The sequence below is a fragment of the Pedobacter sp. Bi126 genome (genome assembly GCF_918698245.1).
In the GTDB taxonomy this organism is placed as follows: domain Bacteria; phylum Bacteroidota; class Bacteroidia; order Sphingobacteriales; family Sphingobacteriaceae; genus Pedobacter.
Genome location: NZ_CAKKMS010000003.1, coordinates 692,059 through 749,729, shown reverse-complemented (window position 1 = coordinate 749,729; position 57,671 = coordinate 692,059). Strand labels below are relative to the sequence as shown.

52 protein-coding genes and 1 riboswitch (2 of these 53 only partly in view) are annotated in these 57,671 nt (G+C 37.9%); of the genes, 28 read left to right on the top strand and 24 right to left on the bottom strand.

What is annotated here, in order from left to right; genetic code table 11:
- A protein-coding gene (locus tag LQ201_RS13355) for a 30S ribosomal protein S16 (protein ID WP_029274896.1) crosses the window boundary here: on the bottom strand, positions 1 to 368 show its 5' portion. The gene continues 205 nt to the left of window position 1, outside the view; only the first 368 of its 573 coding nucleotides appear in the window; it begins with the start codon at positions 366 to 368; its stop codon lies beyond the left edge, outside the window.
- Positions 369 to 512: 144 nt separating this feature from the next.
- Here LQ201_RS13355 and LQ201_RS13350 point away from each other — a divergent pair, with 144 nt between their 5' ends.
- Entirely contained in the window at positions 513 to 1,034 is a 522-nt protein-coding gene (locus LQ201_RS13350) for a 5'(3')-deoxyribonucleotidase (RefSeq protein ID WP_230143029.1), read from the top strand.
- A gap of 168 nt (positions 1,035 to 1,202) precedes the next feature.
- Here LQ201_RS13350 and LQ201_RS13345 read toward each other — a convergent pair whose 3' ends face one another.
- Positions 1,203 to 4,292: a VIT domain-containing protein gene (locus LQ201_RS13345; protein ID WP_230143028.1), complete on the bottom strand. Its 3,090-nt coding sequence runs from the start codon at positions 4,290 to 4,292 to the stop codon at positions 1,203 to 1,205.
- Between the two features lie 175 nt (positions 4,293 to 4,467).
- Between LQ201_RS13345 and LQ201_RS13340 the strand changes: the two genes are divergently transcribed.
- Entirely contained in the window at positions 4,468 to 4,791 is a 324-nt protein-coding gene (locus LQ201_RS13340; RefSeq protein WP_230143027.1) for a heavy metal-binding domain-containing protein, read from the top strand.
- Positions 4,792 to 4,876: 85 nt separating this feature from the next.
- On the opposite strand, the gene pfkA is transcribed toward LQ201_RS13340, so the two are convergent.
- From pfkA to LQ201_RS13320, 4 genes are all read right to left on the bottom strand, one after another.
- Entirely contained in the window at positions 4,877 to 5,860 is a 984-nt protein-coding gene (gene pfkA / locus LQ201_RS13335) for a 6-phosphofructokinase (protein WP_116250375.1), read from the bottom strand.
- Positions 5,853 to 7,547 (bottom strand): protein-disulfide reductase DsbD, encoded by a 1,695-nt coding sequence (locus LQ201_RS13330; RefSeq protein ID WP_230143025.1) that lies wholly within the window; start codon positions 7,545 to 7,547, stop codon positions 5,853 to 5,855. Before LQ201_RS13330 ends, pfkA begins: the two co-directional genes overlap by 8 nt.
- A 150-nt stretch (positions 7,548 to 7,697) precedes the next feature.
- Positions 7,698 to 8,147, bottom strand: a complete 450-nt coding sequence (locus LQ201_RS13325; protein ID WP_230143023.1) for a protein-disulfide reductase DsbD domain-containing protein — start codon at positions 8,145 to 8,147, stop codon at positions 7,698 to 7,700.
- A gap of 7 nt (positions 8,148 to 8,154) precedes the next feature.
- The gene (locus LQ201_RS13320; protein ID WP_230143021.1) at positions 8,155 to 8,931 is read right to left on the bottom strand and encodes a biotin--[acetyl-CoA-carboxylase] ligase; all 777 of its coding nucleotides are present in this window, start codon (positions 8,929 to 8,931) and stop codon (positions 8,155 to 8,157) included.
- Positions 8,932 to 8,975: 44 nt separating this feature from the next.
- On the opposite strand from LQ201_RS13320, the gene rsfS reads away from it, so the two are divergent.
- From rsfS to LQ201_RS13305, 3 genes are all read left to right on the top strand, one after another.
- The gene (gene rsfS, locus LQ201_RS13315) at positions 8,976 to 9,350 is read left to right on the top strand and encodes a ribosome silencing factor (protein WP_057930976.1); all 375 of its coding nucleotides are present in this window, start codon (positions 8,976 to 8,978) and stop codon (positions 9,348 to 9,350) included.
- Positions 9,351 to 9,377: 27 nt separating this feature from the next.
- Complete coding sequence (ftsH, locus tag LQ201_RS13310; RefSeq protein WP_230143019.1) at positions 9,378 to 11,399, top strand: ATP-dependent zinc metalloprotease FtsH; 2,022 nt, start codon at positions 9,378 to 9,380, stop codon at positions 11,397 to 11,399.
- 64 nt (positions 11,400 to 11,463) lie between these two features.
- Positions 11,464 to 12,108 carry an LUD domain-containing protein gene (locus LQ201_RS13305; protein ID WP_029274908.1) on the top strand — a complete coding sequence of 215 codons (645 nt, stop codon included), beginning with the start codon at positions 11,464 to 11,466 and terminating at the stop codon, positions 12,106 to 12,108.
- 127 nt (positions 12,109 to 12,235) lie between these two features.
- Here the strand turns inward: LQ201_RS13305 and LQ201_RS13300 are convergent, their stop codons facing one another.
- Positions 12,236 to 13,228, bottom strand: coding sequence for a hypothetical protein (locus tag LQ201_RS13300; protein WP_230143017.1), 993 nt, complete (start codon positions 13,226 to 13,228; stop codon positions 12,236 to 12,238).
- Positions 13,229 to 13,495: 267 nt separating this feature from the next.
- On the opposite strand from LQ201_RS13300, the gene LQ201_RS13295 reads away from it, so the two are divergent.
- Positions 13,496 to 14,572, top strand: a complete 1,077-nt coding sequence (locus LQ201_RS13295) for a 3-oxoacyl-ACP synthase III family protein (protein WP_230143016.1) — start codon at positions 13,496 to 13,498, stop codon at positions 14,570 to 14,572.
- On the opposite strand, the gene LQ201_RS13290 is transcribed toward LQ201_RS13295, so the two are convergent.
- The 4 genes from LQ201_RS13290 to LQ201_RS13275 form a co-directional block, all read right to left on the bottom strand.
- Positions 14,569 to 16,056, bottom strand: a complete 1,488-nt coding sequence (locus tag LQ201_RS13290; protein ID WP_230143014.1) for a tetratricopeptide repeat protein — start codon at positions 16,054 to 16,056, stop codon at positions 14,569 to 14,571. The genes LQ201_RS13295 and LQ201_RS13290 overlap by 4 nt on opposite strands.
- 173 nt (positions 16,057 to 16,229) lie before the next feature.
- Positions 16,230 to 16,973 (bottom strand): zinc ribbon domain-containing protein, encoded by a 744-nt coding sequence (locus tag LQ201_RS13285; RefSeq protein ID WP_230143012.1) that lies wholly within the window; start codon positions 16,971 to 16,973, stop codon positions 16,230 to 16,232.
- A gap of 165 nt (positions 16,974 to 17,138) precedes the next feature.
- Positions 17,139 to 17,495, bottom strand: coding sequence for a hypothetical protein (locus LQ201_RS13280; RefSeq protein WP_230143011.1), 357 nt, complete (start codon positions 17,493 to 17,495; stop codon positions 17,139 to 17,141).
- Between the two features lie 49 nt (positions 17,496 to 17,544).
- On the bottom strand, positions 17,545 to 18,108 hold the full coding sequence (locus tag LQ201_RS13275) for a hypothetical protein (RefSeq protein ID WP_230143009.1): 564 nt from the start codon (positions 18,106 to 18,108) through the stop codon (positions 17,545 to 17,547).
- 634 nt (positions 18,109 to 18,742) lie between these two features.
- Between LQ201_RS13275 and LQ201_RS13270 the strand changes: the two genes are divergently transcribed.
- The 13 genes from LQ201_RS13270 to LQ201_RS13210 all read left to right on the top strand — a co-directional run bounded on the left by LQ201_RS13270 (position 18,743) and on the right by LQ201_RS13210 (position 31,497).
- Positions 18,743 to 20,548, top strand: a complete 1,806-nt coding sequence (locus tag LQ201_RS13270; protein ID WP_230143007.1) for a hypothetical protein — start codon at positions 18,743 to 18,745, stop codon at positions 20,546 to 20,548.
- Positions 20,549 to 21,113: 565 nt separating this feature from the next.
- Positions 21,114 to 21,629: a hypothetical protein gene (locus LQ201_RS13265; protein ID WP_230143005.1), complete on the top strand. Its 516-nt coding sequence runs from the start codon at positions 21,114 to 21,116 to the stop codon at positions 21,627 to 21,629.
- A 504-nt stretch (positions 21,630 to 22,133) separates the two neighbouring features.
- Complete coding sequence (locus tag LQ201_RS13260) at positions 22,134 to 22,715, top strand: hypothetical protein (RefSeq protein WP_230143004.1); 582 nt, start codon at positions 22,134 to 22,136, stop codon at positions 22,713 to 22,715.
- An 18-nt stretch (positions 22,716 to 22,733) separates the two neighbouring features.
- Positions 22,734 to 23,318 (top strand): hypothetical protein, encoded by a 585-nt coding sequence (locus tag LQ201_RS13255; protein ID WP_230143003.1) that lies wholly within the window; start codon positions 22,734 to 22,736, stop codon positions 23,316 to 23,318.
- A 216-nt stretch (positions 23,319 to 23,534) separates the two neighbouring features.
- Entirely contained in the window at positions 23,535 to 24,635 is a 1,101-nt protein-coding gene (locus LQ201_RS13250) for an IS110 family transposase (protein ID WP_230143002.1), read from the top strand.
- Between the two features lie 549 nt (positions 24,636 to 25,184).
- The gene (locus LQ201_RS13245) at positions 25,185 to 26,204 is read left to right on the top strand and encodes a helix-turn-helix domain-containing protein (RefSeq protein WP_230143001.1); all 1,020 of its coding nucleotides are present in this window, start codon (positions 25,185 to 25,187) and stop codon (positions 26,202 to 26,204) included.
- A gap of 263 nt (positions 26,205 to 26,467) precedes the next feature.
- The gene (locus LQ201_RS13240; RefSeq protein WP_230143000.1) at positions 26,468 to 27,121 is read left to right on the top strand and encodes a hypothetical protein; all 654 of its coding nucleotides are present in this window, start codon (positions 26,468 to 26,470) and stop codon (positions 27,119 to 27,121) included.
- Between the two features lie 174 nt (positions 27,122 to 27,295).
- Positions 27,296 to 28,291, top strand: a complete 996-nt coding sequence (locus LQ201_RS13235) for a hypothetical protein (RefSeq protein WP_230142999.1) — start codon at positions 27,296 to 27,298, stop codon at positions 28,289 to 28,291.
- Between the two features lie 10 nt (positions 28,292 to 28,301).
- Positions 28,302 to 28,763 (top strand): hypothetical protein, encoded by a 462-nt coding sequence (locus LQ201_RS13230; protein ID WP_230142997.1) that lies wholly within the window; start codon positions 28,302 to 28,304, stop codon positions 28,761 to 28,763.
- Positions 28,764 to 28,800: 37 nt separating this feature from the next.
- Entirely contained in the window at positions 28,801 to 29,682 is an 882-nt protein-coding gene (locus LQ201_RS13225) for a DUF488 domain-containing protein (protein ID WP_230142995.1), read from the top strand.
- Positions 29,683 to 29,685: 3 nt separating this feature from the next.
- Positions 29,686 to 30,507 carry a hypothetical protein gene (locus LQ201_RS13220; RefSeq protein ID WP_230142994.1) on the top strand — a complete coding sequence of 274 codons (822 nt, stop codon included), beginning with the start codon at positions 29,686 to 29,688 and terminating at the stop codon, positions 30,505 to 30,507.
- Positions 30,507 to 30,875 (top strand): hypothetical protein, encoded by a 369-nt coding sequence (locus LQ201_RS13215; protein WP_230142993.1) that lies wholly within the window; start codon positions 30,507 to 30,509, stop codon positions 30,873 to 30,875. The genes LQ201_RS13220 and LQ201_RS13215 overlap by 1 nt, the downstream gene beginning before the upstream one ends.
- 160 nt (positions 30,876 to 31,035) lie before the next feature.
- A complete protein-coding gene (locus LQ201_RS13210) occupies positions 31,036 to 31,497 on the top strand; it encodes a RadC family protein (RefSeq protein ID WP_230142992.1) in 462 nt (153 codons plus the stop codon).
- Between the two features lie 39 nt (positions 31,498 to 31,536).
- Here the strand turns inward: LQ201_RS13210 and LQ201_RS13205 are convergent, their stop codons facing one another.
- The 4 genes from LQ201_RS13205 to LQ201_RS13190 form a co-directional block, all read right to left on the bottom strand.
- Positions 31,537 to 32,748: a site-specific integrase gene (locus tag LQ201_RS13205; RefSeq protein WP_230142991.1), complete on the bottom strand. Its 1,212-nt coding sequence runs from the start codon at positions 32,746 to 32,748 to the stop codon at positions 31,537 to 31,539.
- Positions 32,749 to 32,863: 115 nt separating this feature from the next.
- Positions 32,864 to 33,961 (bottom strand): Nif3-like dinuclear metal center hexameric protein, encoded by a 1,098-nt coding sequence (locus LQ201_RS13200; RefSeq protein WP_230142990.1) that lies wholly within the window; start codon positions 33,959 to 33,961, stop codon positions 32,864 to 32,866.
- Between the two features lie 344 nt (positions 33,962 to 34,305).
- Positions 34,306 to 34,674, bottom strand: coding sequence for a TM2 domain-containing protein (locus tag LQ201_RS13195; RefSeq protein ID WP_029274914.1), 369 nt, complete (start codon positions 34,672 to 34,674; stop codon positions 34,306 to 34,308).
- 5 nt (positions 34,675 to 34,679) lie between these two features.
- On the bottom strand, positions 34,680 to 34,982 hold the full coding sequence (locus LQ201_RS13190; protein ID WP_230142989.1) for a DUF2752 domain-containing protein: 303 nt from the start codon (positions 34,980 to 34,982) through the stop codon (positions 34,680 to 34,682).
- Positions 34,983 to 35,212: 230 nt separating this feature from the next.
- On the opposite strand from LQ201_RS13190, the gene mfd reads away from it, so the two are divergent.
- Both mfd and LQ201_RS13180 read left to right on the top strand, forming a co-directional pair.
- Positions 35,213 to 38,551, top strand: a complete 3,339-nt coding sequence (gene mfd / locus LQ201_RS13185) for a transcription-repair coupling factor (RefSeq protein ID WP_230142988.1) — start codon at positions 35,213 to 35,215, stop codon at positions 38,549 to 38,551.
- A gap of 71 nt (positions 38,552 to 38,622) precedes the next feature.
- Entirely contained in the window at positions 38,623 to 38,844 is a 222-nt protein-coding gene (locus LQ201_RS13180) for a DUF3820 family protein (RefSeq protein WP_230142986.1), read from the top strand.
- Positions 38,845 to 39,040: 196 nt separating this feature from the next.
- On the opposite strand, the gene LQ201_RS13175 is transcribed toward LQ201_RS13180, so the two are convergent.
- Positions 39,041 to 39,757, bottom strand: a complete 717-nt coding sequence (locus LQ201_RS13175) for a DsbA family oxidoreductase (RefSeq protein WP_230142985.1) — start codon at positions 39,755 to 39,757, stop codon at positions 39,041 to 39,043.
- Positions 39,758 to 40,054: 297 nt separating this feature from the next.
- Positions 40,055 to 42,751 (bottom strand): M14 metallopeptidase family protein, encoded by a 2,697-nt coding sequence (locus tag LQ201_RS13170; RefSeq protein ID WP_230142984.1) that lies wholly within the window; start codon positions 42,749 to 42,751, stop codon positions 40,055 to 40,057.
- Positions 42,752 to 42,876: 125 nt separating this feature from the next.
- Positions 42,877 to 43,084: riboswitch (cobalamin riboswitch) on the top strand.
- Between the two features lie 196 nt (positions 43,085 to 43,280).
- On the opposite strand from LQ201_RS13170, the gene metE reads away from it, so the two are divergent.
- The 3 genes from metE to LQ201_RS13155 all read left to right on the top strand — a co-directional run bounded on the left by metE (position 43,281) and on the right by LQ201_RS13155 (position 46,804).
- The gene (gene metE, locus LQ201_RS13165; protein WP_230142983.1) at positions 43,281 to 45,614 is read left to right on the top strand and encodes a 5-methyltetrahydropteroyltriglutamate--homocysteine S-methyltransferase; all 2,334 of its coding nucleotides are present in this window, start codon (positions 43,281 to 43,283) and stop codon (positions 45,612 to 45,614) included.
- Between the two features lie 76 nt (positions 45,615 to 45,690).
- Positions 45,691 to 46,077, top strand: a complete 387-nt coding sequence (locus LQ201_RS13160) for an acyl-CoA thioesterase (protein ID WP_025141655.1) — start codon at positions 45,691 to 45,693, stop codon at positions 46,075 to 46,077.
- A 61-nt stretch (positions 46,078 to 46,138) separates the two neighbouring features.
- A complete protein-coding gene (locus LQ201_RS13155) occupies positions 46,139 to 46,804 on the top strand; it encodes a class I SAM-dependent methyltransferase (RefSeq protein ID WP_230142982.1) in 666 nt (221 codons plus the stop codon).
- A 124-nt stretch (positions 46,805 to 46,928) separates the two neighbouring features.
- On the opposite strand, the gene LQ201_RS13150 is transcribed toward LQ201_RS13155, so the two are convergent.
- The 3 genes from LQ201_RS13150 to LQ201_RS13140 are packed head-to-tail and all read right to left on the bottom strand — an operon-like array spanning position 46,929 to position 48,895.
- The gene (locus tag LQ201_RS13150; RefSeq protein WP_230142981.1) at positions 46,929 to 47,738 is read right to left on the bottom strand and encodes a phosphatidate cytidylyltransferase; all 810 of its coding nucleotides are present in this window, start codon (positions 47,736 to 47,738) and stop codon (positions 46,929 to 46,931) included.
- 43 nt (positions 47,739 to 47,781) lie between these two features.
- Positions 47,782 to 47,988 carry a putative signal transducing protein gene (locus tag LQ201_RS13145; RefSeq protein WP_029274925.1) on the bottom strand — a complete coding sequence of 69 codons (207 nt, stop codon included), beginning with the start codon at positions 47,986 to 47,988 and terminating at the stop codon, positions 47,782 to 47,784.
- The gene (locus LQ201_RS13140) at positions 47,969 to 48,895 is read right to left on the bottom strand and encodes a CPBP family intramembrane glutamic endopeptidase (RefSeq protein ID WP_230142980.1); all 927 of its coding nucleotides are present in this window, start codon (positions 48,893 to 48,895) and stop codon (positions 47,969 to 47,971) included. Before LQ201_RS13140 ends, LQ201_RS13145 begins: the two co-directional genes overlap by 20 nt.
- Before the next feature lie 43 nt (positions 48,896 to 48,938).
- Here LQ201_RS13140 and dusB point away from each other — a divergent pair, with 43 nt between their 5' ends.
- Entirely contained in the window at positions 48,939 to 49,946 is a 1,008-nt protein-coding gene (dusB, locus tag LQ201_RS13135) for a tRNA dihydrouridine synthase DusB (protein ID WP_230142978.1), read from the top strand.
- Between the two features lie 36 nt (positions 49,947 to 49,982).
- Positions 49,983 to 50,369, top strand: a complete 387-nt coding sequence (apaG, locus tag LQ201_RS13130) for a Co2+/Mg2+ efflux protein ApaG (protein WP_029274928.1) — start codon at positions 49,983 to 49,985, stop codon at positions 50,367 to 50,369.
- 513 nt (positions 50,370 to 50,882) lie between these two features.
- On the opposite strand, the gene LQ201_RS13125 is transcribed toward apaG, so the two are convergent.
- On the bottom strand, positions 50,883 to 51,578 hold the full coding sequence (locus tag LQ201_RS13125; RefSeq protein WP_230143451.1) for a zinc metallopeptidase: 696 nt from the start codon (positions 51,576 to 51,578) through the stop codon (positions 50,883 to 50,885).
- A gap of 83 nt (positions 51,579 to 51,661) precedes the next feature.
- Here LQ201_RS13125 and LQ201_RS13120 point away from each other — a divergent pair, with 83 nt between their 5' ends.
- Positions 51,662 to 52,798 (top strand): FAD-binding oxidoreductase, encoded by a 1,137-nt coding sequence (locus LQ201_RS13120; protein WP_230142976.1) that lies wholly within the window; start codon positions 51,662 to 51,664, stop codon positions 52,796 to 52,798.
- Between the two features lie 201 nt (positions 52,799 to 52,999).
- On the opposite strand, the gene purU is transcribed toward LQ201_RS13120, so the two are convergent.
- On the bottom strand, positions 53,000 to 53,839 hold the full coding sequence (gene purU, locus LQ201_RS13115) for a formyltetrahydrofolate deformylase (RefSeq protein ID WP_230142975.1): 840 nt from the start codon (positions 53,837 to 53,839) through the stop codon (positions 53,000 to 53,002).
- Between the two features lie 118 nt (positions 53,840 to 53,957).
- On the opposite strand from purU, the gene rmuC reads away from it, so the two are divergent.
- Entirely contained in the window at positions 53,958 to 55,334 is a 1,377-nt protein-coding gene (gene rmuC / locus LQ201_RS13110) for a DNA recombination protein RmuC (protein WP_230142974.1), read from the top strand.
- Between the two features lie 327 nt (positions 55,335 to 55,661).
- Here the strand turns inward: rmuC and thiL are convergent, their stop codons facing one another.
- Both thiL and LQ201_RS13100 read right to left on the bottom strand, forming a co-directional pair.
- Positions 55,662 to 56,702, bottom strand: coding sequence for a thiamine-phosphate kinase (gene thiL, locus LQ201_RS13105; protein WP_131526686.1), 1,041 nt, complete (start codon positions 56,700 to 56,702; stop codon positions 55,662 to 55,664).
- 113 nt (positions 56,703 to 56,815) lie between these two features.
- On the bottom strand, positions 56,816 to 57,671 hold the 3' portion of the coding sequence (locus LQ201_RS13100; protein ID WP_230142972.1) for a dicarboxylate/amino acid:cation symporter. It continues 374 nt past the right edge of the window; only the last 856 of its 1,230 coding nucleotides appear in the window; its start codon lies beyond the right edge, outside the window; its stop codon occupies positions 56,816 to 56,818.

Below are 57,671 nucleotides of genomic sequence, written 5' to 3'. Positions count from 1 at the left end.
GTAGCTAAACCTTCTGATTTACCAGAAATTTTACCTGCTTTAGCATCTAACCAAGCTGCAAATTTTTCATCTGCCTGTTCTTGAGTTAAAGCTCCTTTTTTAACACCACCTTCTAAGTGTTTTTTGTACAAAACACCTTTGTAAGAAAGGATAGCACGAGCAGTATCAGTTGGTTGTGCACCACTGTTAACCCAAGCTAAAGTTTTTTCGAAGTTAATTTCGATGGTTGCAGGATTGGTGTTTGGGTTGTAAGAACCTAAACGCTCAATAAATTTACCATCACGTGGAGAGCGAGAATCTGCTACCACAACGTGGAAAAAAGGTTTTCCTTTTTTACCGAATCTTTGCAATCTGATTTTAGTTGCCATTTCTTTTTGTATTTATGTATTCAACATAGTTCCCGGAGCTTCATGCTGCGGGGCTGCAAAGATAACTAAAATACTGTAAATTAAAAACATAGTTTAATTTCTTTGTTTTCAGGATATTTGCGCCGAAATATTCTGCAGATACAAATGGAAAGAATTGCGATTGATATGGACGAGGTAATTGCCGATGCCCTTGGAAAATTTATTAAACTATATAACCGGGATTTTAACGTTCCTTTAGATTTAAAAATTGATGCCGGAAACGAAATCTACCACCATGTTCCGCAAGATGTTAACCAGAAATGGTTCGAATATATAAATGAACCCGGTTTTTTCCGAGATCTTGAGGTTATTGCAGATAGCCAACGGGTGATTAAGGCCTTACAAGAGAAATATGATGTTTATATTGTTTCGGCGGCAATGGAGTTCCGAAATTCATTGGTTGACAAGTACGATTGGATGATCGAACACTTTCCGTTCATTGATTGGCAGCACATGATGTTCTGCGGAAATAAAATTGTGAATGTTGATATTATAATCGACGACCGTATTAAAAACTTCGTGAACTTTGCCGGCCGTCCGTTATTATTTTCTTCGCCCCACAATTTGCTTGTAACAGAATATGAACGTGTAAATACCTGGGAGGAAGTAGCGGGTTTGTTGCTATAGGCCCTAGCAAAGTCCGTCATTTCGACCGCAGTGGAGAAATCTAATAGCTAATTATTTAAACATAAATTATAGATTTCTCCATTCCGCTGTGCTACAGTCGAAATGACGATCTTAACTCATAAGGCCCCTCAATCTGTGTAATCCCTCAATCTGTGTAATCATCTTCTCCTAAAAATTAAATTCGCCTACCAGGTTTCCGCCACTACTTCCAGCCGCCATAGGCAATACAATCACTTTTCTCTGCTGTTTACCTGTTGCGTATCGGGTATAAATCTCAGCTGTTACTGTTGTTGGTCCGCTAATGTTAATCTGACTATCGCCGTAATAGTTAACTTCGATTTTATATTTTCCCTTGATTGCTTTTTTGATCATAAATTGTTCAGGGCCATAACCCGAAGTGAAATCGTTGCTGATCCTGCCGCCTATTTTTGTTCTCGAATTTCCATAAAACCCTTTTTCACCAGTTGGATCGGTTAACCATAGGTCGATATCGGTATCGTTCTTATTCCAGTTGAGCACCACGCGCACATCTACTGGCAAAGGCTGGATTAACCTTTTATCAACCCCTTTGACACTTAAGCTATTGCCATGTTTTGCAATCAGGTTATTGATTTCCGATATCACAATCTCCTCAATTCCTTGATCTCTATCAGCAATCTGACTGTTATAACTTTGGGTAAGTACCTTATATAAATGATCTAATGCAGCCTGGTATTGCCCGTTATCTGCCAGTGCTAAAGCGTAATCGCGGTAACTCTGCGCATCCATTGGTCGCCACTGCAAAACTTTTTGGGTTATAAAAAGTTCATCTTTATAATTTCCGGTCTGCTTTAATTTATAGGCTAAAGTTTTATATAAATCGGCATTCTCCAAATCCAGATCTGCAATATTACTTAAAATGGTCAGCGCCCTAACACTATCTTTCTGCTGGTAAAACCAATTGGCCACATCAAAATAAAACATAGGCGTGCTGATGTAGCTTGAACGCATTTTTAAATAAGCCTGATAAGCACTGTCCGGCTTTCCAACCAGGTTTTTCATATAATCCTTATCGCTTTTAAATTCGGGGATAACAATTGCGGGTTGTTGTACTGGTGGCGGCATCCTTATTGCATCTACATTTTGTACTTGAACACCTGCAACCCTACCCGCGAGAGCGCTTGAAGCATTGCCTCTAATGGTCGTGACTGATCCCGTTACAGAAGTTTTTCGTTGAGCAGCATATCCCACAACTACAACTTCATTGAGGGCTTTATCTTCACTCGCAATTGTTGCCTGATCTTGTTTTGCAACAGCCGCGGGCATTCTTACCTGACTTGCAGACTCAGCTCTGTTTCTTGCACGTAACTGTTGTGCAGCGGCTTCTCTTCTAGGTCCCTCCCCAACAGGCTCAGCCATTACAATATTAGCCGTCGGATCTCCATTTACATCTCTTTGGCCTGGATCAGGGTATCTTTCTTTCTTCTTTTCTGGCTCTTTATAGTAAAAGTCTGTATTCCACCAGGTTTTCAGTTCTTTGGTCATGGCTACCGCAGCATTGATCAGATCTTGCTTACGTTCCAAAATAGCTGTTCTGCGTTGCTTCAAAACCGCATTATAGGCCTGCTGTAGTTCAATAGGGGGCACAATATCATAACGCAGGTAATCATCAAGATTTTCTAACACGATGAGGCTGGTATTACGGGTAACAATGCCAAACTGTTTGCTCAAAACACTAATATCATCCTTATTATCTTCATACAGAATGTCCATTTCAGCAATTTTCTTCTGTGCCCAAACACGGCTAACATCAATGCTGCTTAAAGTATGCTCCGTAGCATTTAACCGAACAACCTGTTCTGAAACAACAGTATTTCCAAAACCAAACTGCAACGTAAATTCCGTATTAAACGCATTCATAATACCGGCTAAAGAGAAATGTCCGTTTACATTTACTTTCATTGAAGGATAAGTCTGCCTTACATCTGCTCCATTTTTAACCCCTAAAAACTGAAGGCTCTGCTGATTTAATTGTTTAAAAGCGTCGCCTACCGAAATAGAGTTCAGGTTAACAAATTGTCCACCCGTTTTCATGCTGATAAATTTCAAGGTGCTATAATCAGCTTTAAAAGCTGTGTTGATACAATGAACGGTTTTATTTAAGCGCACTGTATTTTTTCCGAATGTCGAAAGTCCATCAGTAAATAAGATATATTCGTCGGCCTGCAGGCTTTTAGAATTTATGGCGCTGAAATTTGTTCCTCCATCATACACCAGATTCTTCAGTTTATCTTTTAACTGTGTCCAGTTACCGTTCGAGATGACAAAAGTGCCTGCTTTCTTAAATCCATTATTAACCAAACCCAACTGTATGGTTAAATTTTGTTTTTGTTTGATAATCAAATCCAGCAATTCTATTTCCTTCTCTGCGTTACGCTGAAGACCACTTAAAGATGTATCCCAGATTAAACCAATTTGGTTAGCCCACTGCTTTTGACGGCTTTCAGTTTTAGGAAAAACATTAACCAGAAAATAATAACCTGTTGATGCCTTTTGCATTTGCACTTCAGTCAGGTCATTTCTTTTTGGAAGATTGATAGTAAGACCATTTTTAGGCTGATAGTTGGTTTTATTGATTTCGCCAACATAGGTATTTCCGTTGGCTTTTAAATCAAAACTGCCGTCTGGCTGTTCACCCAGTTCTGGTTTTATAATACTTTCGAAAACGGTAGTTTTTAACGAAAATTTTTCAATGGCCTGGTTATAATCTAATGGCAAATGATACTTTAAAACATTCTTATGATTAAAACTTAACTCTTCTTCATAACCTACAATTATGGTTCTGCTGCCATTTGCTGGTAAGGGATAAATCCTCGTGCGGAAATTATTTCCTTCAACTTTCTCCAGCAAGCCCGGATCTATCCTACGGCGCTCAATACTTTCGAAAACCTCTGTTGCTTTCGCTTTTTCTACCGGAACAGCCTCACGCATCTTTCCGTTTATATCTAAAGCATAACGGCTAATGCTTACCCCTTCGGGCATGGGGAATGTTAATTCACCCTCTAAAATGCGGTTACTGTTATTATGGAAGGTCATCGTCATTACCGTTGTGGCAATATTTCCGGTAATCTGCACGTCGATATTTAACTTTTTCAGTTTAACAGCATCTTTTTGCTCGGTAGTTTCGGCCTGCTGCACCTTTAAAACGGGCATTTGCGCCTGAACAAAATATATGGCCAATAATAGGGGAAGGATGAGTAAGGTTTTAGATGGTCTCATAACGGTAATTTTAAATAGGGATGCAAAAGCATTAGCGATTACATAAATTTATTTTCGGAGCCCCCATCTTTTTTGGTTTTGGAAGTAAAAACCCTTTTAGAAAATCCAAAATGGGCTTTTCTAAAAAAATGTAACATTTCTAAAAAAATTTGTTCTAATTATTAAAACGGAAACTATGTTAGTAACCACAACACCCACGGTTGAGGGCAGAAAAATTGTAAAATATATAGGTCTTGTTACCGGAGAAACCATTATTGGCGCAAATATTTTTAAAGATTTATTTGCAGGTATAACAGATATAGTAGGGGGCAGATCGAGTTCTTATGAACGCGTTTTAAGAGAGGGAAAAGATACAGCAGTTAACGAAATGCAACAGTACGCAGCCGCATTAGGCGCAAACGCAATTGTTGGTGTAGATTTAGATTATGAAACTGTTGGCAGCGGGGGCAGCATGTTAATGGTGAGCGCCAATGGTACTGCTGTTGTTTTAGAAGATTAAGAAATTGCTTATTGCGAAAACTAAGCAAAAACAAGAAAGTCTTTCCGGTGCGGGAAAGACTTTTCTTTTTATATCCTGTTTTCGATTAAAACGAAAGTATATCAATTAATTTAAGCCACTTAGAGCTCACTTTTTCAGCATTAATGTGTTTAATGGCATGATCAAAAGGGGTAAAAACAATTTCACGGTTAATCTGGCCAGCCATAACCCCGCTTTCGCCATTAATTAAACCCTCTACAGCAGCAACCCCTAAGCGGCTCGCCAGCACACGATCCATACATGTCGGTTTTCCACCACGCTGAATGTGCCCTAAAACTGAAACTTTAGTATCATAATGCGGATATTTTTCCTGTAGAATTTCGCCAACCTTAAATGCGCCACCGGTATCATCACCTTCGGCGACGATAATAATTTTCGACGCTTTATCTTTACGGCTATGTTCCAGTTTATGCAAAATGTCGTTTGCATTCATGTTTGCTTCCGGAATCATAATGGCTTCGGCACCCACGCCGATTCCACTTCTCAAAGCAATTAGGCCCGAGTCGCGGCCCATTACCTCCACTATAAAAAGCCTGTCGTGCGATTCGGCTGTATCTCTGATCCTATCCACCGCATCGATAACGGTATTAATGGCAGAGTCGTAACCAATGGTAAAATCTGTTCCGGCCAAATCGTTATCAATAGTGCCAGGCAAACCAACAATTGGGAAATCGAATTCTTTTGAAAAAATATTTGCGCCTGTAAATGTTCCATCACCACCAATTACAACCAAGGCATCAATTCCATTGGCTTTTAGGCTTTCGTAAGCTGTTTTTCTTCCCTCAACGGTTTTAAAAGCTTCGCTGCGTGCGGTTTTTAAAATGGTTCCTCCGCGCTGGATGATATTTGCTACAGATTTGCGGTCCATAGGGATAAAATCATTGTTGATCAACCCTTCGTACCCACGGATAAACCCGGTTACTTCAATATCATAATAAATTGAGGCCCTTACTACGGCCCTGATTGCGGCATTCATGCCTGGCGAATCTCCACCAGAGGTTAAAACACCAATATTCTTAATCTTATTCATTTGTTTGTTTCTTAGCAAATTCTGATAATCCATTGTCCAGATATTGCAAATATTTATCTATATTAAATTCTACTCCGATAGGAGGCGAAACTAATTCTTTTTCATCAGTACCCAAAAGTACATAATATGGTTGCGAAATGGTATTAAATCTTTCGGCCTGTAAATGTTTAAATTTTTTACCAACCGTATTCACTCTTGTACCTAAAATTTTAGAATCAAATTGTTCAGCAGCTGGCAGATCAGTTTTATCATCAGTATAAAGCGACACAACAATATAGTCTTCTTTCAATTTTTTAAGCACGCTCGGGTCAGACCAAACTCTTGCTTCCATTTCGCGGCAATTTACACAGCCATGGCCCGTAAAATCAAGGAATAACGGTTTTTTTACCTCCTTTGCATAAGCCAATGCTTCCTGGTAATCAAAAAATCCATCAATATTATGCGGAATGTGCAGGAATTCAGCATATTTACGTTTAGTGTGACCGGTTGTTGTGGTTTGGTTTGATCCACCACCGCTATCTTGTCCGATCACAAAATCCTGAGTAGAAAGCGGAGGTACCAATGCACTTACGGCTTTTAAAGGAGCTCCCCATAAGCCCGGAATTAAATATATTGCAAACACGAAAGTGGCGGTTGCAATAAATAACCTTGGCACTGAAACATAAGGAAGATCACTATCGTGAGAAAATTTGATTTTTCCCAATAAATAAACGCCTAAGATTAACGCGAGTACAATCCAAATGGCCAAGAAAATCTCTCTATCCAATATGCCCCAGTGATAAGCCAAATCGGCTGTTGAAAGGAATTTTAAAGATAAGCCCAGTTCTAAAAAGCCAAGAAAAACTTTAATAGAGTTTAACCATCCGCCAGATTTTGGCAATCCCGTCATTAAACTCGGGAAAATAGCAAACATGGTAAAAATTATCGCTAGCGATAAGGAGAAACCAAACATTACCACAACCGGTGTTAATAAATCGGTATTAATGGCAACTAACGAGGTTCCGATCAGTGGGCCCGTGCAAGAGAAGGATACAACCGCTAAAGTTGCTGCCATGAAAAAGATCCCGCTTAAACCTTTAGCGTCCGATTTAGCATCAAGTTTATTTACAAAGGAACTTGGCAAGGTGATTTCGAATGCACCTAAAAACGATACGCCGAAAACGATGAGTATTAGAAAGATGAAAATATTAAAAAATCCATCGGTAGATATTTCATTTAATGCACTGGCGCCCCAGATCAAAGTAATAATTACTCCTAAACCAACATAAATTACAATGATCGATAAGCCGTAAATAATGGCACTTCTGATTCCTTTTGCCCTGCTTTCGGCTCTTTTGGTAAAAAAACCTACAGTAAGCGGAACCATGGGAAAAATACATGGAAGAAAAAAAGCGGCTATCCCAGCCAAAAGGCCTAAACCAAAGGTTACCCAAAGCGATTGTTTCGGGGCATCCTTGCCAGCTACGACAGCTTTTTCTACTTTGGCTGTATCCTTTTTTAGGGTATCTTTTTCCGTTTTTACCTGGCTATTGGCTGCACTATCCTGTGCAGAACCTACTTCGGTAAAAACAATATCATCGGGAGGAACAGTTGCTGCGGTATCCTGTGTTACCAGGGCATAACTCTTAACGGCAGGCAATGCAATAAACATTGTAGCCATTAACAACAATAATAAAACCTTTTTCATTTGTGTGTTTTGTGTGTGTATTTTTTGAAACCGTGAAATTAAGAATAATTTTAGAAACGATTTTTTATAAACCACTACAACACGTAGATTTTACTTTAAAAAGAAACAGTCCCGAAAATTCGGGACTGCTTGTAAATATTTTGATGTCAACTATTTAACCGGAACACTGAACTCAACTTCTTCTGGTGGAAGACATTGTTTATCGTTACAAACCATAAACTCCACTTTACCTTTAACAGCAGTTGTACCTTTATTTAATTTCACCTTTTGCTGGAAAATTACTGCTTTTTCGAAATAGCTTACATTCATTTTAAATGTACTTTCGTATTTAACAATTGCTTTAGGCTCGATTGTTTTACCAACCAGGCTAAAATCTTTAGAAGGGGCAAAAGTAAAAGTCGTTTTTACCGGACCACCATCTTTCACATTTTGCGAATAGATATGCCATCTATCTTCGATTGTAGCCTTTAAATATATAACGGCTTCATCTTTACTTATTTTCTTTGCAGAATAAGCCCAGGTAACCGGCTTTTCGATTTGGGCAAATGCACCTGCGATGGTAAAAAGTACCATCGAAAGCACTAGGCTGATTTTTTTCATTGTGTGTTTATTTTGTGTGTGTAAATTCTATTTCTTTAAAATTAAAGACTTTTAAGCCGTTCTTTGTATCAACCGTTAGCCTACCATCATCTTCAACTCCTGTTATAATACCTTCAAAAAACGCTCCATTTTGCATATACAACGCTTGAATATTGAAGTTATAAAGCCTTGAAAGGTAATCATTTTGTAAAATACTATATTTCCCGGCCCTCAAAATTAAGTAGTATTTTTCCATAAATATGAATAATTTCTCCATAATATCCATTAAAGGCACATCTCTTTGTAAAATTTGAATGACGGAAGTAGCACGTTGGCTAATACTATCCGAAAATTCGGATTGATTAATATTTAAACCAATGCCAATTACTGATGATTTAATGGAATTGCCTGTCAGTGTATTTTCGATTAATATTCCACCTAATTTCTTATTTTGGTAATACATATCATTAGGCCATTTTACTTTTATCCCTTCTGGAACAAAGCAGGATAAAGCATCACTAACGGCTAAACTAACAGCTATATTTAAATAAAACTGTTTATTAAGGGGCAAAAACGAAGGTCTTAAATAAATACTTGTGCTTATATTTTTTCCTGCCTGTGTTTGCCAAACGCTTTCCTGCTGTCCTCTTCCGGCAAACTGATTATCTGCCATAATTACAGTCCCTTCGGCTAATGGCTCGGATTTTGACACCAAATCTTTTAAAAAGTTATTAGTAGAATCAACTTCTTTTAATTTGATTAAATTTTGACCAACAAATAGTGTCGAAAAAGTGTTATTTTGCAAGTGTTGAATTTATAATATTGTAATTCCAAAATTAAAGCATTTTAATGGTAAAAAAGAAAATAGTAGCCCTTTCTACATACCTTTCTGAGTTAGCTGTTCACGGCATCCAGGAGAAAAAAGGAGAAGATATAGTGCGGTTAGATCTTAGAAATATTCATACTTCAGTGGCTGATTACTTTATTATTGCGAGCGCCAATTCCGGTACTCAGGTAAAAGCTATTGCTGATAGTGTAGAAAAAGAAATATATAAAGCCACTCAGGCCGATCCAAGACATAAAGAAGGTTTCGAATCAGCAGATTGGATTATTCTTGATTATTTCGATGTGGTTGTGCACATTTTTAAAACCGAAAAGCGCCACTTTTATGGCATAGAAGAACTTTGGGGGGATGCAGAAAGCACAAATTATCAAAGCGCATAACCTATAGAACCATTTTGACAAAGACAAATGAACGACAATCAAAATACCAACGAAAAACAAGGAAAAAGAATTCCAAATATTCCCAAAAAACCACAAAAAGGATCAAAATTTAATATTTTCTGGGTTTATGCAGCCATTATCATTGCGATTATAGCCGCACAGTTTTTATTTACTACCGATGGCGGTAAAGAGGTTACCTACCAAAAGTTTGAACAACAGATGTTACTTAAAGGTGATGTTCAGAAAGTTGTTGCTTATAAATCAGATGATTTAGTACGGGTAGAGGTTTACATCAAAAAAGATAGTTTAGAGAAAAAGAAACTATACGATGCTTATAAAAGCAATAGCACGTTTAATGTAAACAGTAACAATGCTAGCCCTGTTGTATATTTCAATGCCGGCACAATGGATGGCCTTGATAAACAACTGGCAGATTCGCAAAAAGACCTTCCGGCTAACCAACCAAGGATACTGGCAGAAAAAACCAGCCGCAGCAATCCGTTAGCAAGCTGGTTCTTAAGTATCATTTTACCTGTGTTGCTTTTAATCGGTTTCTGGATCTTTATGATGCGCAGAATGGGCGGTGGTGCTGGCGGTGGCGGTCAGATTTTCAGTATCGGAAAATCAAAAGCAACTTTATTTGATAAAGAAAGCCAGGTAAACATTACGTTCAACGATGTTGCAGGCTTAGAAGAAGCAAAAACAGAGGTAATGGAAATTGTAGATTTCCTAAAAAACCCTAAAAAATATACCGATTTAGGTGGAAAAATCCCTAAAGGTGCTTTACTTGTAGGTTCGCCGGGTACCGGTAAAACCTTGTTGGCTAAAGCTGTTGCAGGCGAGGCTCAGGTTCCTTTCTTCTCTCTGTCAGGATCTGATTTTGTGGAGATGTTTGTAGGGGTAGGTGCATCTCGTGTTCGCGACTTATTTAAACAAGCAAAAGATAAATCGCCGTGTATCATCTTTATTGATGAGATTGACGCTATTGGCCGAGCGCGTGGTAAAAATGGTGTAATGGGTGGAAATGATGAACGCGAAAACACCTTAAATCAACTTTTAGTTGAAATGGACGGTTTTGGCACAAATACACATGTTATCATTTTAGCTGCCACTAACCGTGCTGATGTTTTAGATAAGGCCTTATTAAGGGCGGGGAGGTTCGACAGACAGATTTATGTTGATTTACCGGATGTTATCGAGCGTAAACAAATTTTCGAAGTTCACATCACTCCGCTTAAAAAATCAGAAGAGCTTGATACCGAATTTTTAGCAAAACAAACGCCAGGGTTCTCAGGAGCAGACATTGCAAATGTTTGTAACGAAGCGGCATTAATTGCTGCCCGTAAAAATAAATCGGCAGTTGACAAGCAAGATTTCTTAGATGCTGTTGATAGAATTGTAGGTGGTTTAGAAAAGAAAAACAAAATCATTACGCCAGCCGAAAAACGCGCTATTGCGATCCACGAGGCTGGTCACGCCACAGTAAGCTGGTTGTTGGAACATGCGGCGCCTTTAGTTAAGGTTACGATTGTGCCACGCGGACAGAGCTTAGGCGCAGCCTGGTATTTACCAGAAGAACGCTTAATTGTTCGCCCGCACCAAATGCTTGATGAAATGTGTGCAACTATGGGTGGTAGGGCAGCTGAAAAAGTGATGTTCGATACCATTTCTACCGGTGCACTTAGCGATTTAGAAAAAGTAAATAAACAAGCCAGAGCAATGGTTACCATTTATGGTTTGAACGATAAACTAGGAAATATTACTTATTATGATTCATCTGGTCAGAATGAGTATAATTTCTCTAAACCATATTCAGAGGATACTGCTTTAACTATCGACAAAGAAATTTCGGCATTAATTGAAGGCCAATACCAAAGAGCAATTAGTTTATTAGAAGAAAATAAAGATAAATTAATCCAATTGGCCGATATCCTGATCGAAAAAGAAGTTTTATTTAAAGACGATTTAGAAGTGATTTTTGGTAAACGTTTATTCGAAAGCCAAGGAGAAAGCGGAACTCCCGGACATATTACTCCGGTAGAAGCATAAATAAATAATTTCTATTATTACATTTGCTACCCTAGTTTAATTATTAGGGTAGCTTTTTTTTATAATGAAGGATAATACGACAGCGAAAGAACAAATACTAAAAAAGATAAGGAAAGCACTATTAGAAAAGCGCGAAAACCCTTATCCTAATTTAGAAGAAAGTCAATTGTATAAAAAAAATACGGATGAGCTAGAGGTATTATTTGCCGAACAGCTCACCGCTATATCTGGCAACTTTATCTTCTGCGAAGACGGGATCGATTTTTTTGAAAACATGCTACAGTTGGCCGACAAGTTTAAATGGCGAAAAATATACTGCTGGGAACCGGAACTTCAACAGTTTTTAAGCAAATATGAATTTCCTTTTTACCAAACCGATAAAGATTTTGAACAGGCCGAGGTAGGCATTACCCTTTGCGAAGCCTTAATTGCCCGTAATGGAAGTGTTATGGTAACAAACCAGGGTGCTGCCGGAAGAAGGCTTAGCATCTTTCCACATCATCACATCGTGATCGCCAAAACCAGTCAGTTGGTTTTAGATCTTAAAGATGCTTTTCTGTTATTAAAGAACAAGTATGGCAATCAAATCCCATCAATGATCAGCAACATTACAGGCCCAAGCAGAACTGCCGATATCGAAAAAACTTTGGTTTTAGGCGCGCACGGACCTAAAGAGCTTTTTGTATTTCTCATTGATGATTTTAGTTAAAACTATATTAGTTTTGGCAATTACCGCTCAGAACTAAAAATGGCAGCAACGACTTTGTTACCGCCATAATCATAGTTTTTGTACTGCAAAACTTAATTGTCCAAAAAAGATTGACTGTTGAATGTTGTTACCTATCCGCTTTTAATATTTTCTTAACCACCATTTCCCTATTGGCATTAAGGCAATACACATCTTCATCATAATTGGTATATACACGTGAGAGAAAAGGGGTAAGATCAGGTTCACCTGGCATTTTTCTGCCACCAACATAGATGGATATGCTTACAAAGCGGCCAGCATCTTTATCCAGTTTTATACTTTTCTTGGTTTTTAGGTTGTAAATTTCAACGTTTTCGTAACCGGTATAATTATTTCCATAAGAGCGCCATTCTGGAAGGGTTGGGCTTTTGCATACCACAAAATAATCATCAGCCAGGTGAAAAATGGTACTAATGGTGTTATCGTTGAAATATCTTTTTCCTTTAAGGTCGACTATATCGGCAACATTTAGTTCTCTTCCGTTTGATATTTTATTGGTTTCCTTTAAAAGTACGATTCCAATGTTCTTTGGAAAATTATTTTTGTTTTCGCCCATTACAGCATAAGCCTCTAAATAATCGTTACTCTTTAGCACAGTATCTTTATTCTCGTTTAAAAAACAATTAGCCCGGCTATTGTGGGTAAACATACCCATTCCCCAACCTGCATAGAGCTGTATATCTTTGCCTAACTTAACCGGGCCTTTCTTTACAGTCGGCTCGGGCTTTTTGTTCTCGGTTGCCGGCGTTTTACCCATCGTAACATGCACTTCAGTTACTTTATTCTTAGCTGCATATTCTGCCTGTTTCTTTTTAAAAGCAATTGCGTTTTCTGCTTTAAGTTTTTCATTTTTTAAATTATGTGCAGCGGAAGCAGCTTTATCATCCGCTATTTTCTTTTTGCGGGCGTCCTCATTTTCTTTGTCACAAGCAGGGCACATCAGTTTTCCCTCCGCGTTATTCCAGCCTTTAGGTGCAAACCTGCAATTATAACGGGCATATTCGCTCTTCGAAACATGCGATTGCGCATTTGCCACCTGTACCATGAACAAGAGCAAAACAATGGTCAAGAAACTTTTCATTTTATTTCGTTTAATTTGTTGTAAAAATACCCGATCAACTAAATGATTTATATACCCTTTACTGGGTATATTTAGTACATGGCTTAAATACCATATCTATGAAAAAACAGGTAAAATATGGCACAGAAGCTAAACGTGACTGAGAAAGCAGGATTATTAAAATTCGCAATTGAAAATAAGCTCCGTTAATATTTAATTAATTTTCGTTTCTCGAATATAATTGATATTTTTATACTACATACCGTTTTAGTATGCGGTATTATAATTATGAGCAGAGCAATAAATACGGTAATAACCGGTACTGGAAGTTATATTCCACAGAATATTATTTCTGGTAATGAATTCCTAAATTCTACGTTTTTTGAGAATGGGAGTCTATTGGAGAAAGAGAATTCGGAGATCATTGATAAATTCTCTGAGATTACGGAAATTGTAGAAAGACGCTACGCCTGCCCCGAGCAGTTAAGCAATCATATTGGCGCAAAGGCCGCAGAAAAAGCCATTGAAAATGCAGGAATTGATAAAGAAACTTTAGACTATATTATATTCTGTCACAATTTTGGCGATATCCCTTTAGGTAGCAACCGCATAGATATTTTGCCTTCTTTGGCTTCAAAGGTAAAACAACAATTAGGTATTCAAAATCCAGACTGTGTTGCCTACGACATTATTTTTGGTTGTCCGGGATGGGTTCAAGGTGCGATACAGGCAGATTATTATATTAAAAGCGGAGATGCAAAACGTGTTATGGTTATTGGTGCAGAAACCTTGAGCCGCATTATCGATCCACATGACCGTGATAGCATGATCTTTTCGGATGGTGCAGGCGCTGTAATTTTCGAGGCAGAAGAATCAGAAGAAAAAAGAGGAATACTAGCACATAAAACAGAAACGCATGCCGTAAACCATGGCAATTTATTAACCATGGGCAAGAGTTCTCATCCTGATGAAACCAATGGAAACCTCTATTTAAAAATGAATGGGCGTAAGCTGTACGAGTTTGCGGTAGTTCAGGTGCCTCAGGTGATTAAAAAGGCCATTGATAAAGCAGGCTTAAGCGTTGAAGATGTAAATATCGTATTTGTTCACCAGGCTAATGGAAAAATGGATACGGCTATCATGAAACGTTTGTTTAAGCTTTATGGTAAAGATACAGTACCAGAAAACTTAGTCCCGATGACGATTTCATGGTTAGGAAACAGTTCAGTTGCCACCGTACCAACCTTATTAGACCTGGTATTAAAAGGCGAAGTTAAAGGTTATAAAGTTAAACCTGGCGATGTAGCTGTTTTTGCTTCAGTAGGAGCAGGGATGCACATTAATGCCTTTATACACCGCTTCTAATTCGCTAACCGTTTTAATCCGGCCCTGGCCTGGCTTTCAATACTGCTTTCAAATTCATGATTTTTCATGGCAATGGCTGTATTGAAAGCCTCTTTTGCTTTCGCATTATTTTTCCGTCTTTCGTAAACCTTACCCATCTGCACTGCAGCGTTGGCAGCAAAATAATATTTCAGGTTTTTGCCCTCATTAATTGTCTCCTGATAAGCTGTTAATGCTTGATCGTCTTTCCCTAAATCATCATAAATTCTACCTAATCGGTAATTGAATTCTGTTCTGTCCTTATCGTTGGTGTAATCCTTTACTTTCTTATCATCAAGGATCTGTAAGGCCTTGTTCAAATAACCACCATCAAACAGTAACCGGGCTTTTAACAGATCAATTGTTGGCGTTCCTGAAGTAGCTTCGGCTTTCGCCTGTTTGTCTTTTTCCATGTAGGTATATCCGTTTTTAACTGCCTTGGCTGCAAATGCTGCGTAAGCCGCTTTATCTCCCTTCAGAAGAGAGATCCAGCCCAAATGAAGGTAAGCGTCCTTCACAAAATTCACGCCCTTGGTTGCCTGCAAAAAGCGGTTAAAATAGGTTCCTGAATTAAGATCCAGTTTATTCAGGTGCGCAATGCCTTCCAGATAATCTAAATAAGGAAAAGGTTGATACACGCCTCCTTCAGGTCGCTTGGCCAAAATGACGATAGCTTCTTCACTATGCCCGTTTTTGATGCATACATAACTCTGCAAATAACTTTTTAATAAACTGGTATCGGCAATCCGTTCGGTATATTTTATTGTTTTTGCATAGGCCTGTGGGCTATGCGCCACATCTGTTAATACATAGGCATAATAAAACACCACTTCTTCGTAAAAAGGCTCGTAGGAAGATTTCGGTAGATTATCGGCCAGTTTTTCGAACATATTTAATCCGTTCTGGAGGTTCCCTTTTATTCCAAAAGTAGACAGCGCTGTTTTTAAAGCTCCATCCGGAAGATTACCCAAAACCGCGTTAATCAAACCCAAACCTTTAAGGTTAAGGTGAAAATTTGGGAACTTCTTATTGTTCTCCTGCAAAAGGCTGTTAGCCTTTTTAACCTCCATTGCAGCATTAAAATATTCACCAAAACGACCACGGATCAGTGCCCATTGCAAATTAATTTCTGCCTGTGCATACAGGTAGTACGGGGAACTTTTATCATCATCACTAATCTGATCTAACCGTGTAGATTTATTGCCTTTTAAGCGATCAAAATCAGCTTTGCTCTCTGAAGTTAAAACCGTAAAATAATCTACATAGTTTTCTAAAAGCGGAATAATGGAATTATTGGGATGCTGCTTTTTTTCAGTAGAGATATAAGCTCTTGCATTGCCTAACTTAAGTTCGAATATACTTTTATAGGCATTTAAGCAATTGTTGTTAAAATCGAAATTTGCAAATAAAGACGCTGGAAGCAGGAGAAGAGCAGAAAATACAAAAACAGGGAAGATTTTAGTCATTCGGGATATATTTCAGTTTGATTCTGTGCTATAGCAACAGTAGTTCACATTTAAACAAATATCTACATTAAACGCTAAAATCATATTCTTGTTTTGTGTAAACGCCAGAAAATAGGTCTAAACAAAAAACGTCCCGATTAAATCGGGACGTTCTAATAATTTTATGATGCGGACTAAGCTTCTGCTACTTCATGCGTTAAAGCTTCATCAACCAAAATACGCCCGCAGTGTTCGCAAACGATAATTTTTTTACGTTGGCGGATATCTAACTGACGTTGAGGAGGAATCTGGTTAAAACAACCTGAGCAAGAATCGCGGTCGATTGTTACTACAGCTAAACCATTTACAGCATTTTTGCGTAAACGTTTATAGGCAACCAATAAACGCTCCTCAATTTGAGGCTCGGCTTTATCAGCTTTCTTTTGTAAATCTTGCTCTTCTTTTTCAGTTTCAGCAGTAATTACATCAAGCTCGCCTTTTTTAACTTCTAAATCTTTCTTTCTGCCATCTAACTCAGCTTTAGCAGCTTCGTAGATTTCAGTTTTAGAAGTGATTTCGAAACCGTGTTCTTTAATTTTCTTTTCAGAAACCTGAATATCTAAACCTTGAATCTCAATTTCTTTCGTTAAAGCATCGTATTCACGGTTGTTTTTAACTTCTTTTAATTGAGTATCGTATCTTTTGATGGCAGCTTGCGCATCTTTAATTGTATTTTTACGGGTTACGATTGAATCCTCAAGATCATCAAGTTCGCCTTTGATTTTTGAAATTCTAGTTTCTAATCCTAAAACGTCATCCTCAAGATCGGCAACTTCCATTGGTAATTCACCACGTACCTGGCGGATCTTATCAATTTTTGTGTGGATATTTTGTAATTCGTATAAAGCCTTTAGCTTTTGTTCTACGGTTTGTTCCATTAAAACAAGTAATTTATGGGTATAAGTGTATTAAACTAACTTTCAATCTGTTACGAATGAACTAACTTTAAAAAGGACACATTTAAGGACACTTTGTATAACTTTGTCGTATTCGCCAACACGCTTTTGTCTCTGTTAAAGTCTGCAAAGATAAGGAATATTTAATTAATCAACACATAATTTCCTATTAACCTGATCTTTGGCAATTGCTTTTTGTTTTGCTCGCTTATCTTTATAACTACTTATCGGCTTCGGTAATCTATCAGTTAAACGCTCGACACCATTAAGTATTCTTTTTAAAACACCCTCAATTGAATTAAGTTCATTGATCTTATTATTCAGATCATCATTTTCTTTTTGTATTAAGTAAAGTTTATATTCTAAATCATCGACAGTTGGACAATCGTAAATAACACCACTGCTTAACATTTCGTGTTCAAAGATTAACAAATCATCCATTGATGATATAACCCAGTTCTGCTGATTAGCCAATAAAAGCAGTTTTTCTATTGTTCTATCCATTAAAATAATTTTAATTATGTTCAATGCGACGGGCACTGAACATAGATAATTAGTTATTCTGATCTAATAAGCTTATGATTGGCAAATAGCCATCAATTTGTTGCTGACCTTTGCTATCCTGATGTGATGAATAGACAATCTCTGCCATGTGCATTTGCAAGAAGTCAGCAATGCAAGACTTTTCGATATTTCCGATATAGGCCGGAAGCTTCAGGCTTCTTCTTAATCCAATTATAAAGGGTACAATATCTTCTGTAAGGCTTACCTTTCCTACTACAATTTGAGATGCAATTGCATTGAAATAGTCGGTATCATGCTTCCCTTCGTGAATGAATTCAACTTTAGCCATTACCTGCTTCCACGTATTAAGTTTGTATTGCTCGAGATTATTTAGGATTGGGAAGATATATTCATCTTTGTAATATGGTAAAAGCGCCCATCTTCGATTGCGAGCCGCATCGCTTAGGTCTGCTTTGGACTGAATAATTCTTTTATTCGGTTTAGCTGCGACAAGTGCATCTTCAACAGATGATATGACAGCAACATTATAACTGTTACTTATGTTGTCTGACGAGACAACCTGACCATAGTGGTCGTTGTTTAAATTTTCCATTTGTTTCCAATTAGTTTAACACCTAAACTTACTATAAGCGAAGGTACAGCCGAATAATGTCGACTATCATGTTGTTTTTAGCCCTAGGGCTAACATGGTCATAAGCTAGGATCCGCTTAATCTAATTGTTATGCTGTAATTGATCTTATAAAGGTGCTGACTTACCAGCCAGATCAATTTTCGTCCCTGTCCTTTACCTTAACAACCAATGGTGTTAAAGTTATTTCCTCGGTAACTACTAAATCGATATTGCCGTCGTCAATTCTTTTTAGCTGAAGCAAAATTAGAAATTAGTTTTTAAAGATCAAACTGACTGACAGTTTAATTTTTTTGTTCGTCCCCGATATACAAATGATCAGGAAGTGAGCAGGAATGCCTTATAATATTTTATACCACGAATTTGAAACGCTTACTAAAAATCCCGATCTTTGTACCAATCAGTTATAAGCAAGCTAAATATCAAATCTCATAATAACGGGCCCACTTCCTTCGGGCCTTTTATTTGCATTACCATGTCATAAAATTGGCGAGCTTAATCAAGATCCTCCGAGCCTTACCAGATGTTTAGCAATGATCAGATCCAAATTTGATAAATAATTATGCTTTAACAGTGACTACCACAATTGAAATTAAAATGAATGAAGGCGACAGAATCAAGAGCGTTTTCCTTAACGGTTTAATACCGAACAACAGTAACATAGATAAAACAGCAACCGGTAACGGTTTGACGACAGCAGAACTAGAAGCAGATCGTCACAGTATTATAGTAAACCCACAAGTTAATACAATAGCCGACAAAAAAGCGTATTGTATTGCTGAGAAGATTAATGTCCATGCCATTTACACAGGAGAGGGGCATAGTTTAAAAGAATTTTTATTGAATGATACGCCAAAGAAGAAGATTTTAATAACACCCGAGAGCTTCCCGTTATTAATTACAGCAGCTAGAAAAGCGAAGATGGAGCAGGTTCTATATGACGAGTTCTTTTGCTTGCTAGATGAATCACATTGCTTTGCAAGTGAAAGCTTTAGAGAAGGCATTTTAAGACCCTTTGATTTCTTCTTTAATTTTAAGTACAAAGCTATGGGCTCTGCAACACCTTTTCCTTACACTGACCCTAGAATATTGAAGATGCAGAGGTATAAGATGATTTATAAAGAAACCGCAGGCAAAATTCAGATTATATATGGTAACAAGCCACAGGATATACTTTGTACCATCTTAAATGAATGGTGCTTTAAAGGCAATGTCCATGTTTTCTTTAACACGGTTACGGCTATTGGTAACATCATCCGTGCGAGCGGAATTACTGATTTTAACATTTACTGTGTTGATTCTGAACGAAACCAGATTAATCTTCATGAATATGGCAACAGAATTCTTGATAGACCAATTGCTGGGCAGTATGCAAAGTATAACTTTTACAGCTGCCGTTATGTTGAAGGATGGGATATGCTAGATGATGCTAATACGACGATGATATTTGTAACTGACGTTAAAGTTAAGCATAGCCTTATGAATATTGGAATAAAAGGGGTACAATGCATGGGAAGGCTAAGGAATGTTAAGCCAATCAACACTTACCATATTACAAACAGTTTTAATCGTAATAAACGATATAATAAGTCTTTTGCTAAAGTTCGAGAAGAAACTGAATGGGAGGCAAACCAACAGATAACCCACTACAACAATTATGCAAAAGCTGCTTCAAATGACGATAAGCAGATATCTCAGGGGATATTAGACTTAATCAAACCCTTTGCATCATTAGTAAATGAATCAATTGCAATATATGACCATATGAAGTCTAACCAAGTTTTATACGATAATTACACCAGAAGCACCTACAACAATATTGACACTATTAAACATTGCTGGCAAGAATCACGCTATGAAGCTGAAATGGTAATCTGGGATTTAGAAACTTTAGAAACCAAGAATAAACCAAAGAATGAGATTAACAAAGCTGTCTATGAATTGATTATGGAGTATAGAGCCGACCCAAGCCTTTATAAATATGGCAATGCGAAGAAAGCCTTCAACAGTCTAGAGGGCAAATACAAACTGTTAATGCAGGCAATAGATATTTTAGACAAACAGATACTTATTAATACTGAATTCCATGATGATTTAATGAAACAAAAACTTATAGAGCATAGCAATAAGAATGCTGAAACAAAACTAATAATAGCACTGATTGATGAATTCCAAATAGGCGTTCGATATTCTAGGAAATACATCAAAAACAAGCTCCAACAGCTTTACGAACAGTACAGCATACTTGGTAAAACAGGGAAAGTAAAGAGTGCTAAAGCTACTGATTTAGATGAATTGCAGATATTCAACCTTAAAGAATGCAAAGTGGATAATGACCAGGGTAAAAGACAGCTGGCATACCAGATTATTAGCACTAGATATACTTTAAAACAAGCTTCCTGACCATAAACCCTTTGGCATAAATTTATATTATCATTCTACCTTTTATATATAATAAGAGGGTTTGAGTATGAATTTATGCCATTGGCGTTTAAAGCCAGTAAAGGCCATTACAGCACCAATTTCAAATTTTTATTTTTATATTTTGGCAATGACTTTAAAATTGACCTGTGTGCTTCAAACGCGAAGGTTATAATACTTCATACCCCCGCTTTTATGTCAGGGGGATTTAAAACGATTTCTAGCTTCTAACCATTAAAATTCCGTCTGAGAATTAAACAGAGAGGCTGTCTGAAACACTGACTTTTAAATTTAAAAGACTAAAGTCAAAAGTCATCAAATCGAAATTCATACAGTTAACCAACCTCGACAAGTGCAATTTAACAAGCTTTTAATACCCTAAAATCGATCAATCCCAGTTACACAGCCTAACCATTCATTACCAATAAAACTACAATACATCGTCCCAAAAGGCGGTGTATTTCTATATATACCAATTTAACGTGAATGCTTCCAATTGGAGGCATTTTTCATTTAACCCAAGTTTCACATTTAAAATTCTATTAAAATGCAAGCAAAAGCAAGAACTGCAAAGGCAGTACCGACACAGACACAATTTGTTGTTATAAACGAACAACAAGTTTTAGTAAACACAGAAGTTCAAAAGGCATATAACTTAATTGTTGATGCAGCTACAGAACAATTACGAAAGTTCGATTTAACTAAATACAGGACGTATGCCACTGTTGATCATGTAAAGAACGAATACAAAAGCAATATGATCAGCGAACACTTAAATTACTTCTGGAACATTACCTTATCAAACAGCAAAGAGGGCAAATCATACATCTTTATAGACCTTGGTGGTGAAGCTTTAGAACGCTTTGGATCAGGTTTAACTAATATTTTCCTTCGTAAAGCATATGAAATTACCCAATCAAATGACAATACAACAGGGATTGAATATGCATTAAGGGTAAACTTCCGAGAAGCTGATCAGCACCACAACTTCTTTTACAGGAGAGTTGCAGAAGGTGAGAACAACTACGTTTCAATTGCAACGGTCGACAAACTGGAATCATAAAAATAGAGCGCAGTAATGCGCTTTATTTAATTCTGCTTATTATCTTTACATCAAACATTAAAATCGAAAGTATAGATATACCAGTTTAATAATAATTAAGATATAAGCGTTAACTAAAAGTTCTTGTCTAAGGAAACCTAGGAAATTTCTAAACACAACGAGAGCAGTTAGAATAACGCTCCATGCAATAAGCGTGGGGCGTGATCTCTCTGTTGTGTGGGCTCTCCTAGGTGCCTCTTTAGACAGAGTAAGGTTACAGTCCTGCGCTTATTGTATTTAAAGATCGATTAGGGACAATCGGATTAAAATCTAAATTATGTCTAAAGGAGTATTCTCGTTCCTACTTTGGTTAGTACCAACATTCATCATCTATTTAATCTGCTCGTTTACACAGTGGAATCCTGAAATAGATGAGTGGTCGGTAACCTGTCGAACTATTTTCGCTGTTATATCTGTAATAGCTGCTATCTGGGGAATATTTGCATATAATACAAATGATTGATTATGATCATCATTAAAAGAATTACCAATAAACTAGGTTTCGTGGTAATGTTGCTAATACTTACAACTCTTGCCAATGCACAACAGAAGATCGATACCAAACGAGGGTTCAATAAGTTTATCTTAGGATCTAATATAAAAGAGATTAAGGCGATAGCATCGCTTCAAAAGCTTAAAGGACTAGCTGATCCAGAATTTCAGAATTGGAGTGTAAAGGATATCGAGAAATACAGAATCTTTGATTACCCCCTTAGACAAATCAGATTAGTATTCTATAAAGATAGGCTACTAGAAATCAACGTTTACTTAATTAGCGGAGATAAAGAGATGTTTGTATCTTCTGAAGTTGCCGTAAAGATTAGCAAGGAATATGGTGAGTGGAATGAACGCACGCTTTCCGGTGGGGATGAAGTCGATGGTTTAAAGAAAAAGTATGATATTAATGGAGAAAGGGTTTCCTTAATACGATATGTGTATGGCCATTCTGAACAGAGCAATCGAATTGTCTACATCGGAGATAGATATTGCTTTATAGATGTGGATTTATACGACGAACAAATGAAAGCAAAGGGAAATGGTTTATAAGCCAATTAGATTAAACATATGGTAACAAAACATATAATCACCAATGATAGTGCCGATAAGTTTAGTACTGTTAAATTACCATTTATCTACCAAAGTGAATTTTATAGCATAGCATGGGGCACAGAGCACTATGGTTTCTTTATCGATCCACAAGGGCGTAAATACAATTACAGATTATCAAAAGACTATCGCTATGCAATTACAGATAAATGGAAGTGGTGCACACCCACCGGAATGGTTGACCCCATGCAGAAGACAGTTTATGAACCCGAGGAAGATGGTGAAATAACACCTGCCGAACTATTTGAGAACCTAACGAATTCTGTGGAGTATAAACCGTGGTTTGGATATAAAAAGAAAACCAATATTATTACGGAAGAAATGATAGCGGATCTACTACAGTCTCCGATTGAGGATCATGAAGATATTGCCTGTGACGCAGGATCGTTTACCAATTCTTTATATGTTTATGATGCTGAAATAGACATTTACAAACGAATTCTATTGTCAATGGACGGAGATATTAAAAAGATCAACCAAAGCATTTACACCTACCGTATATTGAGTCAATTCGGTACCCAAATGCTACGATATAATATTTAACAACTTACCTCTTCATTTTAATAAACTAATAAATTAATGGCAGACTAGGCAGACTTATATACATCTTTAGAGGTTCGGCTCAATTTCGCGAGATAAGACTGGTTGCTGATTTAGAATGTGAATTAAATGCGGTCAGGTTGACTTAGATGTTTTCGAGGTAAAGACCTATTGGAAGAGAAAAGACCTGACCGTCAAGAGAGGTTTAAAATCAAAACTATGAAAGAGTTTAAGAAAAGGACATATTTATACTATGTGGGCATAGACGTATCTAAACAAACCTTGGATATTAGTGTCATAACTGAGCATTTGTTTCTATTCCATAAAGTTATAAAGAATGCTGAAGTTGAGATAAATACATTCGTTAAAGAACTTAAACAATTAAAAGGCTTAACATTAAAGAATACGGTGTTTGGAATGGAGCATACTGGGATTTACAACAATTATCTTAGAAGCTCCCTTTCAAAGTGCAAGGCCAATTTTGTGATTGACAATCCAGTTACCATTAAAAATACAATGGGCCTAGTTCGTGGTAAAAACGACAAATTAGATTCGAAGAGGATTGCGGAATACTTAGTAAAGAATAGAACACAACTAAGGTTATACGTCCCTAAACGCCCGTTACTATTGCAGTTGGCAAGCTTATCCACATTAAGACAGAGATTAGTGTCGACTAGAACCGCTTTAAAAAATCCATTAAAAGAAGATCTTGGCTTTGTATCCAAAGCCATTACAAGTGAGAACATAAAGTTATGTATCAATACGATACAATCATTAGATTCAGATATTAAATCAGTTGATGAAAAAATCAAGGAGCTATGGTCTTCGGATGATATACTGGCTCATAAAATGCAATTAGTGCTTTCAGTGCCAAGCATTGGTCCTGTCGTTGCATTACAGATATTGATTACAACAAATGAGTTCTTAGACATTACGAACCCTAAAAGTTTCGCTTGCTATTGCGGTGTCGCGCCATTTGAGTACAGTTCTGGAACTACAATACGTAAGCGGACAGAGAATTCTTCGATAGCAAACAAAAGAATGAAATCTCTACTTCACAACAGCGCAATTGTCGCAATAGCATTTTCTAGTGAAATGAGAAAGTATTACCTAAGGAAAACGGTTAATGAGCATAAGAGCAAACTATCTGTTATCAACGCTGTCAGATTTAAAATCATTTGTCGTGTCTTTGCATGCATAAAGTACGATAGGCCTTATGAGATGGAGTACAAATCAACGCATTTCCCTCAACGGGAAACAAAATTTTACTCTTTGATCGATTCAACTATCATTAATCGTTCCGTACTTCAAATTAGATAATTTGAATCCTAAATCCATTCCTCTCTCCAAATAGTGGCTTACGCGGAGAAAGGAATGGTTTAGTCTTTACATTAGTGGTGGGGCGACATTCAGCATTCTTTTAAGTTTCTACGGTTACTTTTAGTCAATGGTGCGTCGGTCAAGGCAGTGCAAACCCAATTAGGGAGATCGGTACTTCGCCATGTCTAATGCCACTTAAAACACACGCCATCACATGCGTTCTGTCATGGTTTTAATTTTGGCAAAGCGGATGGCTTCGTGAAAGCTCACTTATCTTTATCTAGGATTTTGCTTCGCTTCATCCTGGATAAATCTAATCGCTTTCCCAGTTCAGCGTACCTGCGTGGTCACTCAGGCTTCAGCTTGTCATGATTATTGAAGATTTACCACACATGAATTTAAAATTCAATAATCTCGCCAAGCATTGTGTTTTATTGCATAAAACATATCGTTGCATCGTTCTAACGAACTTTACTGCAACGACCTTCGTTCTATACGCATTTACGGTACGCAATTAGTATATTGCAACAGACTACTTTAACTCTCAATATGGATTTTAACTTCGACATTGATGGCAATGGCTATATAAAAAAGCGCGAAAGCCACAGCCTTGAATACAAGCAAAACTTTCAGCAAGGAGATAACCTTCTAAAATATACAAAGACAATCGCTGGTATGGCTAACAACAAAGGCGGACAAATGATTTTTGGTATTCAAGATAAACCTCATGTACCGATTGGCATGACAAACCAACGATTCATTGAGATTGACCCTAAAGTTATTGATACTACCCTTCGGGATTACTTTTCTCCAGAAATTCAATGGCAAATGCACGTATTGGAATATGATGGCAAGAAGTTCGGTCAAATAGTTATTGAAGAATCTCTTATAAAACCAGTATTATGTAAAAAGAATCGTAATGATATCCTTAGAGAAGGCGCGATCTACTATAGGTATAGGGCAGAAACTAAAGAAATCGAATACCCTGAACTTAGAAAGTTACTAGATGCGGAACAGGAAAAAGAGAAGAAGCTCTGGATGGAGCATATTCAAAAAATTTCTCTTATAGGCCCTAGAAACGTTCAATTCTTAGATACTTTTAAAGGCGAGTTAAATATTGGTAATGAAAAGGTTTTAATGGATAAAGCCTTACTTGATAAGGTAAAGTTCATCAAAGAAGGTCATTTCGTTGATAATGATGGGGCTCCGGCTCTTATTTTGAAAGGGGAAATTACCGGTATCATAGATGCAGGACAAATATTACCAAGCAATAAAGCTTACCCATATAACACAAGTGATATTTGCAAAACTCTGAATTGGAATCCATATCAGTTCAAATGCGTTTTATGGCAAGAAAAGATCAAGGGGGATGGCAGATACCATGATGAAGTGAGAATCGGACAGAAAAGCGTGACACATAAATACAGTGATAGTTTAGCCGAACATTTAAAAGATTTAGTTGAAAAGAGCCCTGATCTAGTGCAGAGTGCGTGCAAGAAGTTCTCAATGGCTCAAAAGCAGAATAAGCTAGTGGCAATAGGAGAGAAAGCCCACACTAAAGGAAATTAATATTATCATTACACATGAATGTTCAGGCTAATTTAGCCCACACTTGCTAATGCTATTAGTAAAAATGAAGCATAAAGAACTGATAAGAGAAAATGATTTTGCTTATGAACAGCTACAATCTTTAAAGGATAGAATGGAGGTTTTGTCTAAAGGGTTGTTCATTATTAATAGGATATAAGTTATTTTACTAGAAAGTTATAGTGTTTATAGGTGGCAAGGATTAATATCTATATTAGTGGAATTTATACCCTCAATTGAAAATTATGAACTATGCTGATTTAACAGAATATTTGGATCATACTGGTACATTTCGATGTGCTTGGGGAGATGAGGTAATCGATACCGCTTTTGACACAATGCCAAGTGAATTTATTGGTTTTGCGGAGATTGACCTACAAAGTGAATTTGAACACAAATATATAAACGCTCTGTCAAATGCCAAAAGAGCATTAGACTGCCAAGCGGATCGGTTGTTAAAGTTATTTGGCTTTTACAAGGAATCACAAGATAAATTCTGGGGGTTTCCCAAGAAAATCGGGCTTATTCAGGAATTCGACCTAATTGCTCCTAGGGTGTTGAATAAGATTAATAAAACTAGGAATCTTATGGAGCATCAATATATAAAGCCAAAACCCGACCAAGTGGAGGATTTTATAGATATAAGTGCGCTTTTTATTGCATCTACGGATCACTACGTTACTCATTTCAGGAAGAATGTCGAGTATATAAACGAGAGTGATGAAAAGTACGAAAACTATGGAGAAATCAGGTTTGACTACGATTCCGACCTCTTTTTGCTGAAAGTCAGCATCAGAGAATATGGAAGGGATAACGATCATGAGCTGATCCTAGAAAAGGGCAATGATAATTATATTGATCTATTCAAAAGGCATCTCAAGAAAATTGAAGTTCATTAGAATACTTGAATGGAGGAGCAAGACCAAAACTTAGTGTTATAAAGACAGTTAAGTAATTGGCAAAACCATTTTAAATTTTACGGTTTACCGTATTGAATAAAGTAAATACCCCCTACCTTAGCTTGAACATGCATAATTAACCCGATTTAAAACGACAATTACTAAACTCTCTCAATGAAATATTACATCTTAGCTGCACTAATCGCATTTATAATAAGTGGTTGTGGAAATCCTAATTCAAAAGAAGAAAACGAAAGAAAAGACCAATCTGGTTACCAAACTAAAGGTAAGTTCTATTCCGTTAAGATAACTACTTTTCTCCAAACCTCACCGTCACAATCAGCGCCAAAGTTAATTGATAGTATCAACTCTTCTGAAATCCACAAGGAATACTGTTTACTCGATACTACCAATAAAGTAATAATAACAGAAATCAAAGATAGTTGGTGTAAAATAAAGGTAATTGAGCCGGAATGGTTATCAAAAACTTATATAGGATGGATACCTTCTGATAACTTGGTTGAAGTGCATCTAACAGAATATAAGGTGACACCCACTGTCAAAGCCACAATTAAATACGAGGTTATCAACGAGCAGAAGTTAGAAACTAGTTACAAAGCTCAGCTTATTGAATATGCCATTTACAAGGATACTATTTACACAAAAGAAGCTTTAGAAGATGCAGTATTAGAAATCTATAACCTCAATAGCATTAAAGATGTTTTCGAAACCCATGATAAAGCGACAGTACTTGCAGTTTATCTGTTTACGTCTAAAGAAGCATTCAAAGATAAATCCAATTGGATAGCGATGTTAATCAAGGGGCCAAATGAAAATAAACCTAGAATCACGTATAACGATTTTAAGATAACTGCATTGAATAATAGCGCAGATAATGTCAAAACTAAAGATGAAATCGAAGTTGAGAAACTTAAAGCATATCTACAGAAGAGGGGATTAGACTTATGCATCCTTTGGGAAATGCTGAAGAAAATTGAGCTTGACAATATCCATAAAGCTGATGCAAAGTATCCAGATTATGGGGATAAGCACATGGCACTGATTGATCAACTAGATGAACAGTCCTATCGTAATTTGCGGAAGAAATATAAACTTAGCGATGATATGCTTAGCAAGGTCTCTATTTTTGCAATGTCGTACTGCAAATAAAGGAACAGATATGAACTTAATTACAGGTGCTATAATTGGGGCAATACTCGGATTTATATCTTCATTTGGATTTATGGCAATGAACATTAAGAAGAGCCAACGTTCTCAGTTATTTCCAATAATAGCAGTAATTACCACAGTATTCGGAGCTGTTGGTGGCGCACGCATCGGATTTAATCTTCAAAGATCAGATCGAATTACACAAAGTTTGGGCTTGGATAAGATGAAACAAACTCACTATAAGAATGGTAAATCATGGGAATCACAATCTAGTTGGATTGATGTCCAAGGCAAACATCATGTGGTTACAACTTTAAAAAGTGCTAATTACAATAATGCTACTGTTTCTCTTTATAACGGTACATTAATATTCACACATGGTACTTCAGCATCATCTATCAATATAGCCAGATACCACAGTGAGGCCAAGAAAAGTATAATTATCAAACTCAAAGACTTAAGTGATTCCTAATTCCCCGATTGAGCTATAAGATTATTAACTTTGTAATATGTTCTATAGAAGAAAGATTATTCTGTCACTGTTGCAAGCTTTTAATTGGGAAATAGAGAAGATAAAGCTACAAAAGTTAATCTTTTTAGCAAGCGAAAGACAGAAGGACTCAGAGTATCAGTTTGTTCCTTATAAGTTTGGGTGTTACTCGTTTTCCTTAAAAGCCGATCTAGTTACAATGGTAAAAAAGGGTTTGATAGATGAAACTCCTACATCATATAAACTTGCTAGTAAAGTGGATTACTTTAAAAGTCTAAAGGAGGAGGATAAGGTTATTGTTCGGGATATCAAAAAACATTACTCTGCTATGAGTTCTAATTTGCTCATGAAATATACTTACGTTCACTACCCATATTGGGCAACTAAAAGTACTGTTGCACATGAATTGTTAAACGAGGCAGAGCTAGCAAAAGTAAATGCTGCAAATAAGGAGAAAGACAATACAACCTTATACACAATTGGCTATGAGGGCATATCACTTGAGGACTACTTTAATAAACTAATTAAGCACGATATAAAAGTACTTGTTGACGTACGGAGTAATCCTTTGAGCATGAAATTCGGTTTTAGTAAAACGTTATTGAGCCGATACTGCGGAAGCTTAGGAATCGCATATAAACACTTCCCAGAAGTGGGCATCAAATCTAACCAACGACAAGAGTTGAACACACAAAGTGATTATGACAAGCTCTTCAAAGACTACAAAAAGGAATTACCCTCTACTTTATCTACACAAATCACTATCTTAGAGCTTCTTAAGCAAGAAAAGAGAATTGCTCTAACTTGTTTTGAGGCTGATATATGTCAATGCCATCGAAAACCCTTGGCGGAAAGTATAAAAGCTTTACCTAACTTTAAATATGAACTAAAACACATCTAGACCATGGCTCTCACCAAAGTATTAATTGCTGTTAAAACCTACCCGACGATTTCCAGCAAATATGACGAACTCGTTTGCACCGCTGGATTCAAAGAAGATGGTACTTGGATAAGAATATATCCGATTCCATTTCGAAAGAAAGATTATGGAGAACAGTATCGCAAATATGATTGGGTCGAGATAGATTTAGTGAAGAATACTAGCGACTTTCGCCCTGAAAGTTATCGTCCACATTCTCATGATACTGAAATCAAGATAACAGGCCATCTCGACACTACTTCAAATTGGTATTTAAGAAAGCAATATGCTCTCCAGAAAATATATACCAACATGACCAAGTTAATCGAAGAGGCTCACGATCAGTCTGTATGTACGTCACTCGCCGTCTTTAGGCCGAAACGTTTTATTGGATTTGAGACAGAAGAAGTGTCAAGAGAATGGGATAAGAAAAAGCTTGATAGCTTAGAGGCGGAACGATTACAATTTAACTTATTCAAACAGCCAGAAAACCCATTTGAGGTTGTTAAGAAGTTACCATATAAGTTCAAGTACGTATTCGAAGATGAACAAGGTAAAATAAGTAAAATGATGATCGAAGATTGGGAAATAGGAGAACTATACTGGAAGTCACTTGCTGCACATGAGGGGGACGAGCATAAAGCCATTAGTGCGGTTAAGAATCAATATTTCACCAAATTCACAAATAAGAATGACCTGCACTTGTTTTTGGGCACAAACTATGTCCATCATTATGCTTCAAAGAATCCTTTCATGATCATTGGAGCATTTTATCCCAAACTTGAGACACAAATGAATCTGTTTTGATGGAGTATAGCAAAGGGGATATTCTTGAGGCAACAGATAGATCAATTGATGCAGGCATGCATTATATTATTTATCTTGAGCAAACGAATGAAGAAAGGTTTATAGGAGCTATGCTAACTGGATTAGCTATTGATAAAAACGAATTGATGCCAAATGAGTTCTTCCATACCCACTCTGAAACGGGGAAACGATATAAGATTCCAAGTAAACAGTCGCATCTCGTAAAAGCTAAGCTCATCAAACTAGAATCTTGGGGACCCTTTAGAATAGTTGGTTCTTTAACTGAAAAAGGACTAAGATTTGTATTAGATCTGATAGATCATCTACACTCAGAGACATGGGAAGAATACCTTAAACGAACAAATTGAGATATTCATAATTATCAACAAATCTAAGCTTGTAATCTCAACACGCCTAAAGGACTACGGCATAAACGCTCCTGTGGCAACCGCACAACCCATTTATATCCGTTCCTCCTTTGCTTAGTTGAGCTTAAAGCTTGCCATCGTACCATAATTAATTAATCATATGGTACAGGAACAAACCTCATTTAAAGTGGCTGAAGTCGAAGTCAGTTACAGATCAAATTACAACATTACAGAACGACCAAAAATCAACAGTTCGCAAGATGCTTACAAAGTATTAATGCAACATTGGCAATTGGGCAAAATTGAACTGTTAGAAGAATTTAAGGTGATATTGCTAAATACCAGTAACCGAGTATTGGGAATTGTTGATATATCCACAGGTGGAGTACAGGGAACATTGGCAGATCCGAAGATTATATTCTCTGTCGCTTTAAAGACAAATAGCAGTAAAATAATATTAGCACATAACCATCCGAGCAGCACTACGACACCAAGTGATGCTGACAGGAAACTAACCCAAAAGTTAAGGGATGGAGGAAAGCTATTAGATATTGAGGTCTGTGATCATTTGATAGTTACCAATTATAACTATTACAGTTTTGCTGATGAATGCATGATGTAAAATTAAATGCCTTGGACTAATCGCCCAGGGCATTAAGATTTAAAATGTTCTTGGATCTTCACGTCTCGGCAAGATCGCTTCTCTGGTATATCTACCTAGGATACTAGTGTTTGTATGGCCAGTATAAGTTATGATATCATCATCAGACCATCCCAATTCTTTTAGTTGAGAGGCACTCGTATGTTTCATACTGTAAATTGTAAAACCCTTTGGCAGTTGAAGTCTCTTGCTTATTGTCTTAAACTTGTCTTGAAAATGATGGAATGGAGTGGTGTAAGGCGCAAACAAAGCTTTTGTTCTATGACTTGCTTTAGCTGATTCTTGGAAACTTCCAAACAAGTAATCAGATGGTTGAACATCTGCAGGAATCAATGCTTTCAATTCCATTAAGAATTCTGGCTTTAATTCTGTGTAAAGCTTCTTATTAGTTTTTATGATGCTGCTATCAAACGACAATATGCCTTTCTTAAAATTGAAGTCCTTATATTGAATTTTAAGTAACTCGCTCGGCCTCCTTAAAGAATACAACATAAGTCTAAGAAACAACCAGAAATAAACATCAAGATTACGTGATTCAGCTAGAACTAAGTCCAATGTCTCATTATCATACCTACGGTTGCTTTGCGTTTCTTTTTTATTGATTTTATGCAACTTTCTTAGTGGGTTCTTATCCAAAACCTCTAGATCATCCACGCAATACTTGAAAACCCCATTTAGATATACATAATAGTTATCCCTTTGGGATGCTGAATGTTCGGAACGCACTTTATTGAGGAAACGTTCGATAAACTCTCTATCTACCTCCTTTAAGGTTATAGCTTCTGTTTTATTATGCTTAAGGTATTGTTTAATGATATTGTTATAGGATGTATATAATTTCGTTGTACTTGCTCTTCTTTCTTTGGAGGGCGTATGGCATAAGTATTTATCAAGATAGTCTACAAACTTCGTCTCTGACTTATCTAAACTCTCAAACTTACCAATTGCAGCATTAAAATACTTCGTACATAACAGCAATTTAACCTCATCAAGAGAATCGGATGCAGCTTTCTTCCTTGCTTTTTTGTTTTCCTCAACATACCTTCCGTTAACTAACCTGACATATTTATCATTGTTAAGCTCACCAGTTACTTTTTTAGCTTTACGCTTCCCTTCGTGGTCACGATATTTAAATCTAATGTACCATCGTGCTCCCTCTTCGACTAAAGCAGGAGTTTCACAATGAGGGTTGATTTGCTTTCCTATATCCATAATGTATAACCTATTTTCAAAGGTAATAAAAGGGACACATTTTAGGACACATTAAGGTAAAAAATAGGTGATTTTAGATGTTATTACGTGTCTAAATGGCTTTTGAAGCGGCATATCAAAACAAGTAATTTATGGGGTTTGTATTTTGCTCCGTTAAACGGATTGCAAAGTTAGTAAATTTTTTCTGAATAATTTCAAGCAATAAATTTGAGGTAAATTGTTCAGTTTCAAAGTGTCCGATGTCGGCAATGATCAATTTTTCCTCTGCATCAAAAAACTCGTGATATTTAAAATCTGCGGTAATAAAAGCATCTGCCCCGGCAGCAATGGCCTCTTTTAACAGGAAGCTTCCCGAGCCGCCGCAAACCGCCACTTTTTTAATTCTTTTGCCAATTACCTCGGTGTGCCTAACCACTTTGGCCTGCATTCTATCTTTTACCAAATGTAAAAAATCATAGGCATCCATATCGTATTCCAGCCAGCCTACCATGCCCGAGCCCACCAATTGGTGTTTGTTTTCGAGTTTGTAAATATCGTAGGCCACTTCTTCATAAGGGTGGTTCTCGAACAATGCAACCAGGATTTTGCGTTCGGCCTGTGTAGGGTAAACCATTTCAATCCGCACTTCGGCCTCACGGTGGCGAACGCCTCTCTCACCTACAAAAGGATCAGCATCTTCATTACCTTTAAAGGTGCCAAAGCCATCGGCATTGAAACTGCACTCACTATAATTGCCAATATTACCTGCGCCGGCATAAAACAATGCCGACCGCAATTGCTCTGCCTGGGCCTGCGGGCAATAGGTAACCAGTTTTTTCAAAAGGCCAGTTTTCGGTGAAAGTACTTTAGTTCCTGTTAAACCCAAACGCTCGCAAATTCGCGCATTTACACCGGTATGAATGCTATCAAGATTCGTATGAATGGCATAAAGTGCAATATTATTCTTAATTGCCTTAAGCACTACGCGCTCCACATAATTTTTGCCATTGAGTTTTTTTAAACCTTTAAAAACAATTGGATGGTGGGTAATAATCAGATTGCAGCCAGTTGAAATTGCTTCATCTACGATTTTTTCTACACAGTCTAAAGCCACCAAAGCGCCATGGATTTCCATATTCGGATCGCCCACAATCAAACCAGCGTTATCATAATCTTCCTGATAATTAAGTGGTGCTATGCTTTCTAAATAGTTCGTTATTTCGGCTAATTTCATTTGATAAATATAGAAAATTTGGGGTTTTGTTGGTAAGAGAAATGATTAATGTTTTGAAAACGTACAGTTGCTGCAAATGGCTAGGGCAGCCCCGCCATTTGCTTATCCGATGAAGAATCGGAATCGCGGCTGTCGGGTTTAGTTAACGTAAACCTGTAGTTCTTTTGATCCTTCAGTCCCCTCAAAGCGCAACAAAACCAATGTTTATAAACCCGATAGAAACAAAAAGCCCGCAAACCCAACTTTTCATTGGGTGCGGACTTGTCGTGTATAGCGGGACGAACATTAATAATTGCGCTGTCTTTGCTTTTCAAAAAATTATTAAGGATCCTAAAAGTGAAAGTTTACTGAAAACCGCCCATTCTTACCATCTGCAAGCTTTCGAAAACCATTTTCTGGTTATGTTCAAAAGCTAGGGTTTTGTGATTTACGACATCAATGATCGATCCGATAAAACATAAACCTGCGGTTAAGAGGTATAAAATACCCATTCCGATCTGCCCGATGATAAACCTTTGCAATCCTGGGACAGCAAATAAACCGATTAAACAGAAAATTAGCATATCTGATGGATTTTTCCTTTTGCTGCTGTAAACCATTAAGAAGTTACGCAATTGTTGTTCGGTTAATCCGGTGGTAGCTTGTTGTAAGTATGAGAATTCTTCTGGCGTTATACCTGGTAACGACATTAGAGGTGATTGAAATATATCCATGGTTGCTATGTATTTGTGGTTGAAATTTTAAACGTTTTTTTATTTTTCATCAATGTGTAAATTCTATAAACTATAATCAAAAGTGCCGGAAACCCAAACCAATGTTCGGAAAAGCTTTCGGTAAACTCGCCATGTAAAATATGACTGATTGACCTGCCTATACCACATCCCGGACACCAATCCTCAAAACCTAAATTGGCTAGCGGACAAAGTGTGAAGTGATGCTCGTGGCCATTCGTTGTTGCCAGTAATACTAAAGCTGCTACCCAGAAAAAAAGTTCTAGTGGAAAGCTTTTAATGTACTTCATTGTTTCACTTTTTATATAATTTAGAGGTTATAACACCACCTTTGTTACATCAATTTGCCTGTAATCGACGAATGGGGGATATATTTCGACAAAACCAGTAATGGAATCTAACAAAAGATCTTATTTATTTTGCTTTTTGTTTTTCAACACGGTAACCCAGCCAAAAATAGTTAAAAAAACCTTTACACAAATTGCAGGTTAATATTAAAAGATAAGCTTATTTTTGTGCCTTGAACATTCGCGATTTAATAAACAGATACAAAACCGACGATAGGGTAACCCAATTTACCAAAGCGTTGAACAGCAGCAAAAACCCAAAGATACAATTAAAGGGATTGGTGGGTTCGGCTGATGCTATTGTTGCCCTGTCTTCTTACTTTATATTACATAAACCCCTACTGTTCGTTCTACCGGATAGAGAAGAAGCGGCTTATTTTCAGTCTGACCTGGAAAGCGTTTTGGATAAACAGGTTTTATTGTTTCCTTCTTCTTACCGCAAATCATTTGATTTTACACAGGTAGATACGGCCAACGTTTTGGCCCGTGCAGAGGTTTTAAACGAACTGAACCACGATTCGGAATACGGAAAAATTGTGGTTTCTTATCCCGAAGCCATTGCCGAAAAGGTTATTGATCGCTCTGCTTTAGAAAAAAACACTTTAGAAATTAGTTTAGGTGCCAAATTGGGCATCGATTTTATCAACGAATTTTTAATTGATTATGATTTCGACAGAAGAGATTTTGTTTATGAACCAGGCCAATTTTCTATCCGTGGCGGTATTGTAGATATATTTTCTTTCTCATCCGATCTTCCTTACCGTATCGAGTTTTTTGGTGATGAGGTAGAAAGCATCAGGAGTTTTGAAATTGAAAGTCAGCTTTCGGTTGCTGATGTTAAATCGTTAACCATTGTGCCAAATGTTCAGGCGAAATTTTTAACCGAAAGCAATATCAGTATCCTTGACTATATCGATCAGGATACACAACTCTGGTTTAAGGATGTTGAGTTTACCCTTGATATTATTAAAGCAGGCTTTAAAAAAGCCGTTGAACTCTGGAAAGCTTTATCTATAGCAGATAAAACCCAAAACCCAGAATGGATCGACCCTAAGTTTGCCTTTACAGACGAAAAATTGTTGGGTGATCATCTTCAGGATTTTCCTTTGATAGAATTCGGCAAGCAGTTTTTTTATAAAACGGATAACCGTTTTGAGTTTGAAACCAAGCCACAACCTTCCTTCAATAAAGATTTCAACCTACTCATTCACAACCTTAAGGAAAATGAAAAGGCCGGCATTGTTAATTTTATTTTTACCGATTCGCCAAAACAGATCGAGCGTTTATATGCCATTTTAGAGGATATTGATAAAACGGCCAAGTTTACGCCAATTAACAGCATGCTGCGCGAGGGTTTTATAGATCCACAGATCCAAACGGCATTTTATACCGATCACCAGATTTTTGATCGTTACTATAAATACAAGCTTAAAAAAGGCTATCAGAAAAGCCAGGCCATTACCCTAAAAGATCTTCGGGAATTAAAATCAGGCGATTATGTTACCCATATTGATCATGGAATCGGCAAATATGCCGGGCTTGAAAAAGTTGAGGTAAATGGTAAAACGCAAGAGATGATCCGTTTAATTTATGCAGATAACGATCTGCTTTACGTAAACATCAACTCGTTAAACCGCATTGCCAAATACAGCGGCAAGGAGAGTGGAGTACCCAAGATGAATAAGCTGGGTACCGATGCCTGGGATAAGCTAAAAAAAACTACTAAAAAAAAAGTTAAAGATATCGCCCGGGATTTGATCAAGCTTTATGCTTTGCGGAAAACCCAGGCTGGAACAGCGTTTTCGCCAGATAGCTATTTACAAACTGAACTGGAGGCTTCTTTTATTTACGAAGACACCCCCGATCAGTTAAAGGCTACCCAAGACGTGAAAAAGGATATGGAATCACCACATCCAATGGATCGTTTAGTGTGTGGTGATGTTGGCTTCGGAAAAACAGAGATCGCTGTGCGTGCTGCATTTAAAGCGGTAGCAGAAGGCAAACAGGCGGCGATCCTGGTTCCTACAACCATTTTGGCTTTACAGCATTTTAAAACCTTTTCTTCGCGTTTAAAAGATTTCCCGGTTACGGTTGATTATATTAACCGTTTTAAAACCAGTAAACAGATTAAAGATACCCTTGCGGAGGCCGCAGCCGGTAAGGTTGATATATTAATCGGCACACACCGTTTGTTGAGCAAGGATGTAAAGTTTAAGGATCTCGGCATCATGATTATTGATGAAGAGCAGAAATTTGGCGTTACCGCAAAAGAAAGGCTAAAAGCAGTAAGGGTAAACGTTGATACTTTAACGCTTACGGCGACTCCGATCCCGAGAACGCTACATTTTTCTTTAATGGGGGCAAGAGATTTATCCATCATCAGTACGCCGCCACCAAACCGGCAACCAGTGAGTACCGAGTTACATGTTTTTAACGATAAACTGATTCAAGAGGCCGTTCAATTCGAGTTGGACCGCGGCGGACAGGTTTTCTTTATCCATAACCGTGTAAATGACCTGATGCAATTGGGAGGATTGATTCAGAAACTGGTTCCAAAAGCGAGGATCGGTATTGCGCACGGGCAGTTAGATGGCGATCAACTGGAAGATGTAATGCTCGATTTCATTAATGGAGAAAAAGATGTTCTGGTAGCCACAACGATTATAGAAGCAGGTTTAGATATCCCGAATGCCAATACCATCATTATTAACCATGCGCACATGTTTGGTTTGAGCGATCTGCACCAAATGCGTGGCCGGGTAGGGCGGAGCAACAAAAAAGCTTTCTGTTATTTACTTTCACCGCCATTATCTACTTTAACTTCTGAAGCCCGGAAGCGTTTAAGCGCCATTGAAGAATTTTCTGACTTGGGAAGCGGCTTTAACGTGGCCATGCGCGATCTGGATATCCGGGGAAGTGGAAATTTATTGGGCGCCGAACAAAGTGGTTTTATTGCCGAAATCGGTTTTGAGATGTACCACAAGATCTTGGATGAAGCCATCCAGGAATTAAAAGAAGCTGAGTTTAAAGGTCTGTTCGAAAATGAACCTGCCCGTCCGTTTGTAGGCTTTACACAGGTTGATACCGATCTGGAATTGTACATTCCGGATGCTTATATCACCAACATTACTGAGCGTTACAATTTATATACCGAGCTTTCTAAACTTGATAACGAAGCAGAATTAGCCATTTTTGAAAAACATTTGGCCGACCGTTTCGGTCCGGTTCCTCCACAGGTAAAAACCATGCTGAGTGTGGTGCGTTTGCAATGGCTGGGGAAAAAATTGGGCTTCGAGAAAATTAGTTTCAAGAAAAATAGTTTGCGCGGGTATTTCTTGAGCGATAAACAATCTGCTTATTTCGATTCGAATACCTTTACCAAGATTTTAACTTTTGCACAGAACCATCCGCGTATGTGCAATTTAAAAGAAGTAAAAAATACCTTAAGAATTGCTTTTGATAACATAAGTACTGTTGAAGAAGCAATTGAAACTTTAGCGCTTATCGATTAAAAAACGTTAATTGAGTCAGTCTATTGACTGAATTAACGTTTTTAAAATTATTATCATCGCCATCTTAAAAAATGTTAGACCCAACCTTATTGCTCGATTTAGTGAAAATGCAAATGCCTTATGGAAAATACAAAGGTTACCTGATCTGCAATATCCCCGAAAGTTATTTGCTTTGGTATAAGGATAAAGGCTTCCCGAAAGGCAAACTGGGCGATTTAATGGCTACGATGTTCGAAATTCGGGTAAATGGCTTAGAGTACCTGTTAACGCCCTTGAAAAATCAGCAACGTTAATTAAGTTCGAGAGGTAAATCGGTCATCTAATAACTGTGATTGTCATCCTGAGCGGAGTCGAAGGACCTAAAACGATCGCCCTCTTGAACTTGTTTCAGGATCTAATCGCATAACTATTTAATAGATGCTGAAATAAATTCAGCATGACGAATGAGGTAAATTCCCCGCAGATTAGCTTAATCTGCGGGAAACAAATCTATATCTCACAACCATTCTCATCACAAACTGCATCATCATTTTTATTTAATGATGTTATCGTGGCTTTGGGTTGAGCAGCTTTCCATTCCGTAAAACTTTGGGTAAGCGCATCGGTAAAAGCCTGAACAGGCTGAGCACCCGAAACGCCATATTTACGGTCCATCACAAAATAAGGAACCCCTCTAATGCCTAAATTCTGGCTTTCATAAATATCGTAACGAACGGCTTCAGCAAACTCATTTCCATTCAAAACTGATTCAGCTTCATCTTTAGCCAAGCCAATTTCTACAGCAAGATCAACCAAAACACTCGTTTCACCAATATTTTTGCTGTTTACAAAATGTGCTTCAAACAGTTTTTCTTCGGCTAAATCCTGAAGATTATGTTTTGCAGCCAAATGGATCAAACGATGTGCATTGAAGGTATTGGCAGGAATATTTGTATCAAAATCTATCTTCAAACCAGCATTTGCTGCCATATCCACAACCTGTTTGGTCATTTGCTTAGCTTGCTCGATTGGCATTCCCTTACTCCGTGAAAGGTAATCGTACACCGATTCGTTATTGGTATTGTGATACGCTGGATTGAGCTGATAACTCTTCCAATCCACCTCAATTTCATTTTTGAACGGCAATTTTTCTATCGCCTGCTCAAAATGTCTTTTCCCGATATAGCAAAACGGACACATTACGTCCGACCAGATTTCTACTTTCATAGCACAAAATTAAGGTGATTATACTTGCCTATAGTAAGGCCAAAGTAAAAAGCCGCTATCGTTTAGGATAGCGGCTTCCATATTAATCATAGAATGTTATTCTGAGGATAAATTATTGTACAAAATGCATATACATGACAAGGAAATTTTAATAAATTGATCTGCTACGAAGAACCGTCATTCCCAACTTGATTGGGAATCTTAATGCCTTGGTAGGTTTGCAAGTTGCATTACGATTCCCGCCTACGCGGGAATGACGACTGATCAGAAAGCTCAACATGGCAAACTCAATTATAACTACTTATACAACTGGTTAAATATCAGTTTAAAAGTACCGTGCGTTTGCGCTCTAAATGCAATTTCTGGCCCAAAAGCAAGCAGTTTGCCTTTGCCAACCTTTGCTTCAAAGGCCGTTACACCATCTTGCAGGTAAGCCTGCCCCCATGCCCAGCCGCTGCGCAAGGGTGTCGCATTTTCGAACCACATTAAAGGTTTAATCTTTCCAGCCACAATGGCATCGCCTGTGAGCTTAAAAACGGGGCTATTGTCAAAATATACGTCAGCTTCCTTTTCCATGCCCCAGGTTGTTGGCAAAGTTGTATCTACACCAACATTTAAAACACTTCCCGGAACATAATATTTTTCAGCAGGTAATCTCTTTTCCTCTCCGTTTACAATTTCAACCATTGCATTCCGAACCGGTAAATTTAAATGATAGGCCAAATTGGTACTGCTACCAATGGTCACAATATTACCCCCGGCTTCTAAAAATTTCTTTAATTCTGGAATCGATTTGTCTGCAGTAATCCTTCCCAAACGGTTTCTAAATTCTTGAGGAACTTCTTCTGCCATTGGCGCAAAAGACCTGTTTCCAAACCCTCCTCCTTGTACCGATGGTATTGCGCCACCCACAAAAACAATTACATCGTATTTAGATTTTAGGTTCCCCGCATCAATATCCTGGGGATAAATTACTGTTGCGTTATAATGGTATTGCTCCATTAAAAATCGCACCCACCCTGAGGCCATAGAACCTCCATAGGTATCCCAAAGGGCAATTCTTCCGGCAGAGATTTTAATTTTATCTTTTGGTGCAGCAGCACTTTTCAGTTTGATGTTTGCTTTTTCCAATATTGATTTCCCTGCTGATGAAACATAAAAATCGCCATTTTCTGTCGACCGGTAAACTTCAATTTTATTCTTCAAAAGGTCGTTCACAGCAGTATAGGAATCATTTTGTGCCGCACTCAACACATAATTAGATCCGTTAGGTAATTTATTATCCGGCTTTAATAGTTCTCCGTAAGGATTTTTCTCAAACGGCCCTGAAAAATCATTTAAAATCCGGTCGAATTTAACATCCATTAAATAGGCTAGCGTCCATCCTGCAGCATCATATGGCGGAATTGGCGCGCCTCCTTCATATTTAAAATCATTTGGGTGATCTTGGGGTTCGAACATATCTAAAACATGCGGACGAAAAGCCTGATCGGTCTTAACAATATAACTTCCTGCAGGATAATTTTTTCCTGCAACGGCAAATGAAGCGGTTGCTTTTTGAACCACAATACCTGTTCTGATCAAGGCGTTTAAAAATTTAAGGGCAGAATTAAAATCCGGCTGATCGGCGCTTAAAATATATCCGCGCGGATCTCTGTTTACAGGAGCCTTCATCACCGTATCAAAAGCTTTTATACTGATCTGGCGTCTTGGGCCAAAATCAGTATCTCCGCCTGCTATGGGTGTATTTTTTTCACTTTTTGCCGCATTATTAATGGCTTCTATTTTTTTAGGAGAAAAAGACCAGGTATCTTTTTTGCCACGTTCTATCGAATTTCTGCCCATCTGGTAGATGTTGTACAACAATTCGTCGCGATAACGTTGTGCGTAATTTAAAACGGCATAGTTTAACGATACTGAATAGTCAATCGAGTTTTTAAAGTACCATTTCCTTGGGGTAATCGGATTTGGCGAATCGCCGTTCGGTAATAATCTTGAAGGAACTAAGGGAATTTCAGAAGGTGTAGGGCTTCCGATAATTTCGGTCAAGAGCCCAATCATGTTATGAAAATAAGTGGTGGTTCTTAAACCGCCATTGTACCAGGTAGAGTAAACTGATCCCCCACGTTGGGTATAACCAGGTTTGTTTTCTACATTCATACGGTTGTGCATGGCCGCACCAACGGCATCTAAACTGGTTAACAGCGTTGGGTCGAAAACATAATTAAAAGGATCGCGGTAGGGAGGACCTGCTACAACCGTTCCTGCCGGACCAGCCTGATGGTGGTTATACATAATCTGCGGAATCCATTCCACAAAAAGCTGGCGGCCGATATTCTGCGTTTCTTTAAGGTTTAACATAAAAAAATCGCGGTTGTTATCATGACCTGCGTACTTTTCATACAAAACAGGCAAACCTGAAGTTGTTCTTTTTTTTGGGTCTTTCTCTCTCATATACCAATTGCTTACCAGTTCTTGCCCATCAGGGTTGGCATGGGTAAACAAAATGATTACATTATCCAAAATACGCAGGGTTTCAGGGTCTTTTCTGGAGGCAAACTCATAAGCAGTTTCGATCAGCTGATGTGCACCCACTACCTCGTTTGCGTGCAAGCCGCCATCTATCCAAACTACTGCTTTACCTTCCTGGGCTAATGCTTTTGCCTGCTCAGGTGTAATTTCTGCATGTGCCAACTGTTGCGAAATTTCCTTGTAACGGTCTAATTTCTTGAGGTTTTCTGGTGAAGAAACAATCAGCATATATTGACTTCTACCTTCTTCGGTTTTGCCAATATCAACCAGTTTAATGCGGTCAGAACTTGCTGCAAGTTTCTTAAAATAAGCTTCTGTTTGGGTATAATTGGCCAATTGATAATCGTCGCCGATGTCAAAACCGAAATGCGATTTTGGCGTTGGCACTTCCTGCGCCAGCACCGCACAACTATTTACCATTAAAAAAGCAAAGCAAAGCCTTTTAAAGTAGATTTTTATCATAATAAGGTTTAGTTAGGTAATCAAATATAGTAGAGAATAAGGTCCAAAAACCGCTTGCTGTAAATTTGTTACAAGTTTTAAATCCTAATCCATACATTTGTCCTGATGTAAGTTCTTAACTTTATTTTTCATCAACCGATACAGGTTCCCGGAATACAACCGGGATTAATAGGGAATCGTGTGCAAATCACGAGCTGTCGCGCAACTGTAAATTCTGTCTTTTTGTTAAAAGACAACGGTCTTATCATTCATGCCACTGTGCCGTTTACCGGGATGGGAAGGCGATAAGATCGGGAATAAGTCAGGAGACCTGCCTATATTGAATTGACGGTGCTTTCGCGTTATAAAGTAATTGGTCAGGTCTGATTGTACACCATAAAATTAACCATTTTATATGCTTGCTTTAAGCTTTTTGCTAATGAGTAGGCTGCTTGTGCGCTACCTTTCCTTTTTCATTTCTAACAAAAAACATTATAAAATATTGCTTTAAGGGCTTTTAAACGATTTATTTACTTAATCTTTAAAAGAGATGCTAACGCAAAATCTGGGCTATCCGCGAATAGGTAGCCAAAGGGAATTAAAGAAAATCTGCGAAAATTACTGGGCAGATAAAACTGGGTACAAAAATGTACTTCAGGTGGGAAAAAACATTCGCCACGAAAACTGGAACCTTCAAAAAGAAGCCGGAATTGATATCATTCCTTCGAATGACTTTTCTTTTTACGATCATGTGCTCGATCATTCTTTAACTTTTGGCGCGATCCCGAAAAGGTACAACGAAGTGATATTGAAAAAAGGAAATTCAGAGCTTGATCTCTATTTTGCAATGGCAAGAGGTTATCAGAAAGAGGGATTAGATGTGGTAGCGATGGAAATGACCAAATGGTTTGATACCAATTACCATTACATTGTTCCTGAGTTTTACAAAGACCAGCCTTTTAAACTTTTCTCTACCAAAATTATCGATGAGTTTTACGAGGCAAAACAATTGGGTATTACCACAAAGCCTGTTTTAATCGGTCCTGTTTCTTACCTATTATTGGGAAAAGAAAAGGAAACTGGCTTTGAAAAAATCGATCTGATCAAAAATCTCCTTCCGGTTTATATCGAGATATTATCCCGCCTGGATGCTTTGGATGTAGAATATGTTCAGTTTGATGAACCTTTTTTGACTTTAGACCTTACCGAAAAAGACAAGAAAGCTTACGAATATGCCTATAAAGAGATCAGAAAAGCTTTTCCAAGGTTAAAAATTGTTTTGGCTACTTATTTTGAGGGCCTGGGCAATAATTTAGCACTAACGACTTCACTCCCGGTAAATGTTTTACATATCGACCTGGTACGTGCTGAAGGTCAATTATCGGATGTTTTAGCTTCATTAAAAGAAGATACTATCCTTTCGTTAGGTTTGGTAGACGGAAGAAACATCTGGAAAAATGATTTCGAGAAATCTGTTTCAAGCATTAATCAAGCTGTAGAAAAAAGAGGCCTGGATAAGGTGTGGATCGCCCCGTCTTGTTCCTTAATCCACTCACCTGTTGATTTAGACAATGAAACCAATGCGCAAAACCTTTCAGCCGAAATTAAACAGTGGCTGGCTTATGCGAAACAAAAAATTGCGGAGGTAGCTACCCTAAAAAAACTGATCACCAACGAAAGCCCTGCATCTACCCTGCAAAAACTTGAGGAAAATAAGATCGCGATTGCTAACCGTAAAGTTTCTAAAATCATCCACAATCCTGAAGTTAAACAGCGTGTTTTAGGATTAAAAGAACAGGATGCAGAACGTTTAAGTCCATTTTCGAGCAGAAAAATTAAACAACAGGAACTCAATCTGCCAAGTTACGCCACCACAACCATCGGATCGTTTCCGCAAACGGCAGAGGTAAGAAGCTGGAGGGCAAAGCTTAAAAACGGAACTTTTACCGTTGAAGAATATGATGATCTCATTGCAAAAGAAACCGCAAAAGCCGTAAGCTGGCAGGAAGAAATCGATCTGGATGTTTTGGTTCATGGCGAATTTGAGCGCAACGATATGGTTGAATACTTCGGTGAGCAGCTGGATGGTTTTGCTTTCTCCAAAAATGGCTGGGTACAGAGTTATGGCTCCCGCTGTGTAAAACCACCGATCATTTTTGGTGATGTTTCGCGTCCGAAACCCATGACGGTAAAATGGACCGCCTATGCACAGTCGCTTACCTCCAAATATATGAAAGGTATGCTCACAGGTCCTGTAACCATCTTACAATGGTCGTTCGTACGTAATGATCAACCACGATCAGAAACCTGTACCCAAATTGCACTGGCCATCCGGGATGAGGTTTGCGACCTGGAAAATGCTGGGATAAAAATCATTCAGATTGATGAGCCAGCCATTAGAGAAGGTTTACCATTGCGCAAAGCTGATTGGCAAAACTATTTAAACTGGGCGGTTAAAGCCTTTAAAATTTCGGCGAGCGGCGTGAAGGATGATACACAGATCCACACGCACATGTGTTACTCGGAATTTAACGATATCATCCAAAATATTGCCGATATGGATGCCGACGTAATCACCATCGAAACCTCACGTTCGCAAATGGAATTATTAGACGCTTTTGCCGATTTTAAATATCCAAACGAAATTGGCCCAGGCGTATACGATATTCACTCTCCAAGGGTTCCGAAGAGGGAAGAAATGGTTCAATTGCTCAAAAAAGCAAAGGCTGTTATTCCCTCCGGGCAACTCTGGGTAAACCCTGATTGTGGTCTAAAAACCCGCGGATGGGACGAAACCAAAAAGGCCTTAATAGAAATGGTCGAAGCTGCCAAAGAAATGCGTAAAACCGAAGCGGTTTTGGCTGCAGATCTTCAGGTGAATTAATTCTTTACTTTGGCAATTTTCTACTAAAAATAACTAGAAAGTTGCCAAAGCTTTTTACAGCACCTATATTTAACGCATGACCCTAGAAGAAAGAATAGAAAATTCTAAAACCAGCATTTTTAAAGCCGTTTTCCCAAATACAACAAACCATTACGATACCCTTTTCGGCGGAACAGCCATGCATTTAATGGACGAAGTTGCTTTTATTACCGCAACCCGCTTTAGCCGTCAGATTATGGTTACCGTAAGCAGCGACAGGATAGATTTCAAAAAACCTATCCCAGCAGGTACAATCGTAGAGCTTATCGGTAAGGTAAATCATGTGGGCAATACCAGTTTAAAGGTTAATGTAGAAATTTATATCGAACAGATGTATGCCGAAGGAAGAGAATTGGCCGTTCATGGCGATTTTACTTTTGTGGCCATTGATGAAAATAAAAAGCCAGTTCAAGTGATTAAATAATCTTATAAGCTATGGCCAAAAAGATGTAAAAATCATAATGCCTTAATTTTTAAATTTGATTATGGAACAGCAACTTTCTGAAGAAGACTTAAAAAATATTGCTAAACAATTGGGTTGTCCCGAAGGGGAACACGGCATTAAAACAGGTGAAATGATGCATGCCAATAATATCGGCATGACTACTTCTGCAATTGAGGCATTAGATCTTAAAAGCGATGAAACTGTTTTAGAAATTGGTCATGGTAACGGCGGGCACATTGCTCAACTCTTATCAAAAGCCGAAAACCTCCATTATTTCGGTGCTGACATTTCTGCAACCATTATTGCCGAGGCCGAAAAGATCAATCAGGATTTCATAACAAAAGGAAAGGTTCATTTTCAGCTAACAGATGGCGTTACATTACCATTTGAGGATGATCGGTTTGATAAAATTTTTACGGTTAATACAATTTACTTTTGGACAAATCCAAGTGAATACTTCGACGAAATTAAGCGAACACTAAAACCTGACGGCACTTTGGCTATATGTTTTGCTGATAAAAATTTTATGAAAAACCTCCCGTTTACGTCTTATGGTTTTACACTTTACAATGTAGAAACCGTAAAAGAACTATTAGAAAAAGCGGGGTATACCATTAAAAATACGCTCAAAAAATTAGAGCAGATACAAAGTAAAACCGGTGAAAAGATAGAAAGAGCATATTACGTTATAACAGCTACTGCATAATCATAGTCCTCGTTTGTAACGAGGATTAGCGAGAATAGCGATTGTATCGCTAATAGCATAACCACATTACAAATGTGGATCTCATTCATCCTCGTTACAAACGAGGACGATAGATAAGTCAATTTTAATACAAAATCAGATACAGATAGGCATAAACCACTGGGGCAGACAGCAACAAGCCATCAAAACGATCTAATAAACCACCATGCCCTGGTAATAAACCACCACTATCTTTCGTATCCAAACTGCGTTTAAGCATCGATTCTACTAAATCGCCCAATGTACCAAAGCACGCAATCAATACAGCCATACCGATCCAAACCCAAGCTGGACTTTCGGTGAACAGAAATGATAAGCCAAAAGCAACCAAAACGCTGGTGAACATCCCTCCGAAAAAACCTTCCCAGCTTTTCTTTGGCGAGTGGCGCGCGAACAATTTACGTTTACCGTATTTTACACCAAAAAGGTAAGCACCTGTATCATTTGCCCAAAGCATCAGTAAAAATGCCAGCGGAAGATGAAAGTTATATTCGCTCCAGTTTTTTAAAAAGCCCAGGGCATGAAAAAAGCAGAAAGGAATGGTTACATAAACAAAGCCAACAAAAGTATACGAGATATTGGCGAATGGAATTTTGTTCTTTTTATATAACTCCGTTATAAAAACCGAGAAAATCAGCGGGATACAAAGCAGCAAATATTTCACATCATATTCCAGGTAATGTAAACCTGCTGCCATTAAAAAGATCAAAGATCCTGCTGCTAAACCAATATTTCGGTGTGGCCTGATGCCGGAGTTTTTAATCAGCTTGTAAAACTCAAATAAAGCCAAAACACTTAAAACAAGATAAAATATAGTAAAAGTATAGCTGCCCAGAAGGATAGAGCCAAGCATTACAATGGTAAAAAAGAAAGCGGTTATTGCCCTGGTTTTCATTTAAGGTAAGAGGTAAAGGGTGTAAGGTTTAAGGTCATCATCACTATTCAATTTCGTTTTCAACGATGTATTCTATGGCTTTATCGAAATCTACCTTATTCACCAAAACATTTATTTCGCCAATATTATATGCCGAGAGCTGTTTATTTATCGTTACTGCCGGAATTCCGGCTTCTGTTAATCCCTGTTTTAATACCTCGGCCGCAAAGGCATCGCTGGTGGTATATACTTTAACCCAATTTTCGCTCACGTGATGCGTTATCTTTAAAAATTTTGAACAAAGCTATGGTAATTATTGCACTAATTAAATAGCCATACCATGGAAAACCGATCGGTTCATCAGCTTTATCAAGGGGCATATGGTGTTTTTGCATATAAAAAGCCGCACAAACCGCATAGGCATTATTTATAAAGTGCGCTAGCATAGCGTACCAGATGCTTCCACTATAATAATACAAGTAGCCAAAACCCGCACCCAATAACATACGTGGCACAAAACCATAAAACTGCACATGGATGGCACTGAAAATTATGGCCGATAGCCAAATTGCAACGTGGGGGTTACCAAAAGCCCTGTTTAACGATCTTTGCACACCTCCACGAAACATTAATTCTTCGCCAATTGCAGGTATAACAGCAATCATAACGAGGTTTACAATGAAATCGAAATTACTTCGTACAGTGATCAATTGAATGGTCATTTTCATTGCAATGGCTTCCTTCTCCTTCATCCACTGTTCTATCTTATGCAAAAAATCAGGCAAAACCATTTTCTGGTTCCAAATCACTGTCCATTCCATAAATGGCATACTCAGTATCATAATGGCCAGAACAAGCACAACCAGCAAGAATTTTGGTTGCTTGAAAAGATAAAATTCTGTTACTTTTTTCCTTTCTGTTAAGGCCAGGGCAATTGGAGGTAAAATAAATGTTCCGATCGAACTTAATATTTGTATCACTTTAAAACCAGCAATATACTTAGGATCACCAGCTAAAAGCATGTCCAAATTACTTACTATTCCTAAGCCATACATCATTAAAACGATGACAACAGCCAGAAGCCCAAACACAAGCCCGCCCACAACTGCGTAAAATAAAAGTAAAAGTAATTGTAAGAAAGGATTGATTTCCTCCTTGTTAGGTGTTACAAAATTCATTATTTGTACCTTTGTATGTTTTATTAATCGTTGAAGATAGAAAATGTCTGTTAAGATAGGAAATATAGATTTAGGTGAGTTCCCTTTATTACTGGCTCCAATGGAGGACGTGAGTGATCCGCCGTTCCGTTATGTGTGCAAAAAAAACGGGGCCGATATGATGTACACAGAGTTTATTTCTTCGGAAGGTTTAATCCGCGATGCTGCAAAAAGCTTACAAAAGCTTGATATTTTCGAATACGAAAGGCCAATTGGCATCCAGATTTTTGGTGGCGATATCGAGCACATGCGCGAAGCCTCAGAAATTGCCTCAGCAGCAGGACCTGATCTGGTTGACATCAATTATGGCTGTCCGGTTAAAAACGTAGTATGTAAAGGTGCGGGTTCTAGCCTTTTACAGGATATTGATAAAATGGTAAAAATGACCGAAGCTGTTGTTAAAGCTTCACATTTGCCCGTTACCGTTAAAACCCGTCTTGGTTGGGATGATAATACCAAAAATGTTTACGAAGTGGCCGAGCGCCTTCAGGACGTGGGTATTCAGGCACTTACCATTCATGGCAGAACAAGAGCACAGTTATATAAAGGCGAGGCCGATTGGTCGCTTATCCGGGAGATTAAACGCAATCCACGCATCAAAATACCGATTTTTGGCAATGGCGATGTAGATAGCCCAGAAAAAGCTGCGGCCTGGCGTATGGAATATGAGATAGATGGCATTATGATCGGCCGTGCAGCAATCGGTTATCCATGGATTTTTCGCGAGGTAAAACATTTTTTTAAAACGGGCGAACACCTTGCCGGACCAACTATTGAAGAGCGTATTGAAGTTTGCCGTACACATTTAGATAAATCATTAGAATGGAAAGGCCCTAAAACCGGAATTTTCGAAATGCGCCGCCATTATGCAAACTATTTTAAAGGCCTGCCAGATTTCAAACCTTACCGTATGCGTTTGGTGGCCGAGCCAGATATCAACAACATTTACAGTATTTTAGAAGAAGTGGCAGAAAAATTTGCCGACTACGATGCCACTAAAGTACTGGCTTGATTTTTGAAAGGTTTTTTTATACATTCGTAAATCATCATGGTTACAGCTATTACAGACGGTGTTAAGGTTTCAGTAGAAACAGTGTACCAGCCAGAATATTCAAATCCGGCCAACGAGCATTATATGTTCGCTTATCGCGTAGAAATTTCTAATCTTTCTGATTATGCTGTTCAATTAATGCGCCGCCAGTGGTTTATTTTCGATTCGAACAGTAGCCGCAGAGAAGTAGAAGGTGAGGGCGTTGTTGGTTTACAGCCTATTATTCAACCTGGCGAAACACATGTATATGTTTCAGGATGTAATTTAAAAACCGACATGGGCAGCATGAAGGGTGCATACTTAATGAAACGTGATATAGATGGATCTGAATTCGAGGTTGATATTCCAGAATTTCAGTTAATCGCTCCTTATAAATTAAATTAATCCTTAATTCCATCCTGCCACAAATCGTCATTTCGACCGTAGTGAAGCGAAATGTAGAAATCTCTGAATCGAGTTACGTTATAGGTCTGTCCCCCAGGGTGTAAACGGCAACCAATCTCTTCTCTATTTTTTAGAAAAGCAATTTCAGTGTTTCGTTTTTAGGTTATTCCTGCTTTCTGCTATAGTCCCTCTTTTCAATCGGGAGCTGCCGCTGCAATCAGGTTTAAACCGCAGTTTTGCTGCAACTATTAAAGGTTTACAGCATGATGCCTACAAATTTTTGCGCACCCTGCAACCCCAAATAGTACAGCTAACTTCGCCACCTGAACCTGATTGACGTGAAGCCCGATTCTTCATCGGCGTAACAAAAAGCAGGACCGGAACTTCCCCATTTACCACAAAATTACTTTCCAAAAAACGCTCAATTATTTCTGTTGGAAAGGAACAGTTCTATAAACCAAAAACGGCCAGGATTACCCGGCCGTTCTGTGCTTTTCATAATTAGATATCTCTTTAATCTCTGCTTCTTCCAAAAAGCATTGATGCGTAATACAATAAATTGGCTAATGCACCAACAGCGGCTACCACATAAGTCATGGCTGCCCACCAAAGCGCATCTTTAGCCTGCGCATTTTCCTCTTGTGTTTGCATTACACCATTATTATTTTTTAGCCAGGCCAATGCGCGGTTACTGGCATCAAATTCGACTGGTAGGGTAATGATACTAAATATGGTTACCAGTGCTAAACCTACCACGCCAATTGCCAAAACAATTGGATTTCCGGTAAAGCCTATTAACAATACACCAATTAATAATACCCACTGTAAAAGATTAGATGATATACTTACCACCGGAACCATACTGCTTCTTAAATTAAGCCAGTTATACGATTTCGCCTGTTGTACCGCATGTCCACATTCGTGGGCCGCTACAGCCGCGGCAGCTACGCTTCGGCTATAATATACATCTGTACTTAAATTAACGGTCTTATCTGTTGGATTGTAATGATCTGTTAGTTGTCCTTCGGTACTCATCACCTTCACGTCGTATATCCCATTATCATGTAGCATTCTTTCTGCTACCTCTTTGCCCGATAAACCTGAGCTAAGTTGCATTTCGGCATACTTAGAAAACTTATTTCTAAATCGCCATTGTACAAACATGCTCAGCAATAATACCGGGATGATTAATATTAAATAAACTCCCATTTTCTTCTGTATGTTTTTCATTTAACATATATCAAAAAGCGTTCCCATATTATTTAAGCGTTAAAAAATGGTACATTTATACTATGCCAACAGCGTTTTCATATTGGGAGAAGGAGTCGTTTTTTACTTATGATACTATTGTTATCGGTAGTGGAATTGTTGGTTTAAATGCTGCTATCCAACTTAAAAAAACCGCTCCAACTTTAAAAATTGCAATCCTCGAAAGGGGCTTTTTACCAACAGGTGCCAGCACCAAAAATGCGGGTTTTGCATGCTTCGGTAGTATTTCTGAACTGATTGAGCAAGAAGAATGTGCTGGCTTAAATGGCCTAGCACTCCTTATAGAAAAACGCTGGAAGGGCCTCCTTAAACTGCGCAATTTATTAAGCGATAAAACCATTGATTACCAATGTTTAGGAGGATACGAATTATTTAAAAATGATGACATTTTTCTGGCCGACACATGTGTATCCAAAATTGAACATTATAACCGTCTCATTAACGATATTGTTGGTGCCAACGCCTTTGGCCTTGCCAATAAAAAAATTACTTCCTTTGGTTTTGAAGGTATCAGAACTTTAATCGAAAACCGGTACGAAGCACAGATTGATAGTGGTAAAATGATGTTTGCTTTAATTCAATATGCACAAAAACTCGGCGTTAGCATATTTAATAATTGTGCAGTAGACCAGATTCAGCAAGAAAACGAGGGTACACAATTGTTAACCAAAAATGGAAGCTTTTTCTGTAAACGGCTAATTGTAACCACCAATGCCTTCGTAAAAGACTTATTGCCCGATGTTGATATTAGTCCTGGCCGTGGTCAGGTTTTAATTACCAAACCCATTAAGGCACTAAAAATAGCAGGCACCTTCCATTACGATAAAGGTTATTATTATTTCAGAAATATAAACAATAGAGTTTTATTGGGCGGTGGCAGAAATATCGATTTTAAAGCCGAAGAAACCACCGAATTTGGCCAAACTGAGGCAGTTCAGCTAGCGTTGGAAGATTTATTAAAAAATGTAATCCTCCCTAAAGTTAATTATGAAATCGATTATCGATGGAGCGGTATTATGGCTTTTGGAAAAATTCTGGAACCACTTGTAGAAGAGATTAAGCCAAATATCTTTTGTGCTACGCGGTGCAATGGCATGGGCATAGCAATTGGTGCGCAAACAGGAGAAGATGCGGCGAATCTGCTGCTGAAAAGCTTATAGTTTTTTTACCACAAAGAACACAGAGAAAAAACCACAAAGCACGCTGAGTTGGTTTTAATTTAAAAGATCCTTCTAACAGTTACGTCATCTCGACTGAAGCACAATCCCGACGTTAAATCGGGAGAAAGATCTACCTATACAGATTTCTCGACTTCGTTGCACTCCGCTCGAAATGACGATTTGTGGAATAACGCATATCAGTTACTTAAACACAATCGTCTTATTCCCACTCACAAAAACGCGGTCTTCGAAAATAAGTTCTAAAGCTTCTAACAGTACCTTTTTCTCTATTTCTTTTCCTGCCCGAACCATTTCTTTCACTCCGAAATTATGATCTACGTGATTGGTATGTTGCGTAATAATCGGGCCTTCATCGAGGTTATCGGTAACAAAATGGGCGGTGGCACCAATAATTTTTACACCGCGTTCAAAAGCCTGGCGATAGGGGTTGGCACCAATAAAAGCCGGTAAAAATGAATGATGGATATTGATGATTTTACCTGCATATTCTTTTACAAAATCGGCAGAAAGGATTCTCATAAATTTAGCCAACACTAAATAGTCTACCTCAAACCGGTTGATAATAGCTTTAACTTCAGCCTCAAATTCACTTTTATCTTTATTGGAATGATCGACATAAAAATAAGGAATACCCAATTTTTCGGTAAAATCTCTCAGGCTTTCGTAATTGCCTATTACACATTGTACGTTGGCACCTAAAGTTTTGAATTGGTTTTTGATCAGTATTTCTGCCAGGCAATGATACTCCTTGGTTACCAAAACAGCAATCTGTTTTTCCTGTTGGGTAATTAAATTTACTTCAGCAGCATTTGGCAGGTTTTCTAAAAGTTTTTCTTTTAATTTTTCTGCATCCTCCAGGTTTCCAGTACAGGCAATACGGGTAAAAAACGATTTATTGGCTTCGTCTACAAACTCGCGCATGGCGATAATATTCAATTGGTGTGCAGCCAGCACACGCGTAATATTTGTAACTAAACCAACTTGATCGGGGCAGGATATGAGGACTGTTAATGCATTCATTTATAAAATACTAATATCCAATTATAGAAATTTTTTTCCGTTATTTTCCGTTCACAAAAACTAAAATTTTTTGGTATATCTATTTTAAATCTTCATTTTTGCTAAAATTTTTATCATTATGGAGATTGCGGGTATTGCTTTACTAATCGTTATTTTAATAGTTCTGGTTATTTTATTATTGAAGAAACCACAGGCTGCTCTTTCTATTATTTCGGCGGAAGACTTCGAAAGAACAAAAAGTGAAAATGAATCGTTAAAAATCAGCCTGGCCAAAGCCGACGAACGTGTTTCTAATTTATCTGCCGAAAAAGAGCACATTACTACGCTACTTAAACAGGAACAGCAACGCCTAATTGATGAATTGCAGGCTGAGCGCGACCGGCTTGCCGATGCCAACCGAGAATTGGAAAGTACCAGGTCTTTTTACCTGGCCGAAAAAGAAAAACTTGCCGAACAGAAGCTAAGTTTTGAGCAGTCGCAAGAAAAATTAAACAAAGACTTTGAATTAATTGCCAATAAAATCCTGGAGGAAAAATCGAGCAAGTTTATTGAGCAGAACCGAACTAATTTGGATATCATCTTAAATCCTTTGAAAGAAAATATTAAGGCTTTTGAAGATAAAGTAGAAAAGGTTTACAAAGCCGAATCGGATGAAAGAAATACACTGAAAGGCGTAATTTCACTATTGATGGATCAAAGTAAACAGATTCAGGAAGATGCTAATAATTTAACCAAAGCTTTAAAAGGCGATAGCAAAAAGCAAGGGAATTGGGGGGAAGTGATTTTAGAAAAAGTTTTGGAACGCTCGGGTTTAGTACGCGATCATGAATATCGCATTCAAGCCTCACATACATCCGCCGAAGGCGGTCGCTACCAGCCCGATGTAGTGATTGACCTACCAGACAACAAACACCTTGTAGTTGACGCTAAGGTATCTCTGGTTGCTTATGAGCGTTCTGTATCAGCTGAGAGCGATGAAGAGCGTGAAGGCTATGTAAAACAGCATTTAGCCTCTATTAAGAACCACATCCAGGAACTATCTGCTAAAAATTACCAGGATTTATATAAAATCAACTCTCCGGATTTTGTTTTGCTATTTGTACCGATCGAATCTTCTTTCAGCATTGCGGTTCAAAAAGATGCTGAACTTTTCAATTTTGCCTGGGATAGAAGGGTAGTGATTGTAAGTCCATCAACACTTTTGGCAACTTTACGCACCATTGCCAGCATGTGGAAACAGGAGCGCCAAAACCGTAATGTAATGGAAATTGCCCGTTTAAGCGGCAGTATGTACGATAAGTTTGTAGGCTTTATTTCGGATATGGAAAATATTGGCAAACACATCAAAAATGGTCAGGATGCCTACGATAAAGCCATTAATAAATTGTCGGTAGGTTCGGGAAATTTAACAAACACTTCTGAAAAGATTAAAAAATTAGGCGCAAAAACCACCAAACAGATTGATACGAAGTATTTGGATCTTAACGAGGATTAGGCAAATCCCTTTGATTTTTTAGCTCTAAATTATAGCTAAAAACTTGCAAAGTTAGTGCTTTTTTTTGACGTACCTAAGACGATTTTTTATTTCTTGATGAATAGAGAGTTGTAATGATGGCTATTAGAGACTAACATAAGCGACTAAAAGAAAAAAGTCGTTATCACTTAGAACATTTTATATTTCTTAGCAATATCGACTACAAAGTAAAATCGTCATCTCGACTGAAACGCAGTGGAATGGAGAGATCTGCCTACTAAGATTTAGCTTCGCTGAGCCTTCGGGTTCTCGACTTCGTTGCACTCCGCTCGAAATGACGACCTATTTTTACTTATTAAAAGCATTCCAACCCTGAGCCTTCAGCTCGTGTACTTTTTCTGATTTAGAAACCATTTTACAACCCGAGTTTTTATCCGTAACATGTCCAATCACGGTAATATCTACATCATGTTTCAGTTTTTTATAATCCTCCTGACTAATGGTAAACAACAACTCGTAATCTTCGCCACCACTTAAAGCACAAACCGTTGGGTCTAAACCTAATTCACGCGCGGTTTCATAAGTCATGGGATCTAAAGGAATTTTCTCCTCGTAAATAGTCATTCCTTTATCTGATTGTTCTGCCAAATGCAAAATTTCTGAAGCTAAACCATCCGAAACATCGATCATCGAAGTTGGTTTTATATTCATTTCATCTAAAAGTGCAATAATATCCATCCTTGCTTCTGGTTTCAATTGTCTTTCGATGATATAATCTTTACCTTCTAAATCTGGTTGGATCTGTGGGTTTTCCAGGTAGATTAATTTCTCTCTTTCTAAAATCTGTAGGCCTAAATAAGCACCGCCCAAATCGCCAGAAACACATAATAAATCATGTTCTTGAGCGCCATTTCGGTACACCACTTTGTCTGCATCGGCATAACCAATACTCGTAATACTGATTACCAGGCCTTGCTTGCTCGATGATGTATCTCCACCAATTAAATCAATGTTATATTTGTTGCAAGCCAGCTCAATTCCCTTATAAATTTCTTCAACAGCCTCTAAAGGAAATTTGCTCGACAAGCCCAACGAAACTGTAATCTGACTTGCTTTTCCGTTCATGGCATAAATATCACTCAAATTTACCTGAACAGCCTTGTAACCTAAGTGCATTAAAGGCACATAAGCCAAATCAAAATGGATTCCTTCCAACAATAAATCAGTCGAAATTAAGGTCTGTTTCCCTTTGGCATCTAAAACAGCAGCATCATCGCCGACACCTTTTACCGAATAATCGTTTTTAATTTTAAAATTAGTAGTTAGGTGTTTAATTAACCCAAATTCGCCTAATTCATTAATATCTGTACGCTCTTTATTTTCAAACATATGCAATAGTTAGGGGTGAAGCCCCCTATTTTATTTTTAATTATCGTCACTCTGAACTTGTTTCAGAGCCTTACTAACAAGATGCTGAACTAAATTCAGCATGACGGATCTATTTATTTAATATTTTCCATCCAATTCTTACCTTCAGTAAACCTGGCAATTAACATGGCCGCAACATTATCACCGGTAGCATTTAACAAAGTAGCCATCGGATCAACCAGCGTTCCTATAATCATGGCTGGTGGTAGGGCCTCTGGTGGTAATTGGTAAGCCGAAATCATTAATAGCTCGCCAATATAACCGCCATTTGGTATTCCACCTTCTACGATACTCACTAAAACAGTAATACCCAGTGCCAAAATAATGGTATCAACATGTACTAAATCCTTACCAAAAATGGCAAAAACAACAGCAATTTTAACAATAGAACTAATACTCGAGCCATCCTTATGCAAGGTTGAACCCAAAGGAATCGTCACATTGGTAATGTAATCGGGTACGCCCATTTTTCGTGCACCATCTAAATTTGCCGGAATAGTGGCAATACTGCTACAGGTTCCAATAGAGGTTAACGATGGCACAATATTATTTTTCCAAAATACTTTTATCGCTTTAAATCCACCTGCAACAAAAGCATATAAGGTGAAAAAAACGATAAAATAAAACGCTCCTACACCGTAGTACAAACCTAAAGCTTTTGCATAGGTTCCAAAAAGCTGTGGACCAAAAACCCCAACCTGATAAGCAAAATAAGCACCCAAACCGATTGGGCCAAGTTTCATAATCAAAATGATGAGTTTTTTCATCACTTCATTGCCCGATACCAAGAAGTTCTTAAATCCATCGCCCTCTTTCCCAGCATATAACGTAGAAAAACCAACTAATACCGAAAAAATTATCAGTGCCAGCATATTTTTTCTACTTCCTATCTCGAAAAATTCTCCTACGGTTAAAAGTTGGGTCATTTGT

Bases quoted from the DNA above. Each gene is read 5' to 3' on its own strand.
- LQ201_RS13350 (WP_230143029.1), top strand. From the start codon at position 513: ATGGAAAGAATTGCGATTGATATGGACGAGGTAATTGCCGATGCCCTT.
- LQ201_RS13345 (WP_230143028.1), bottom strand. From the start codon at position 4,292: ATGAGACCATCTAAAACCTTACTCATCCTTCCCCTATTATTGGCCATA.
- LQ201_RS13340 (WP_230143027.1), top strand. From the start codon at position 4,468: ATGTTAGTAACCACAACACCCACGGTTGAGGGCAGAAAAATTGTAAAA.
- pfkA (WP_116250375.1), bottom strand. From the start codon at position 5,860: ATGAATAAGATTAAGAATATTGGTGTTTTAACCTCTGGTGGAGATTCG.
- LQ201_RS13330 (WP_230143025.1), bottom strand. From the start codon at position 7,547: ATGAAAAAGGTTTTATTATTGTTGTTAATGGCTACAATGTTTATTGCA.
- LQ201_RS13325 (WP_230143023.1), bottom strand. From the start codon at position 8,147: ATGAAAAAAATCAGCCTAGTGCTTTCGATGGTACTTTTTACCATCGCA.
- rsfS (WP_057930976.1), top strand. From the start codon at position 8,976: ATGGTAAAAAAGAAAATAGTAGCCCTTTCTACATACCTTTCTGAGTTA.
- ftsH (WP_230143019.1), top strand. From the start codon at position 9,378: ATGAACGACAATCAAAATACCAACGAAAAACAAGGAAAAAGAATTCCA.
- LQ201_RS13305 (WP_029274908.1), top strand. From the start codon at position 11,464: ATGAAGGATAATACGACAGCGAAAGAACAAATACTAAAAAAGATAAGG.
- LQ201_RS13300 (WP_230143017.1), bottom strand. From the start codon at position 13,228: ATGAAAAGTTTCTTGACCATTGTTTTGCTCTTGTTCATGGTACAGGTG.
- LQ201_RS13295 (WP_230143016.1), top strand. From the start codon at position 13,496: ATGAGCAGAGCAATAAATACGGTAATAACCGGTACTGGAAGTTATATT.
- LQ201_RS13290 (WP_230143014.1), bottom strand. From the start codon at position 16,056: ATGACTAAAATCTTCCCTGTTTTTGTATTTTCTGCTCTTCTCCTGCTT.
- LQ201_RS13285 (WP_230143012.1), bottom strand. From the start codon at position 16,973: ATGGAACAAACCGTAGAACAAAAGCTAAAGGCTTTATACGAATTACAA.
- LQ201_RS13280 (WP_230143011.1), bottom strand. From the start codon at position 17,495: ATGGATAGAACAATAGAAAAACTGCTTTTATTGGCTAATCAGCAGAAC.
- LQ201_RS13275 (WP_230143009.1), bottom strand. From the start codon at position 18,108: ATGGAAAATTTAAACAACGACCACTATGGTCAGGTTGTCTCGTCAGAC.
- LQ201_RS13270 (WP_230143007.1), top strand. From the start codon at position 18,743: ATGAATGAAGGCGACAGAATCAAGAGCGTTTTCCTTAACGGTTTAATA.
- LQ201_RS13265 (WP_230143005.1), top strand. From the start codon at position 21,114: ATGCAAGCAAAAGCAAGAACTGCAAAGGCAGTACCGACACAGACACAA.
- LQ201_RS13260 (WP_230143004.1), top strand. From the start codon at position 22,134: ATGATCATCATTAAAAGAATTACCAATAAACTAGGTTTCGTGGTAATG.
- LQ201_RS13255 (WP_230143003.1), top strand. From the start codon at position 22,734: ATGGTAACAAAACATATAATCACCAATGATAGTGCCGATAAGTTTAGT.
- LQ201_RS13250 (WP_230143002.1), top strand. From the start codon at position 23,535: ATGAAAGAGTTTAAGAAAAGGACATATTTATACTATGTGGGCATAGAC.
- LQ201_RS13245 (WP_230143001.1), top strand. From the start codon at position 25,185: ATGGATTTTAACTTCGACATTGATGGCAATGGCTATATAAAAAAGCGC.
- LQ201_RS13240 (WP_230143000.1), top strand. From the start codon at position 26,468: ATGAACTATGCTGATTTAACAGAATATTTGGATCATACTGGTACATTT.
- LQ201_RS13235 (WP_230142999.1), top strand. From the start codon at position 27,296: ATGAAATATTACATCTTAGCTGCACTAATCGCATTTATAATAAGTGGT.
- LQ201_RS13230 (WP_230142997.1), top strand. From the start codon at position 28,302: ATGAACTTAATTACAGGTGCTATAATTGGGGCAATACTCGGATTTATA.
- LQ201_RS13225 (WP_230142995.1), top strand. From the start codon at position 28,801: ATGTTCTATAGAAGAAAGATTATTCTGTCACTGTTGCAAGCTTTTAAT.
- LQ201_RS13220 (WP_230142994.1), top strand. From the start codon at position 29,686: ATGGCTCTCACCAAAGTATTAATTGCTGTTAAAACCTACCCGACGATT.
- LQ201_RS13215 (WP_230142993.1), top strand. From the start codon at position 30,507: ATGGAGTATAGCAAAGGGGATATTCTTGAGGCAACAGATAGATCAATT.
- LQ201_RS13210 (WP_230142992.1), top strand. From the start codon at position 31,036: ATGGTACAGGAACAAACCTCATTTAAAGTGGCTGAAGTCGAAGTCAGT.
- LQ201_RS13205 (WP_230142991.1), bottom strand. From the start codon at position 32,748: ATGGATATAGGAAAGCAAATCAACCCTCATTGTGAAACTCCTGCTTTA.
- LQ201_RS13200 (WP_230142990.1), bottom strand. From the start codon at position 33,961: ATGAAATTAGCCGAAATAACGAACTATTTAGAAAGCATAGCACCACTT.
- LQ201_RS13195 (WP_029274914.1), bottom strand. From the start codon at position 34,674: ATGGATATATTTCAATCACCTCTAATGTCGTTACCAGGTATAACGCCA.
- LQ201_RS13190 (WP_230142989.1), bottom strand. From the start codon at position 34,982: ATGAAGTACATTAAAAGCTTTCCACTAGAACTTTTTTTCTGGGTAGCA.
- LQ201_RS13180 (WP_230142986.1), top strand. From the start codon at position 38,623: ATGTTAGACCCAACCTTATTGCTCGATTTAGTGAAAATGCAAATGCCT.
- LQ201_RS13175 (WP_230142985.1), bottom strand. From the start codon at position 39,757: ATGAAAGTAGAAATCTGGTCGGACGTAATGTGTCCGTTTTGCTATATC.
- LQ201_RS13170 (WP_230142984.1), bottom strand. From the start codon at position 42,751: ATGATAAAAATCTACTTTAAAAGGCTTTGCTTTGCTTTTTTAATGGTA.
- metE (WP_230142983.1), top strand. From the start codon at position 43,281: ATGCTAACGCAAAATCTGGGCTATCCGCGAATAGGTAGCCAAAGGGAA.
- LQ201_RS13160 (WP_025141655.1), top strand. From the start codon at position 45,691: ATGACCCTAGAAGAAAGAATAGAAAATTCTAAAACCAGCATTTTTAAA.
- LQ201_RS13155 (WP_230142982.1), top strand. From the start codon at position 46,139: ATGGAACAGCAACTTTCTGAAGAAGACTTAAAAAATATTGCTAAACAA.
- LQ201_RS13150 (WP_230142981.1), bottom strand. From the start codon at position 47,738: ATGAAAACCAGGGCAATAACCGCTTTCTTTTTTACCATTGTAATGCTT.
- LQ201_RS13140 (WP_230142980.1), bottom strand. From the start codon at position 48,895: ATGAATTTTGTAACACCTAACAAGGAGGAAATCAATCCTTTCTTACAA.
- dusB (WP_230142978.1), top strand. From the start codon at position 48,939: ATGTCTGTTAAGATAGGAAATATAGATTTAGGTGAGTTCCCTTTATTA.
- apaG (WP_029274928.1), top strand. From the start codon at position 49,983: ATGGTTACAGCTATTACAGACGGTGTTAAGGTTTCAGTAGAAACAGTG.
- LQ201_RS13125 (WP_230143451.1), bottom strand. From the start codon at position 51,578: ATGGGAGTTTATTTAATATTAATCATCCCGGTATTATTGCTGAGCATG.
- LQ201_RS13120 (WP_230142976.1), top strand. From the start codon at position 51,662: ATGCCAACAGCGTTTTCATATTGGGAGAAGGAGTCGTTTTTTACTTAT.
- purU (WP_230142975.1), bottom strand. From the start codon at position 53,839: ATGAATGCATTAACAGTCCTCATATCCTGCCCCGATCAAGTTGGTTTA.
- rmuC (WP_230142974.1), top strand. From the start codon at position 53,958: ATGGAGATTGCGGGTATTGCTTTACTAATCGTTATTTTAATAGTTCTG.
- thiL (WP_131526686.1), bottom strand. From the start codon at position 56,702: ATGTTTGAAAATAAAGAGCGTACAGATATTAATGAATTAGGCGAATTT.